Here is a 57,671-nt window from a genome sequence, read left to right on the forward strand (position 1 = left end):
AAAGAGTTCAAAGTTCAGAGCCAAAAGTCAATGAGTGAGAATCACTCATGAACTTTAAACCGCTGCGGCGGACGGCTCCTAAACTATCAACTCCACTCAAAGAGCTTGTTGGTGACTATTGGACTGGTGTTCACCTCTTCCCATCCCGAACAGAGAAGTTAAGCCCGGTTCCGCCGATGATACTTGGATCAAACCTGGTAAAGTAGGTAGTCGCCACAATTATTAAAACAAAAAGCATCCCCCAAAAGGATGCTTTTTTGCGTTTAGGGAGGGGGAATATTTAACCTCCAAATCCGCTACTGACATACTGCTGTCATGGACCGATTGTTTCTTTGAAAAAGCAAACATCAACCACTCCAAATCATGACATTCGTATCAACACGTATCATTACTGCCGATATTAACCGGCTTGTTGATTTTTACGAGCAAATTACCGGCTTTCCTGCCGCCCGTTACACCGAAGATTTCGCTGAGTTTCGCACGCCGGTGGCTACACTTGCCATTGGTAGCACGCGTACTTTGCAGCTTTTCGGCGGGGATAGCGTAGCCTCTCCGGCGAAAAACCGTTCCGTGATCATTGAATTCCGCGTCGATGACGTCGATGTAGATTATGAAAGACTGGCTGTTTACCTTGGCGCAGCGCTCGTGCAAAAGCCAACGACCATGCCTTGGGGGAACCGCTCGCTTCTTTTTCGTGATCCGGATGGCAACCTGGTCAACTTTTTCACGCCTGCTACACCAGAGGCAATAGCGCGAGCGAAGTGAACGAAGCCCTCGGTTTCTGTCATTGTCAGTCAAGGGGATACATTGTGAATATCAAACACAGTATCTGCTGGCTCAGCCATGCAAATTTCCCGCTTCCACCCGGCGACAGTCGGTCTGGTTCGAAGTTGGTGAAGATTATGAAGGGTTAGGAGCCGCCTAAACCAACGAGCCACCCTGCGCAGGCTCCTCGCCACGCCGCAGGCGATCAACGTTTTGCAATGTCACCTGCGCGATTTCCGTTAATGCTTCTTCCGTAAAAAAAGCCTGGTGGGCCGTTACGAGCACGTTTGGGAAGCTCATCAGGCGCTGGATGGTGTCGTCCTCGATGATATTTTCGGACAGGTCTTTGAAGAATAGCTTCTCTTCCTGCTCGTATACGTCGATCGCCAGATTGGCCAGGTGCTTGCTTTTCAGGGCGTCGATCGCGTGGGCCGTATTGATCAGTCCGCCGCGGCTGGTGTTGATGAGCGTCACGCCGGGTTTCATCATCGCCAGGGTATTTTCGTTGATCAGGTAATGCGTAGCAGGGTTCAGCGGGCAGTGCAGCGATACCACGTCCGCCGTGCTGAGTACGGCTTCGAGAGATTGGTATTCGATGCCTGCTGCTTGTAAATCTGTGTTTGGGAACAAATCATAAGCCAGTACCCGGCAGCCAAAACCTTTCATGATCCGGCAAAACGCTCCCCCGATTTTGCCTGTCCCCACAACGCCGATCGTCTTGCCGTGCAGGTTGAAACCGAGCAGGCCGTTCAGAGAGAAATTCTGTTCGCGCACACGGTTGTACGCTTTGTGCGTCTTGCGTACGAGCGTAAGCAGCATTGCCACCGTATGTTCGGCGACGGCCTCGGGCGAGTATTCAGGCACGCGACATACACGTATGCCATGCGCACGGGCCGCTTCCAGGTCCACATTGTTGAAGCCCGCACACCTGAGCGCGATAATTTTGACGCCTTTTGACGCCAGTACCGAAATGATCTCCGCATTGACCTTGTCGTTCACAAACACGCAAACCGCCTCCTGGCCGTCCACCGCATTGACAATGTGCGGCCCCAGGTGCGTTTCGAGGTATTCGATTTCAAAACCGTATGGTTCGTTATAAACATTGAAAAACTGCTTGTCGTAAGGCTTGGCGGAGAAGAACAGGATTTTCATGGGCAGCATAAAGCATTGTACGGCCTAAATATCGGGAGGTGTGTAAACTGACCGATAAAGCTATCGGGCATTGATACGCTCCCGGGCGGGCTCATTGAGAATAAATGTGATTTGATTCAGTATTTTCCGGTCAAAAATCATCAGGGGGTGCAGCCATGCGAATACTTTGAAATTCCGCGCACCGGGAATGACGGAAGATGTGGGCGGCACGATGATCATGTCGAGCGGACCGCCTGCGGGTATCCATGAACCCGTGCACGAGGATAACTGTATTGGCTACCCCGGTTTCGGGCTTTTGAAAGGGGACTTGGGAAGTGGCAGCGAGCATGTTTTTCATGCCCAAAAGATACGGTATTTTCTACCTCAAATCTCAATTACCTCCCCGATATCCAGCAGCATCAGATCGATACCGGCCGATAGGAAGAGCGCGACGGCATTTTGGTGGTCGATGACGATTTGCGGGAATGTGTCGAAATGCACGCCGATGACCTTGTCGGCTTCGAGCAGACGGGCCGCCTGGATGGCTTCTTCTACGCCCATCGTGAGGTGGTCGCCGACGGGCAGAACGGCGAAGTCGAGGGCCGTCGTCTGCGGCACGAGCTGCATGTCGAGCGACAGCCCGGTATCGCCGCTGTAATAAAAGTTGCCTTCGTCGGTCGCCATCGCAAATCCGCATGCGACGCCGGCGTAACTGCCGTCGGGGAAGCTGCTGGAATGCTGTGCGAGGAAGCAGCGGACCACGCCGAAGTCGAAGCGTGATTTGCCGCCGGGGTTCAGCGTGTGCACGTTGGCGATGCCCTGGTTACCAAACCACGTCGTGATTTCAAAGTTCGCTATGACGGTCGCCGTTGTGCGTTTGGCGATGCTTACCGCGTCGAGAATGTGGTCGAAATGGCCGTGGGAGATGATGATATAGTCGGCATGCAGCTCATCGACCTGAATGGCCTCCGCGAGCCCGTTACCGGATATGAATGGGTCGAACAACAGGGTAATGCCTTTGATATCAACCGAAAAGGCGGAATGGCCGTAGTAGGTGAATTTCATCGTTCGGGAAGGTTGAGGTTATAACCTGGTATACTTTACAAAATCATCGATATAGCGGGTAACCAGCTCCGGATACTGGTTCTGCGGGCCATGGCCCGTCTGGCCGAGCGTGATCATTTGCAGGTTGGGGATCTGGCGGCTTAATGCGTACCAGTTTTCGACGGGGCAGGCGGGGTCGTGGTCGCCGGAAATGACGAGGATCGGGACGTTGATCGTCGCGAGCTTTGCCCTGGAACCGTATTCGTCAGCCGCATAATCCTGGGCGCCGGCGAAGTAATTGGCCCATTTTTCCTTGGGTACGGGAATGTCTTTGTCGTCCCTGCGGGCATGGATACGTCCGAAATAACTTTGCGCCGCCCGCCTGCTGAATGCCGACTCCGGTTCGAAAAACAGCACGACTTCATCTTCGAGGTCGTTTATCTCGTGCATCGTCGCGTCCAGGAAAGCCTGTTCCAGCGGATGCGCATTCCGGCCCGGCGGATTGGTGCCCAGCAAAACCAGATGCGATACTTTATGCGGATAGCGGGTGGCGAAAGTTTGTGCTACCAGCCCGCCGTACGACCAGCCGCCGAGGATAAACTGGTCGAGCTGCACCTGGGATGCCAGGAACGTGACATCCTCTGCCACTTCCGCAATTTTAACCGGCAGGCTGCCTTCCGACGAGCCGATGCCCGAATAATCGAAAATAATGACGCGGTAGGATTTAGCCAGCTCGTCGAGAAAGGCCGGGTCCCACGAGTCGAGAATGCCGCGCAGGCGGTTGCACAATATCACGGGCATACCTTGCCCGATCGAGCGATAGGCGACCTTCTTACCGGTTTCGGCCGCATGTTGCGTGCGAGCCTCGATGGCGGAAATGGGAGCGGAACTCATAACGGAATGGTTTTAATGGCTTTGCATGAATGAACACAAAGCAAGCTGGTCCCGGCCGGCAGATCAATGGCGATGGTGTGGTTATTGGTGTACTTTGACGGGAATTTATTCTGTAAACGGCTATCTATCAAATGCCTTTCGAATTTCGCCGTCATCCGTGAGCCGGGCCGTTATCACCGGTCTACGGAAATTATACATATTTGTATGTTTTTACCTATTTCATGCAACTAAAATAAGACAGCTGCAACCGCCGAATTTAAATTGAAATAACAATGATGGAAAGAAGAGAATTTTTAAAGAAATCCGGTTTTCTCGCTGCCGGGGCCCTCTCGCTGAATGCATGGAATGCTTTCGCCAATGCACCCAAAAAACTGATCGACCCGTTCGGCGTGCAGCTTTTCAGCGTGCGCGACTTGCTACCGGCAGATCCGAAAGGCGTAATGGAAAAGCTTGCCAAAATGGGTTATAAGCAATTTGAGAGCTTCGCGGGCGCCAAAGGCTTTTTATGGGGAATGGAGCCGAAAGAAATCAAGTCCTTTCTCGACGGGATCGGGGTAGATATGGTGAGTACCCATTTCGATTTCCGCAAAACGGCTGCCGACGCCGATAGCCTCAAACGCAGCATCGACATGGCGCACGGAGCGGGGTTGAAATACCTGATCTGCCCGTGGATCGGCCCGCAGAAAACATGGGACGACTGGAAGAAAATCGCCGCGGATTTCAACCGGGTAGGAGAGGAAGTGAAAAAGGCGGGTTTGAAATTCGGTTACCACAACCACGATTATTCCTTCAAACCCCTTGAAGGCAAGCTTCCGCAGGACTTTTTGTTGGAAAATACCGACCCTAAACTGGTCATGTTCGAGCTGGATCTTTGCTGGATCGACGTGGCGGGCGTGGATACCGGCGCGCACCTGAAAAAATACGGCAAGCGTTACGAGCTATGCCACGTGAAGGATTACAAAAAAGAAAATGGCAAACCGGTGCAAAACGACCTGGGCGAAGGAAGTGTCGATTTCAAAAAGACCCTGCGCCTGGCCCTGGACAGCGGCATCAAGTATTTCCTGGTGGAGCAAGAGGAATACCCCGAATCACCACTCGTGAGCCTGGACAAGGATGCGAAATACATGAAGAAGCTTTCGGTGTAACCGAACGCGATTTGAAGGTTAATGGCCGGTGTACCGTTCGGAGGCACCGGCCATTTTTTATCCGTCTCATTTCCTGATGGCCACAGCCGCGGAAAATGCGGGATAGGGTTAACGGAACGCGCTTTGGTCAACGCGTGAGCCCCAGCTCGGCGGCCATTCGTACCACTGTGGCCGTGTTGGGTACCCCGAATTTCTCTTTCAGGTTTTTGCGGTGACTTTCCACGGTATGTGTGCTGATAAACAGCTCGGCGGCGATTTGCTGGGTCGTATAGCCTTGCCCGATCAGTTCCAGGATTTCCTTTTCGCGCCGGGTGAGGCGGGGGATTTCCTTGGGTTCGGTGCCGGGGGCTTCGTTGAGGGCCTTCTGCGTTTCGGTGCAGAGGTAAATCTGCCCTTCCATCGCGGCGTGCAATGCGGCCACGATGTCGTCGCCGATGGCATTTTTGAGCACATACCCGCTCGCCCCGCTTTGCAGCATGCTCATGATCACACTCCTTTCATTGTGAATGCTGAGCGCTACGATGCGGATCTGCGGATGGGCCTGCTTCACCTGCTGGCATAACGTCACGCCGCTGACGTCCGGGAGGTTGATGTCCATCAGCATTACCTGCGGGCGGTTGTAGCCGGGAGAAGGACTGTCCAATGCAGCCAATACGGTGGTGGCCTGGTCGAATATGCCGGTAACACGGATGCCCTCGCGTGATTCGAGCAGGTTTTTCAACCCCTGCAACACAATGGGGTGGTCGTCGACGATAAATACTTCCATAGCTCAGATTTCGCATTCCACTGTGATGGAAGTGCCTTTTTGTGGGGATGATTGTAGTTCAAATTTTGCATTCAGGAAATCGGCGCGCGCTTTCACATTCGACAGCCCGGCACCGGCTTTGCCATTCACACGGTCGGGATCGAAGCCGCGGCCGTCGTCCTCCACCGTCACGAAAAGCGTTTCGCCGCTTTGCTGGATGATGACCAGGATTTGCGCCGCGGCGGCGTGCTTCACGGCATTGTTCACGAGTTCCTGGATAATGCGGTACAGCAATATCTGCTTTTCTTTCGGCATCGAATCGCGGTAGTTGAATACCTGACAAACGAGGTTAATGCCCGTTTCACGCAGGTTTTTGCAAAATTCCCTCGTCGCTTCCGCCAGGCCGTAGTTCATCAGGATTTCCGGCATCAGGCTGCGTGCAATGCGGCGAAGCTCGTTCACGGCGTCGTCCAGGTGAGAGAGCGTGCGTGTGACGCTGCCTTTGAAGCGGTCGTCCTGGACGGACAATTCCCTCGACAGATCAATTTTAATGCTGCTCAGCAAACCGCCCAGGCCGTCGTGCAGGTCGCGGGCGAGGCGGGTACGCTCTTGTTCCTGCCCTTCGAGCATGGCCGACAGCATCGATATGCGGTAATCCTGTCTGATTTTCTGCATTTCCAGTTCGTGGAGCTGCGCTTGCTGCTGCCAGAGGCGTTTGTTGTTTCGGTAAAACAATAAAACCAGTACGGTAACGGCCAGCAGGAAAAGACATACCACGGCAAGCAGCCAGTTGAGCAGGCGGTTGTTTTTGATCGTCAATGCGGCCTTTTCGTTGTTGGCCTGCAACTGGTAGATGCGCTTCTCCTTCTCCGCCGACTGGAATTTAGCTTCCAGCGCAGCAATCTCCGACTTGGTACGCTCCTCGAAAGTACTGTCGGCCAGCTCGGCGTATTTGTTCAGCCATTCGTAGGCGGCTTTGTGCTGACCGGTTTTTTCGAGCATTTGCGCATATTCGTAGTAGTACAATTTGCGGTTGGCCGACCGTATGAGCGGTGTTTTCTGGTCGATCACGCTGCGGATAATGCCGAGCGCTTTGGGATAATTTCCCATGGATTTGTAGGTAAAATAAACCTGTAAAAGCATTCCCTGGTAATCGTACTCCCGTTTCAGTTCCCTGGCGAGGGCCATGCCTTTGTTCAGGCTTTTCAATGCGTCGTCGTACTGCCGCAGCCGGGAGTGGTACATGCCTTCCACCATATGAAAATCGAGCTGGTAAGCGGCATTCGGGTGAATGGCGAGAATAACGGCCGCGCTGTCGAGCATCGGTTTCACGGGCGGGTATTCTTTGAGGTACACGTAATTTTTGGCCCCGAAAATGTACGCATCGGCGAGTTCGAGCGATGTTTGACCGAGTTTTTGCAAAAGGCTGATGGCCGTGTTGAAATAGCCTTCCGCCCGCTTGTAATCCAGCTGGTTGGAAAAAATAATGCCGAGGTTATGGTAGTTGTTCGCCACGCGTACGCTGTCGCCCGCCTGCGTCGCTAGCGGGATCACGTGTTGTAAAATGATTTCCGCGTACCGTTTTTCGCGGTCCTGCCGCTGTTCCAGCGCCCCGAAATTATGCCAGGCGCGCGCCCGGTAAATAAGCGCATCCCGGCCGGGAAACTTGCGGAGCAGCTTTTCGGCCGCCAGGTAGGCATTGCCGCTTTTGGCATAGTCCGCATCGAAGTAGGCACTCCCGGTATAAAAATACCCCAATGCTTCCTGGAAAGATCCCGGTTTGGCCAACCGGGCCGCCTCGCGCACGTACCGGAGTGCCTGGCTCGTGTCCCTGTCGCTCCAATAGTCCGAGAGCAGGAAAAGGGTGGCAATACGCGTCGAATCCGGCAGTTTACGGTTTAATATCGTCCGTAAACTGTCGGAATAACGGTCTGCCCGCCCGGCCGTGTTTTGTGCATGGCAAGGCCGGGCGAGGCAGGTAAGCAGCATTCCAAGGCTAATAAAGAGCAGTTTTTTCATAAATCAGGTTTGACAGGAAGCAGCCCGTCCTGCGGCGCCGCTTTAATCATCCGGCCGTCGAGCACCGAAGGCGTATCGCGCAAAGGATTCGGTACGATGCGCTGCGTTTCCCGCGTGCCGGCGAGCCGTGCGGGTTGCCCGGCGGAAACACCCATTTCCACCAATGCGGCATTCAGCAGCGTCTCGTTCTCGTCGCCGAACGGCAGGAATGGAAACCGGTTGTCGCCCATCACCACGTCGGGCGCAATGCCGTCGGCCGTTCCGTAATCCGACGTGCCGTCGGCATTGGCCGTTTGTCCCAGCATCATGTAAATGCCATAATTCCAGCGCTTTTTATCATCACCGAAAAGCGCCCCGAACAGGTTTTTGCCCGCCGTATGGTCGCCGACCGTGACGACATCGATATAAGGCCGTAAGCCATTGACGACGAGTTCGCTCGCCGAAGCGGTCCCCTGCGAGGTGAGCACGAAAACGCGGTTCAGCCTGCTCCCGATATTACTGCTTTCCTGCGAAAAACGGTAATTCAATGCCTCCTCGCCCTTCTCTTTTTTCCAGTAAGCCATGTATTTGTCGTTCCATTGCTCGGTGTAAAACAGCTTGGAACCGTTGTTGCCCGGCACGATCAGAGACGCCAGCGTCACGGCCGAAGACATATAGCCGCCGCCATTGAGCCGCAAATCGAGCACCAGCTCGTTCACACCGGCGGTTTTGAATTCGGAAAAAATGCGGCGCAATGCATTGTCGTATTTCTCCTTGTCGGCTTCGGTGCCGGGTACAAACTGCGTGTATACCACATAGCCGATCGTCTTGCCTTTCTTGCGGATCACGCTCGCGTGCGCTACGGGGTCTTCGGTGATCTGCGCGCGGGTAAGCGGAACGGTTTTTGGGTTCAGCTGCAAAGATTGGTCCACGATCTGCCCGAGCGTCAGCGTGACCGATTCCTGTGAGGCCAGGAATGTGCCGTGGTTCTCCGCCGTGAGCGTTTTCCCATCGATTTTTACGACAATATCCCCTCGTTTCAAACCCGCGTTGGCGGCCGGGCTATCTTTGATAATGTGGCTGACAAACAGCGCAACGGCCGTTTTGTTGTCATCGATGTAGGCCGGGACATAGTGGATGCCGTATGCCTTCACCACGCCGTTGAACTGCTGCTGCAAGGCACTGTAATTGTCGGTAATGAGCGAAAAGCGATCGTAAACCTGGCGCTGGTAGACAAGTTTTTCGAAGAATGCGTCCGGGTTTTCGGTCGTGTCGAGGGATTGTTTGCCGGGCATCTCGTCGTACCAGAAATAGCCGTCGTTCATCATGTCATAAACCCAGCCGTTGACGGAGCTTTTTCCGCCCAGCTTGCCGGTGAGCGTATCCACATCGCCGGGCTGGCAAGCGGCCGCAAGCAGGGCAGTGATCCATAAAATCTGTTTACCGAATGTTTTCATAATCGTCACAGGATAAATGTGAATGGAAATTCAGGTTCAGAGAGGATGGTAAATGCGACTGATGAGGTTATCGATGATGTAGGATTTGGCCCTGGAATAGAAAGTGTCCAGGTCTTCGAGGTAGCGGTGGTAGAAATAGCTGAGAATGAGGCCGAGGAACAATGCGATGAAAGTCGTATCGAAAGAAACATTCAGGCTCTGGGTGATCAGCGGCATGCCTTCCTCGGTTTTGGCCAAATGGAAAAGCCCGATGGAACCCGCCAAATGCAGGATCGTGCCGATAAAACCCAGCGAAGCAATGGCGTTGATGAGGAAGCGGGCGATTTCCAGCTTGCCTTCCAGCTCGGTTTTACTGTTATCGATCTGTGCCGTGAGCACCTGTAATGTCTCGCCGATCGACTGGTTGTTGCGGTACTGCGTACAGGCGCGTTTTACAAAGTCGGTCAGCAGGAAGCTGAAACCATGTTTTTCCAGGTCGATCACATTCAGTTTGATCTTCGCGACCTCGTCCGGCGAGAGTACCAGCTGATCCTGCACGGGCAGCAGGTTGAGTTTAAAACCCTCGTGCTGTTTTTTGATAAACTTCTGGTATTCCAGGATTTCCAGCACCCCGAAAATGAACGCCATGTAAATCACCGCATGCACATACCCGCCGAAAGAGCCGCCGAAGGCTTCGAAGAACCGTTTCAGCCCCGGCCCCGACGACAGCGATGCACCTAGTATCAGTACAAACCAGATCATTACCGCCGCTACGAGGCTGATGGCAATGTGATAGAGTCTTTTATTTGTCAGCATAGGAAATGTCTAATTTTTGGTAAACTGGAATGCGCCGTTTTCCGGCATTTGAACTGTGCCTATGAGTACGCGTGGCGCTTTGAGTTGCAGCGTGGCACCGAATGGCTCTCCCTTTTCCTCGCCCTGATCGTTGCGTGAGTACACAAGCCCTCGTATGCGCACGGACGTGTTGTTTTTGGCGCTTTCTTTAAATAAAGCATAAACCTTGTACTCGCCGGGCAGGATTTTGTCGAACTGGCGTACCGCTTCCTGTGTCGTGCGAAGGTCGCTGCCGAAGAACTTGGTTTTGGCTTTGCCGCTGTCCCATTGGCCGATGTCGCGGATTTCGCGCGCGCCGCCCGAGACGCATTTGTTGCCTTTGCAGACGAAAATGTCCACGTTGTCGCCAATGTCCGCCCAGTTGATTTCGATGGAAACCTTGCAAGGCACGGCAGGCGGATCGCCCTCGTATTTGCTCCGTTTGAAATTATCCGGCGGTGGGGGCGGAGTTTCTGCCGGCTTCGCCGCCAAGGCCGAGTCTTTTCCCGCCCGTTCCCGTTTCGGCGTTGTGATTCTGGCCGGTTCGATGTCCGCTACCGGCTGCAAGTCCGGGCAGGAAGGACAATCGGGGCATTCGGAGATGCCGGGCATAGGCTTGTAGTCGGTGAGGACCACGAGTAGCGTATCACCGGGGCGCTTGCCGGCCAGGCTGTCGCTGATGGTCGCGAAAAGCTGCCGGTGGGTCGTGTCGATCGAGACATTGAGCTGGTTGGACCGTCCCGGCGGGGCGCCGCCTTTCGGCACGGCGATGAACAGGAAGATCACCGCGCCCAACGCACCGCAGATGACGTCCAGGAACGAGATATTGAATATTTGAGGTTCGCGATTTCTGGCCATGGTCGGATGGTTTAGTGCTTAGCCCGCGCGCAGGTTGCCGATGACGAACGTGCCGTCGGCCTGCTGGCGGTTTTCGGTGCGCCGGACGGGTGCCGGGAAGCGGCAGTCGGGGCATTTGGGCAGGTGCGCGCCGATGAGGTTGCCGCAGTTGCGGCATTGCTGTTGCGCGTGGCCGGTGTGCCCGTCCGGGGTGTTGCCGACCGCCGAAAAGCTGCCCTGAATGCGGCAATGGGTGCAGACGCGGGCATCGGTTTCGTTGATGGTGCCGCAGTTGTTACAGACCTGCATCAATATTTATCCCCGAAAATAAAGTGGTGTGTATAGGTGACGTTCAGGATCGTCGAGATATTCGAAATTTTGCCGTCGATCCCCGACGCGGAGCTGCTGCGTTTGTTCACGGCATTGAAACCCAAATCCCACATCAGGTTGAAATTCAGCTTGCCCTTCTCGCCGACGGCCATGACCATGCCCGGCCCAAGCATGAAACCCGGCTGGAAGCGCTTGTAGTTGTCGTTGATACCGCTCCCGAATTTGATCGTCCCCGACCGGCTTTCTGAGCCGACGCCCGCCACTTCGAGCTCCAACCGCGAATTGCCCGACAATCCGATATTGAATGAAGGTCCGGCAGAGGCTGTCAGCCCGAATTTTTCGCCGAGGATACGGAACCGGAACAGGAGCGGGACCTGGATGAACGACGTGTTTTCCCTGCCTTTGACATACCCTATATAATTTCCCTCGATGCGGTAGTTGTCTGTCTCTGCTTTGGAGCCTTTCTGGATGAAGTTGGCGCCCATGACGATGGCCATGCGGTTGAACTCCATACCGAATACGACGCCGCCGTTGAGCCCGGGCTTGGGTTTGGAACTCGTCCAGCGATCGGCGTAGTCGGACGTGAATGCATACATGGACAGGTTACCGCCCCCGCCGCCGCCTACGAAAAAGGAGCTGTTCTGCGCCTGCGCACGAAAACCCGTCGCGGCCGCCAGAAAGAGGATTAGTGTGGTGAGTTTTTTCATCGCTGTGGTTTCGAAATGGTTTAGGACAAAGGTCAGCCACGCCCGCAAAACAAACCATCCCTGAAAACAGCCATTTTTACGTCGCGTGGGTCAGCCGTCATAAGGGCATCACATTATCGGAGGCTTTGCCGAATGCCGCGCTCACGTTCGCGGGTACGATCCTGCTGGGGTATGCGAGCTGGAAATGGTACGACGAGCCGGTCCGGGCCTGGCTGCGGAGGAAGTTGAACTAGCAAAAATATCCGCTTCGGAAAACTCCGGGCGGATATGTGCATAACAAACCTTTTTTCACTAACTCTTGACGGCCCTGCCTAGGAAACGGCGGAAGTGGTAGGGTCGATGATGGTTTTGACCTCGGCAATGGAATGGACCGGGAAGCCGCCCCGGCGCGCATGCTCGCGCACGACCTCTTCCGATTCGGCGATATGGATGCAGTAAAGCTTGTTGTTCGTGACAAAAGACTGTATCCAGTGATACGGGGCATCGAGGCCGCTCACCACAGCGCAGGACGCCTGCGAGATGTTCCTTAATTCTTCGCCCGAAAGATTACCCAAGCCTTCGATCTCCCGTTCAATGATAAATTTTTTCATGTGCCATTTAATTTTTGGTGTAAGATGGCCACAAAGCTAGGCGTTGCTCACGGGACGGTTCATGGGGATATTCCCTATGTTAGCAGTACTTTTTACCTATTTTAACAACGCCATTTTCATTGCCTGCTGGACTGCCTTTGCGCGGGAATCGACATTCAGTTTGAGCAGCAGGGAGGAAATATGATGGTCCACCGTTTTCGTGGAAACGCTCAGCCTGGACGCGATTTCCTTGTTACGTAGGCCCTCATTGAGTAGTTGCAGCACATCTACTTCGCGGAGGGTCAGGTTGGCGCTGTTGGCCGTTGTCGATTTCCGCATCCCGCGCGGGATGCGTTTCAACCCTTCCGCCCGCATGAGGTATTTCAGTTTTTCATAGGTAGCCGCGGCACCCAGGTGCTGCATGGCGCGGATGGCCTGGGTTTTGCCGGTCTCGTCGCCGTCGAACAGGGTAAGCGCCTCTTCATAAGGGCAGTTGCTGAAGTTGGCCGTCTGGGAATAACTTTTCGCGGGTGAGAAATTACTGGCGACGTAAGCGTCGTAAATGCCGGTAAAGTCGGTATCGTGGTCGGAGTACTTCTTTAACCAAAAACAGAATTCCTGGATTTCATACATGCTGCCCATCTTTTGGGTCATTTCCATGGTCTTTTCGAGTTCGGTTGCCTGCAAAATGCTTTCGCCCGTCAGCCACTGGTATTCCAGCAGCGCGGTGAATGCGGGGATAATGCGCTGTAATTCCATCGTTTCCAGTGCTTTCGTTTTAGCTCTCGTGAGCAGGGGCAGCGCGCCCGGCTCGTTCCGCCGCATTTTGACGGTACCGAGGACGACCATCGGCCCGATCGTCACCACGGCCGGCTGCTCTTCATTGGCCAGCAGCTCCGTGGCGATTTCGCAGGCGTCGTCCCAGGCGCCGGTTTCGAGGCGCATGCGGGCTTTGAGGGAAAGCATATAGTTCGTCCACGAATCCAGGTCGCGCTTTTCGCAATACGTCAATCCCTCCTGCAAAATGTGCTCCGCATTGCCGAAATCCCGCAGCCGGATCAGGCTGGCGCTCAGGTTCGTGTAGGCGCGTGCCGCGTGCTCGTGATAGGAGCCTTCCAGGGCAATTTGCAGGCTTTGCTGCAACACGCCCATCCCTACCGCCGCCAGGTCGGGCATTTCCATTTGCACGGTGCCCACGTTATTGAGCGCGTGCGAAAGTGTTTCCAGGTCGTTGAGCTGCTTCGCCATCGTGATCGCGAGCTGGCCCCAGACCATGCATTCGTAAGGCTCGTGCGAAAGCATTTTTAATTGGGATATATTGCTGTAAACCTGCGCCTTGACAATCGAATCGGGCTCGCGTTCCAGCACCTGCACGGCCCGGAACCCATACCGCTCGGCTTCGCTGCGGCTGCCTTCAAACCACCAGAGCCGCGAGAGGAACCGCAGGCAGTCGCCCAGTTTTTCGGGATCATTTTGTGCTTCGAAAACCGGCAGCAGGATTTCCTGGTGTATAATGGCCTCCCGGGTCTGGTTGGTGAGGTAGCATTCGTAGGCGTACGATTGGTGGAGATAAGTCAGGTAATCCTGGTCGATTCCTTTGTAATGGGTGATCGCCGTGCAGAACAGCTTGGCCGCTTCCAGGTGCGCGCCCACGCGGATGGCCTGCCCGGCCGCCAGCGGGATGTATTTGAGCATCAGCTCATATTCCCTGGCCAGTTCGGCGTGGTGGATAATGCGTTGTGTTACGGGTTCCGGTTCTTCAAGCAGCAATGCGAGAATGCGTTTATTCAGCGCCATATGGGCAAATGGCGAAATGGATGATTCGATCGTCCGGCGGTAGAGTTCGTGTTTAAAATAGAGCTTGTCGTCTATGAGCAATACAATTTTAGCATCCAGCGACCGCTCGATGAAAGCGGCATATCCCGGCGCGAGTTGTTCCAGGTAACGCAGTTCCAAACCCGTAGGCGAGACGGACAGCAGCTCCCATATGCGCCTCGTTTCCTCGCTCTGCCGCTGGCACACCGAGAGGATCGAATCTTTGATATTTTCCGGGATACCAATGCTGTAACTCGCGAGTATTTCTGTGACATAGAAAGGGTTACCGCCTGAAATACTGAACACGTCTTCACCTCTGTAACCCCTTTTGGCCGCCAGCCCCGCCACCGCCTGCCGGGACAATGGGCTGAGTTCCAGGCGGGAAAAGGTACCCGTCACGAACTGCCCGAGCAGGCTGCGAAGCGGATGGCGGCTATGGATTTCGTCGCTCCGGTAGGTAAGGATGAGGAGGAATTGCAGGTCGGTGATGCGCCTGCTGAGGAATTTGATGAAATCCAGCGTGGCTTCGTCGGCCCAATGAATGTCTTCAAAGATCAGGGTGACGGGCCGCGTCAGTTTTTTTACCTCAATCAGAAAATTTCCGAACAGTTCGCTGCGGTTACCGGCATGCGCTTGTGCCGACAAAGCCGTGTTACCAAGCTGCCACAACATATCGTAGAGAGGGGCTAGCGGCCGGGGCGTGTACAGGGCGTCGCACGTACCCTTGAAAATATGGCTGTCGGCTTTGCGCGGGTCGCAGAAGGCTTTGACGAGCGTGCTTTTACCAATGCCGGCCTCGCCGCTGACGAGGATACAATGGCCTTCGCCGTTAATCGTCTCTTCGAACCGGTGATTGAGCTCTGACAGGAAATCGGATCTTTCTATTAATTCCATGGCCTGGTGTCGAATGCGGATGGATGTGGAATGGCTATTCTAACGTAAAAATAGGTTACTAATCAATGTAATATGGGCAATACATCTGATATCCGGGGGCTGGCGACAGGCTTGTTTTGTGTTCGTAAAAATTCTTCATCCTAAATGTTTTAAACAATGCGAACGATTATGAATGCCAATGCCCGCCTGCGACTTTTCAGCGGATTCTCCCTTTGCCTGTGTGCAGCAATGCTGGCATTGAACTCCTGCACGGAAGAGGACCACAAGCAGGAACTGCCCAATGTTGTGCAGCAGGAACTGGACCAGGTACGCCAGTCGGTAATTCCATACCGGGATCTGAAAAAAGCCATTGCAGCGGGCTATGATCACGAAGTTACCGGTTACAGGGCGCAGATGGGTTACCATTACCTAAATGCCGCGTTGCTCGACGACAAATTCGAATTGCAGAAGCCGGAAATCCTTTTGTACGCCCCTTATGGTAAAGATTCCATGAAACTGGTGGCCGTCGAATACGCGACGCCCATTGCGGACATCAGGAATCCGCCTGCCGTACCGGAAGGTTTTACGGGAAAGGATGATGAGTGGGAAATCAATACGGAATTCAATTTGTGGACTTTGCATGCGTGGGTAGAGCTGGAAAATACCCACGGGATATTCGCACCCCATAATACGAAGTTGCCGTAGTTCCGAATTACCGCATGAAACAGGCCGTGACGCTGATGCAGGTCGTGGGCCTCTGCGAAACGCTGAACGTGGAATTGGAAGCTACCCAGGTCAAATAGGGCAGCCTCATTCGGACCGTAAGCTGGTAACCGGGTTCAGCCATGCGGCTTTGATGGCCTGAAAACTGACGGTAAACAATGCAATGGCCGTGGCCGAAACGCCGGCCAGGGCGAAAATCCACCAGCTGAGTGCCGTGCTGTAAGCGAATGTGCCCAACCAGGAGCTGAGCGCCCACCAGGCGACCGGCGACGCGAGGACGAGCGCGATCAGGACAAGTTTCAGGAAGTCGGAGGACAGGAGCGTAACGATGTTGGAAACGCTGGCACCGAGCACTTTTCGTACGCCGATCTCCTTCGTGCGCTGCTCGGCCGTGAATGCCGCCAGTCCGAAAAGCCCGAGGCAGGAAATGAGGATCGCCAGCACGCCGAAGTAGTCGACGAGCGTGTGCACCTGCCGCTCGCTTCTGTAAAGTCCTTCATATTCTTCATCGAGGAAATGATAGTTGAAAGGGTAGTCCGGGTTAAAATCCCGGGCTACCTTTTTGAGTGCCGTCAGGGCCTGCTCCGTTTGTCCTGCACGCGTTTTCACGAGCAGGTAAGCCGAGTTTTCCGGTATGTAGGTGAGCACAAGCGGCGTAATGGCCTGGTGGAGCGAGCTCATGTGGAAATCCTTCATCACGCCGATCACCGGCCCATTGCCTTTCCAGAATTTGATCTGCTTGCCGACGGGGTTCTTTTCGCCCATGAGCCGGGCGGCGGCTTCGTTGATCAGGTAAGCCGATGTATCAGCCGCGCTGCCCGGACGGAAATCCCGGCCGTCCACGAGCTGTATGTTCATCGTACGTACGAAATCGGCGCCTACCGTCATGGCGGTCACCGTAGTTTGCAGGTTGGGATCTTTTCCCGGCCAGGTAAGGTCGCCGGACGATGACTGGATATTCACCGGCAGCATGCCCGTCGCCGTGGCGGACACTACGGACGGCTGGCGCATGACTTCCTGCCGGAACGCCTCCATTTTCGCACCTTGCGCAACATTGCCTTCCAGCGGCAGGTACACCACATTGTCGCGGTCGAGGCCCAGGTGTTTGGAACGCAGATACTGCATTTGCGTGCCCACCGCCAGCATGCCTACGATGAGGAAAATGGACAATGCGAACTGAAAAGTCACCAGCACCCGTCGGAAAAGGGCAGGGCCGCTGCCGAACTGCAATTTGCCTTTGAGGATCTTCACCGGCTTCAATCCGGAGAGGAAAAGGGCCGGGTAGCTGCCGGCCATCAGCCCGGTGAGCAGCGTGAGGGCCGCAATGCCTGCCCAGAGCGCCGGCTCGGTCAGGTCCAGGGCCAGGTGCTTGCCGAACAGCTCGTTAAAAACCGGCAGCGCCAGCCATACCGCCGCCAGGGCCAGTACCGCGGCCATCATACTCGTCAGCACCGATTCACTCAAAAACTGCCCCACCAGCGCCGACCGGTAAGCGCCCACTACTTTTCGCACACCCACTTCCCTGGCCCTGGTGGCCGAGCGCGCGGTGGCGAGGTTCATGAAATTAATGCACGCAATGAGCAGCAGAAACCCCGCAACAATAGAAAACACGCGAACATATTCAATACGGCCGCCTGCGGGTTTGCCCATTTTATAATCGCCGTAGAGGTACACATCCGTAATGGGCTGAATAATAGGCACATTTGTATTCTGCGGATCGGTGTAGCGTTTGTAGATGTCCTTCATACCCGGTTCGGCCTGGGCAGCCGTCGTATTGGGAGCCAGCCGCACGTACGTCAGGAATGAACTGTTGCCCCAGGTTTTTTGCCAGGGTTGTTCCTGCTCTTTCCAGTTGACGAGCCAGTCGAATTTCAAGGTAGACGTAGCCGGCAGGTCTTTGAGCACCGCGCCGACGACGTAAAACTTGTCATTGTCCAGTTGCAGCGTTTTCCCCAGCGCGTCGGCGCCCGGAAAGTATTTATCAGCCAGTTTTTTGGAAATGATAACCTGGTTTGTCTGCGCCAATGCCGCCTGCGGATTGCCCTTCACGGCAGGCAATTGAAATACCCTGAAAAAGTCGTCCGTTGCATAATACCCTTTTTCCTTCGCGCCATTTTCCCCCACTTTCACGAGCAGCTCCATCCACGGGTTGATTTTCACGGCCGCCGCCACCTCGGGCACATCCTTCGACAGGGCATTCTGCAGCGGTCCGGGCGTGACGTCGCCGGTACCGACCTCGCCAGTGTTGCGGTTGGTCGAATTGGTGCGTACAAAATAGATTTGATCCGCGCCGGAAAGGTAATGGTTATAGCTCAGCTCGTCTTTGACCCACAACCCGATGAGCAGCGTGCAAGCCATCCCCAGCGCCAGGCCGAAGACATTGATGCCGGTATACAACTTGTTTTTGGCCAGATTTCGCCGTGCGGTCGTGAGGTAGGAATGCAGCATCGTCGGTTAAAGGTTAGTTTAGGGAGCAGATGATCGATCGGCGTGAAAGGTTGCATCAGTGGATAGCGCCACTCGCCCGTTCCCGATCCGGGCCGCTTTTTGCATTACTGCGTCCTGAAATACTCCACAGGGTTGCGCATGGCCGCTTTGAATGCGTGCCCGAAAACAGTTAATGCCGTAATGAACGCCGTAATGCCCAGCGTAGCCCCAAGCGCCCAGACGTTCGATGAAATCCGGTGCGAATATTGCTGCAACCAGGCATTGGTAAGCCACCAGCCCATCGGTGCTGCAATGAGGAACCCGATCAGGATCAGTCGGCCGAATTCCTTGCCGAATATCCAAAGCAGCTGCGGCGTCTTCGCACCCAGCACCCGGCGCACGCCGATTTCTTTGGCACGACCTTCGGCCATGAACGTTACCAGACCGTAAAGTCCGAGGCAGCTCATAGCCATAGCAATGAGGGCGAACGACTGCACGAAACCGGCCAGCAGCCGCTCCATTTTCAGGAATGAGCCCAACAGCTCATCGAGCTGGTCCGCTTTGTAGACCTGGTAAGGCATCGTCTCGTCCCAAATCTGCTCAATGCCTTTCAATGTAGTTTTCGGACGGTTAGGCGACAGCGTGAGCACGGCCATCATCGTATGCCCCATATCATGTACGATGGTGACAGGCACAATGGGCTGGTGGAGGTCGCCGCTGCGGAAGTCGTCCACCACGCCGACGATGATGCGGTCGGCATCCTTGACCCGCATATGCTTGCCTACTACGGCGCTCACGGGCGAGACGCCCAGCTGGCGCACGAGCGTTTGGTTGACCATTATCTCCTGCGCCGTCGTGTCGGTATTGCTGAAATTTCGTCCGGCCACGAGGGATAATCCGAATGCAGACAAATAATATTCGTCGGCTGCCCGCAGGCGTGTTTCGAATGGCTCGGGCTTGGAGGCAAAATGGTAGCTGAACGGGGTAGGGCGGTTGTAGGGCGATGCGGGCGGGTCGCTGGCGTACGTGACGCTCTCTACGCCCGGAAGCTGTAACCAGGCCTGCCGCAACTGGTCGAAAGGGACGGGGTTAGGCGGCGAAAGCCAGACGGTGAGCTTGTTGGCGTGGTGGAAACCCCAATCGACCGACTGCATATGTTTCAATTGGGTGGAAATGACCAGGACGATGATCAGGAAAAGCTGCGAGAGCACGAACTGACCCGTGATCAATGTCCTTCTGATGGTAAACCCGCCGATCGTTTGGGTCGTGAGCTGGCCGGTCAATGCTTTGGTAGGGTTAAACCGGGACAATACCCAGGCCGGATAGAACCCTGCGAGCAGGACCACGGCAGCAACCAGGCCCAGGAACCATTGCAGGCTTCTGGGATGCAGCAAATCGAGGATCGAAATCGATGGGTAGAGCATTTCCACCTGCGCGGCCAGTGTGCGGTTTACGAGCGGCATCGCGAGCTGCGTGAGCATGAATGAAAGAAGGACGGCAAAAAATGTGAGCAAGGCGGTTTCGAGCAGAAACTGCCGGATCAGCTGAAACTGGTTGCTCCCTACCGCTTTGCGCAGGCCCACTTCCCGCGCTCGCTGCAACGCCTGCGCGGTTGCGAGGTTAATGTAGTTGATACATGCGGCCAGCACGAGCAGTAACCCCACGGCGATCAATGCGTATGAAACCGGGCGCGGTGCCATGCCGCTGCGCTCGTGGTTGAGGTCTGCCAGCCGCAGCACCTGATAGGCATATTGTGCCGCTTTGTCGCCCGGAAGGTTCTTTTTGCGGACTTCCGTCAATGCGCTGGCCAGCTGTTCGGGGCCCGTGCCTTCGCGCAGGAGCACGAAGCACATGCTTTGCAGGCCTTCCCAATCCAGTAGTGCGCCCTTTCGCTCCAAACCGGGGATCGTCGCGTAGGAAATCAATGCATCGTAGCGGAGCTGGGTATTGGCCGGCGGGTTTTTGATAATGCCCGTCACGGTGAGATCCACGCGGTTGTCGAACCGTACCGTGCGGCCCACGGGATCGGCGTTGTCGAAGTATTTTCGGGCATATCTTTCACTGAGCACGATGGTATTAGGTGCCGACAATGCCTTGGCCGGACTACCCGCCACCCATTCCACGAGAAAATGATTAAAGTATTGCGGCTCGGCGAAGCACACGTTCCGGGCCTCGTTAAACTTCCTGACCGCTCCCGGTTTTCCGTCGGCAACGCTCATTGTCCGTCCGAATACGGTTTCCAGCCTGGTAGCACTTTCCACAAACGGGTAGGTTCGCCGAAGCATTTCCGCCAGGGGCCGGGGCGCCGCGTCCGTCTGCATCGTATTCTCCCGCTGAATATCCGTCACGACCCAATAGGACCGGTCGATATGCGGATGGTGGCGATCAAAACTGAACATATAATTGACCACCAAAAAAATCACCAGACCGCTCGCCAGCCCCAAAGCAAGGCTAAAAACGCGTATCAGGTTAACCTGCCGCTGCCGCCACAAGCGGCGCAGGGAAAGCGTGAAGTAATGTGCAAGCATGGGGAGTTGAATTTATATATATATAGTTTTTTTATATATAAATAAAAAACACTCCTAATCCTACTCAAATCTCCTGCGCCAATCCAATCAAAATCCCTTCGCTGCCGCGGATGTAGCAGAGCTTGTACGAATTTTCGTATTGGACCACTTCGCCGACGAGCTGAGCGCCGTGTTTCAGAAGCCGGGCTACCATTTCATCGATGTCCTCGACGGTGAACATGGCCCGCAAATAGCCGAGCGAATTCACTGGCGCATTTCGGTGGTCCGATTCGACTGGCGGAGTGAGGAATGTCGATAGTTCAAGCCGGCTGTGGCCATCCGGCGTGATCATCATGGCAATTTCTACCCGCTGGCCGTGCACGCCCGTCACCCGGCCGGACCATTCGCCTTCGATCATCGCGCGGCCCTCGAGGCGCATGCCCAGTTCGGTGAAAAATGAAATGGCATTGTCGAGTGACTCCACGACGATCCCGATATTGTCCATTCTTAAAAGTTTGTTGCCGGCCATGAATTCGATGGTTTATGTTTGGAAATTAATTTTCGTAAAAAGCCATGCCGAATACGAAATCCCTAAATTGCTACACTAACATGCAGCCGATATCCGGAATCTAATCGAAATAACCGTGAGCTTACAAGTCAAACTAATGTTGGGTTCGATGCTGACCGGCTTGGGGTGCTTCTTCCTGATGGCATACGCCTACGCGGAAAAAATCGGGGATGGGTCTTGGAATGAGGACATATTTATTTGCAGCCTGCTGGGTATGTTCATGTCTATCGGGGTGTTTTTTCTGGCATTGATCTGGTTGATAATCAATGGGATTTTAAATAAATAGGTTTTTCCAGTGCCCATAAAAACAGCGTCGGCAGCCCGAATTGACGAGCCTGCCGACGCTGTATGTTGACGCTACGACCTACAAGGTTTTCTTCAAACCAGTTTTATCAATTGCCGAGGTATCCGGCTTTGTTTGTGTGTTCGGCTGTGATACCGGTTGAACATTGGTTTCTGCTTTTTGATAAACCATACCTGGCACAGTATTGCCGCGGATCTGCTGGCCGAGGCTTCCCTGGTTGGCGGGCCGGGTAACGGTTTCCTTCCGCGCAGGGGCTTCTTTGCTGAACAAAAAGCCGGGAGCGGTCCCGTTTTTAATCTGGCTGATGATCGGTTCGTCGGTTTTATAGCGGGTTTGCGCCTGGGCCGCCAGTCCTGTGCAGGCTAGGAACGCGATGATGAGGTAGCTTCTCATATGGGGTATTGGATGGATGTTCTTATTTGACATTGACAAACACATTGATTTTACCGATTCCGTCGCCGTCGAAGTTCTGCAACGCTTTACCGAGGATCTGGCCGGCTTTTACCTTCGCTTTGTCGGCTTTCATGGCTACGCCCGGTTTGGATGAGGTCACCAGCAGATCGCCGCGCTGAATGGCGCCGCCTTCAAGGCATACTTTGGTGGGAATTACGCCTACGACGCCCATGGGTACTTTTCCGGCGAGGTCGCTGTCGATATGTTCTTCCGTCAGGAGCACGCCGGGTTTGGTCGCATACACGCCCAGCACGAGGTCGGAATAGGCGCCGGCGCTTTTTTCGATGGTACGGTCTTTGGAAGTGGCGATGCTGAGAACGTCGCCGGGCTCGTAGTCGGATACTTCGCTGATCACGTCGAATGCTTCCGCGATGTCGGCGCCGCCGGATTGAGTGCCGTCATTGAAAAAGCCTCTTCCCGCCTTGTTGATACGGGCCGCATTCGAGCTGCCGCTCTGGAATATGGCCACGTTTCCGCTCGCGCCGGTGTGGTTGACCAGCAAACCAGTGCCTGTTCCGGCATTGCTCACGTGAAGCGTCGGTTGTCCGTTAGATGAATTGTAATTGGCGAAACGCCCTGCTCTCCCCGTGCCGAAATTGGGGATAAACCCGGAAACCGCATTGCCATTACCATCACAACTGGCCTCGATACCGTCGCCTGTGCCGCCGGCATTGACCGTGATACCACTACCATTTCCTTCCGTCAGGGCTAGTATCGCCGGGCCGTTACCGGCGGGGTTGGAAGAGTAGAAAAGTCCCCCGTAACCGCCAGTCCCGGAAGCTTTGCCCATAATGGCCGCCGTGCCGAAGTTGGCGAATATGGAGTTTACCTCCCCGTACACGGCCGAGGAAGTACCTGTGGTGCGGTTCACGAAAAAGTGGCCCGCGGTGCCGTTACCGACCGTGGTGGCGGTGACGACGGCATTTGTGTTGGCCTCATTAAATATATCAAATTTCCCCGCAGCGCCTGTGGCAAACGACGGTACCCAGGCATACACAGCGTTACCGGCCCCGTCGATGTTTGCTTCGACGGCATTGCCTTTACTGGCGTTCGCCGTGATAGCGTTGCCGTTGCCGTCCGAAATCGCAACCAGCGATGGGTTAATACCGGCCGGGTTGGCCGCGTGGAACAATCCCGCGAACCCGCCGGTACCCGAGGAGGTGCCAAATATCCCCGCCGCGCCGAAATTGCCGAAAATCGTGCTTACCTCGCCCCGCACAGCCGCGCCTACGCTGTTGTTGTTGGCGATTTTGAAAGAACCGGCATTCCCCTTGGTATTATCAGAGATATTCCCGTTTCCATTCGTTTCTACTTGAAGGACGTTTGACTGGGTATTGGTAGCCACCGTATTCCGGAACTGCCCTGCGGGCCCGCCGTCCGAAATACCTTCCAGCGCGGCGCCTGCACCCTGGTTTGTCACCGAAAACAGGGGGGTAGCCCTGTTACCCGTGCCCGCGTAAGGCAATGCAAGCGTGGAGTCGCTCACCTGCGCCCAGCCGGAGCCGCTTTTGAAATACCAAAAACCCTTCGTGTCGGTGTCGTACACCAGCAAGCCGTCGGCCGGACTGGCGACGCCCGCCCGCTGGGAGGAGGAAAGCCGCGGAACGAGCACGCCTTTGGTAGTGGATCTGACGTCGAGCTGGGCGCTGGCGTCGGGGGTTATGGTGCCGATACCCACCTGGGCATTGACTGTCAAGGCGAATAATACGAGAGGGGCGCCCAGCAACACCGGTTTAAAAATACTTTTCATGGACATGGGAAATTTCATTGTTTAATGATTTTAATGGCCTGGGCCTTGCCTGTCGCGGTTTCTACCTGGATCAGGTAGGTGCCTGCCGGATAGGTTTTCAGGCTGAACTCCTGGCCCGGTTTAGGTTTGGTCAAATTAAGGATCACGCGGCCGTTCAGATCGGTCATCCTGACGCTGTTAAGTGGTTCATTGGAACCGATCCGCAGCTTGTCTACCACCGGGTTCGGATACGCGCTGATCGTGCTGGCGTCGTCCAGCCGGAGCTGCCGGATAACACTGTACGTGAAACTACCGTCCGTATCCACCATTTTCAGCCGGTAATACTGCGTGCCGTACCGCTGCACCAGGTCGTTGAAGGTGTATTTCCTGCTCGTGGCGCTTTCGGTAGCGGCCTTCACGTTGCCCAGCGCGGTCCAGCTGCGTGAGTCATCACTTTGCTGGATTTCAAAATAGTCGCTGTTCCTTTCCTCGGACGTTTCCCAGGCTAGTACTGTCAGGTTTTCCATTCTTCTTACCTGAAACCCGATCAGGCGGACGGGCAACGCATTTTCCTGTGCCGCAGTAAGCGCGGTGAAGCTCGTCGTCGAAAGGGTGTCCGAAATGTAATGCCGGGCCAGGTCGACCGTACCGCCCGTGGCCGAAACGAAGGACGGGTTGCCGTGAGCGAGCTGCAAAGTGCTTTCGGCATTACCATTCAGCTCGGTGGGGCGAAAGAAAAAACCCGCGATGCCGGCGAAAGTGATAGGGGACGAGAAGTTGTACACGCGCGCAATGCCTGGGGGCGAGCCCGGAACGGGCGTGTGTGAGATCGTGAGCGTTTGCGAGGCGAGCGAAAATCCGGAGCCGGGTTGCAGGGTGAGGCTATCGATGGACACCTGCGTGTCCCCGGCGATAAAGAAACCTTCGGCCCCGGCGCTGAACTGGGCCCGCGCTGAAAGGGCCGGAAGCAATGCCAGCTGGCAAATAAACAGGTAGCGTTTAATCATACATTTTGCATAACTAATGTGAAACAAACAAGAGCCGGAAAGGTACCCGGCTCATCTGTAACTGTTTGTAACAAATAGTTATCAATGTATGTAGAAATTAAGCTACGTATCGGCAGCAGAGCTCGCGGCTAAACTACTCACCCGCCGATAGGCAGAAAAATAGAAAACGTAGACCCGGTGCCGGGCGTACTGTTGGCCGTAATGGCGCCGCCGTGGTTCGCCACCACGCGTTCGCAGATAGCCAGGCCGATGCCCGTTCCAGAATACTGGCTTTTGCCGTGCAGGCGCTGGAACACCTGGAAAATACGGTCGAGATACCGTTCATCGAAACCGATGCCATTATCGGTCACGTCGATCCGGTAATATTCTGGTGTGGGCCGAAGGGGTGTAACCGATGCGGGCAGCTGGCTCGCCGGCACACGGCTGCCCGTAATATGTACGACGGGCGGTAAGTCCGGCCGGTGGAATTTGAGTGCGTTCGAAAGCAGGTTTTGAAATAACTGGCCGAGCTGGGATGCGTCGCCTTTGACATCGGCGAGCGGCTCTACACGGATTTGCGCGTCGGAATCTGCAATCGCAAATTCAAGCGTTTCCAGCACCTGGTCCACAACCCGGTTCAGCGGAACGAGTTTGGCTTCTTCCCTTTGCGTGGATACGCGCGAGAAATCCAGCAAGTCCTTGATCAGCAAGGCCATACGGCTTGCCGCGGATTGCATCCGACCGATGAAGCCCATTTCCTGCTCCGAGAGCGTGCTCTGCCGCATGGCCAGCAGGTTGCCAAACTGCTGGATTTTCCGCAGCGGCTCTTGCAGGTCGTGCGACGCCACATAGGCGAAGTTTTGCAGGTTTTCGTTTGAGCGTTTGAGCAGGCCATTGGCATATTCCAGTTCCAGGTTGCTCGCTTCGAGTTTCTGGTAGCTGCCGGCCAGTTCCTCGGTGCGCTGCATTACCTGCTGCTCCAGGAGCAGGGTTAGCTCCCGCTGGGCGGTAATGTCCTGCGCGGTGCCTTCGATTTTTGCAAATTCGCCCCGGTCGTCGATGTATATCCGGCCCAGGGTATGAATGATCCTTCGGTGGCCATTTTGAGAATGAATGATTGTGCAAATCTGGTCATAACGTTTGCCGATTTCGAGCGAGGCTACCTCGTCGAAGCTGCGGCGCACCTGCTCGCGATCTGTCTCGGCAATGCACGCCAGGAACGAATCCACGCCAATGACCTGCTCATCGGACCCAAGCCAGTTGGCAACCCTGGGCGACATGGTGATTGTGCGCGATGCGGCGTCCAGGCTCCAGGTACCCAGCTCGGCGAGTTCGATCGCGTTGCTCAACGCGGCTTCTTTTTCTACCAGTTCCTGGCGGGTGAGGTTCAGGTCGGTAATATCGCGGGTGGTGCCGGCGATGGCCTCCACCTCCCCATTTTCGTCGAAAACGGGTGAAAATACATAGTCGTAGATGCGCTTTCCCAGGGTCGCGTGCGGGAAAGACACTACGCCCCGGATGGATTGTTTCGTAGCCACCACCTGGTCGATTTCGCGTTCGTGCATTTCGGCATGCCAGGGTTCGTAACCGATTTCCAGCAATCCTTTGCCAATGGAATCCTCCCAGGTGCTGCCCCACATCGAAAGCAGGGCCTTATTAGCATATGTAAAGCGGTAATTGAGGTCAAAAACATACATTAAGTCGGGCGTGCTGGACGAAATGGTTTCCAGGACACGCTGCTGGCGCTGGATCTGCAAGCGCGCCTCGGCTTCGCTTTCCTGCACCATTTTTTGTTCGGTTACCTCGTGCGCGAGACCCGCAAAATGGTCGCGGCTCCCGTTTTCCGAAGGGTAGGCACGGCCGTAGAAGCGCACCCAGCGCAATTTGCCATCGTTTGCGCCGATGGTGCGGTATGTTTCGTCGTACAGGCCGTCGGAACGCGGGTCGACCGCTCGTTGAACGGCGTTGTGCACGCGGTCGGCGTCCTCGGCATGAATGTGTTTGATGGCCTGCTCGTAGGGGAATACCTGCTGGTTTGTAAGCCCGAAAAGTTCCTGGCAGCGGTCGTCCCAGATCAGCCGGTTGTTTTTTGTATCGAGTTCCCATACCCCGAACCCGGTGGCCTTCAATGCGAATTCAACGTCGAATTGCTGAAAGTGTGTTGGTCTTGAATCAGGTAGTTTCTGTTCGATGCTCATACGGGTAAAAAGTATCGTTCAAAATAAGCGGTAACACTGGTATGCACAGCCGTTACCGGTACAATTTTTGAGCAATATACATGCCTCCGTCAACGCGCGCTTATCCGGTTGGCGAAGATGAACGTCCCTGACCAGGGGCAACCTTGAAGACTAGCCTGTTACAGCGAAATCGACAGCGCAGTACAGATGTGGTTGTGAGCCTGTAAAAATGCCTTTTGCACCCATTTAACCTATGATTTTATGAAAATTTCTTACCTCCTTCTCCAACTGGCCTTCGCGGTCGCCCCGCTGGCGGGCATCGCGCAGAATGTTCAGCGCGCATCCGTGCCCGTTGTCAATGCGTCCTATTCCAAAGGCGATATTGGGTATTTTTTTGCCCTACGCGACGTGCCGTTGTCTCAGAACCGGTTCATTTTCTCCGCGGACGCATTGAAGAAGGCCGTGTATGTCAATGGCGAAAAGCAGATCCCGCTGAGCCATACGATGACCGTTAAGACGGCCAAGGGGTACGATATGTATTTCTCCGCCAACGACTACAATGTCACCCTGGCGCTACGGGACGCCCGCACGACCGACGAAACCATTGAATACAAAGGCACGCTGTTCGTGCGCCACGGCTCCGAGAAGCAGAAGATGGCGGTGCACGGGTTTCAGAACAGGTAATGCCGATTTTACTGCCGGAAGGAACTAGCTAGCGGATTTAATGTTTTTTTACTAGCAACGTTCCAAAAGATAGTAGGTAAACATGGCAGACAAACTCATTCAGAATATACCGTTCTCCATCCTCGATCTGGCGCCGATCACGGAGGGGAACAATGCAGGCATTACATTCAAGAACAGTCTCCGGCTCGCCCGGCGGGTTGAGGAACTGGGGTTTAACCGCTACTGGCTCGCCGAGCACCACAATATGGAAAGCGTGGCCAGCTCGGCTACTTCCGTGCTGATCGGCTACATTGCGGGAGGTACGAATTCGATCCGGGTGGGAAGCGGCGGCATTATGCTGCCCAACCACGCGCCGCTGGTCGTGGCCGAGCAGTTCGGCACGCTGGCGTCGCTCTATCCGGGGCGCATCGACCTCGGGCTAGGTCGCGCACCTGGTACTGATCAGGTAACCGCACGTGCGCTCAGGCGCAATTACATGGAGACCGCCCAGGATTTTCCGGAGGATGTGATGGCCCTTCAAACCTATTTTTCAGCGGAGAACAGCGGCGCGAAGGTACGCGCCATTCCGGGCGAGGGTTTGGACATCCCGATCTGGATCCTGGGTTCGAGTACCGACAGCGCGCGCCTGGCTGCCCATTTGGGATTGCCCTATGCATTTGCCAGCCATTTCGCACCTGCGCATTTCCTGGAAGCGATCGAACTCTACCGCCGGAATTTCAGGCCGTCGCAACACCTTGCCCGGCCTTATGTGATGGCTTGTGTGAACGTCATCGCAGCCGACACGAGCGAGGAAGCGGAGCGATTAGCCACCTCCTTCTTTCAGCTGGCCACCGGGATCATTACCGGCAGGCGCCGGCCATTGCAGCCGCCCGTGGACAGTATGGACGGGCTTTGGGGGGAGTATGAGGAAGCCGCCGTGCGGCAGATGATGAAATACACGTTCATCGGCGACCGGGGCAGGATCGGGCGGGATCTGGCCTATTTCCAGCAGCGCACCCAGCTCGACGAGCTGATGGTGACCAGCCACATTTACGACCCGCAGGCGCGGATACACAGTTACGAGGTGCTAAAAAGCGTGCAGGATGAGCGATAGAATGGATGAAACGATCATGCTGCCGGTAGCGTACCAGGGCGAGGTGCATGAGTTCCCGCTGACCATTGTGCCGCTGGGCTATACGTACCAGCTACATATCCTGGTGGAGGGCAGGAACCTTATTTTTGAAAAAGACGATCAGGGCGAGTACCGGGCGATCGACACGGAGCAGCGTCAGGCGGCTTTCAGCAAGGGACTGGTGGCCGCCATTGTGAATACGTTACAGGCGTTATAGGCGCCCAATAAAAATGCCCGGCTGTATAACAGCCGGGCATTTTGCATATCCATCTACTGGCCGAGCAGCCGCACAGCGTGGTAAATATTCACTTTCAGCGGATTGTCGCCGAGGACCTCGACGAGGTAGTGCTTGCCGGCCGGTGTTTTGCAGGCGATGACGGTTTTGGCGGGCATGTAGTTGGTCCAGAAAGCCGACCCTTCCGGAGCGTTCGCGATCGGATACTGGTTGAACTGCAATGCGCCCAAGGACGCTGGTGTAACCGTAGAAATATCCACAATACCCAGGTTGCTGAATGCAACTTTGACGGGCTTCAATGCAGAGTAGCATCCGTAGGCGCCCCAGCTGATATCGCCTTCGCCGGCCGCCGTAATGGCAAACGGGCTGAGCAGGTTGAAGCCTTTTTCCTGCGGCACGGTCAGCGTTTGCGCTACCCGCCAGGCGGATGCTTTGGTCGGCAACTGGATCGTCGCGCCCGAAGATGCTTCACGGGCATTCGCGGATGCATAGGCTTGCTCGCTCGCATAGCCATTCTCCGCAGGTACCGGCTCGTCGGCGTTATTGCAATTCAACAGGATTACCGACAAAGCCAGCACGGAGATACTTTTCAAGAGATTTTTCATGACTAATAAATTTGTTTTGTTATATTTTATAAAAACGCATGTACTGCAAGGCGGTATTAGTAGTACTATACTATCTTAGGTCAAAGCTTCTCTGATTGCTCAGTATTCCGATAATTATGTGCTATTTTCCGCTTTACGGATGCAAAACAACTACCCGTTTTTGACAAAACAATGCGCTGCCGTTTAATTTGATTTGCCGGTAAAATGCAATTTTTGAACTTCGTAAATTTACCCGGCTGCATACCAGGTAAATGTCCGGGGTGGTTTGCGTAGATTTCCCCTAAAACAGAAAACCCCGGGGTATATGCCCCAGGGTTTGTTGCCGGCTATCGTTTCAATTATTTGTCGGAAGTGCTTTTCAGCGCCCAGGCCACCAATAGCGGCTGGAAGAACAGACGCGCGAAGCGCTTGTTATCCGTATCCAAGCCGAAAGCGCTTTTTTCATTGACATACTGGGCGATATTACCGGGGAACACCGCTGTGAAAAACGCGCCGGCAATTTTTCCGACCTGCTCGCGGTACTTTTTCGGGGCGACGATCAGCGCACTGCCCAGCGCAATTTCCGCAATACCCGAGTACACGACCGTGTCATCCTTTTTCAAAGGGATAGCATCCGGCACCTGCGCCTGAAATTCCTTTCTTTTAAACGTCAAATGGCTGATCCCCGCAAATACGAGCCCTGCGCCCAGTAATATCCTCCCGACTGATTTTAGCTGTTGTTCTTGCATGACAGGTTTGTTTTTGAAACCTCATTCCCCGGAAGCATAATGCTTGACGTGCGAGGTTGTGATGGCTGATATTTTGTTGAATAACCGGCATGCACAATATCCGTGCCTTCCGGGCGGTCACTATCACAAAAAGCGCCGCTGCGATGCGTCAAAATCGCGGAGAAATGCCTTTCTTCGAAAAAACATGTTTTTGCAAAGCAGATAAAATGGCCACCAGGGAGACAAAAATTTTCACGCCGGCCAACCGGCAGGAATGGCGGGATTGGTTACAGCAAAACCATTCCGTGGAAAATTCGGTGTGGCTGGTTTATTATAAAAAGACCGCCGGCATTTCGACGATCACCTGGAGTGAGGCTGTGGATGAGGCCCTTTGCTTTGGCTGGATCGACAGCCTTGCCCGGCCGCTGGACGACGACCGATACATGCAGTTTTTCAGCAAAAGAAAACCCCGGGGCGGCTGGTCGAAAATCAATAAGGAGAAAATCCGGAAGTTGACCGAGGAAGGATTGATGATGCAGGCCGGACTGGACGCCATCGAAGCAGCCAAGCAGAATGGCTCCTGGGAAATACTGGATCGCGTGGAGGAATTGATCGTGCCGGAAGACCTCCGGAATGCATTCGCGAAGAGCCCTGCCGCCGACTCGTTTTTTCAAAAATTGAGCCGGTCCGACCGGCGGAACCTGCTGCAATGGATCGCTTTTGCGAAGCGGGAAGAAACGCGGCGAAACCGGATCGGGGAGATCATTGAATACTGCGGGCAGAATTTGAAACCTAAAATTTTGAAATGGGAGAAAAAGGCCCGGGAGTGATTACCGGGCAGGTTTCGGGCGTTTGTTAATTAGAATTAATCTAAAAAGGCTTAACTTGCCGGCGATTTATACATTGCAAGATTATGCCGGGCCTCCATTTGAACGCTGATTCAAAGCTCTTGAACGACTCTTCCTTTACGAATATCTATAACGAATACTGGGAAAAGGTGTTCGTTGTTTGCTATTCGAACCTGAAAGACGTGGAGGTAGCCAAGGAACTGACGCAGGAGATTTTTAAATCCATCTGGGAGCGTCGTCATCAGCTGGTTTTTACCGAGTCGGTAGAGCGTTACCTCGTTCGGTCGGCGAAGTTGAAGGTGTTTGAGTATATCCGGAACAAACAGATCCGCGTGGCGCATTTACGTAACATTGCGACTGCCAACACCGGCCATGCCAACGTTACGGAGGACCTTGTCATGCACCAGCATTTGTCGGACCGGCTCAAAGCGCTCATCGACGGCTTGCCCGGCCATTGCCAGCGCGTTTTCCGTATGAGCCGCGAACAGGGTATGACCAACAAGGAAATCGCCGGTATCCTCGTCATTTCGGAGCGGACGGTGGAGTACCATCTTTCCAATGCACTCCGGCTGCTGCGCTCGGGGCTGAAAGATTACGCGATCTAGCGGGGCGGCACGCCCAATCCTTTGATTTGACACCCGTCAGCCGTAGTTTTACATTTTATCCAGATCCATGAACATTTCCCAAGCCTTAATCGAAAAGTACCATCAGGGCCTTTGCACTGCCGAGGAAAAGGCCGCTGTGGAGCAATGGCTCGACGATGCCGATGAACCGGGGCTCGATTTTCCGGCAGCGCTTTCGAAGGAGGAAATCAAAATGGAGATCTGGGACGGCTTGCGTGCAGAGGTTACCCACAGCAAGTCGCCCAAAGTGTGGTGGAAATATGCGGGTATGGTTGCGGCGGCGGTGGTAATTCTTGTTTCGGGTGTCATGTATGTCCAAAAATCTACGCCGGAAGTTTCCGTTGCAGCAGGCAATGCCCCGTCTTCCGAGGCGCTGCAAATCGAATATGGTACCGAAAGCGGTGCGGAATACAGCCAGGAGACACAAATGCTCAACTTCTGCGGGGTTATCAAAATCACGCCCAGAAAAAATATGAAACTGTCGTTCACAAGCATTTGCGACGGGAAGCGGGAAACGGTGCGGGAAATGGACGTGAAAGGCGGTACTACCTATTTCGCAATGGATGTGAAAGACCAGAACTCTTCGCAGCTGATTGTGATGGATAAAAGCCTGGTGGACGAACTGCCGCCCATTTTGCAGAATTCCCTGATCGCCCAATTCGGTATATAATTGATTTCCTGAATGCTACGTTGGACAAAAGCAGCCATCTTTTCATTTGTATCACTCCTTTTTTGCGCGTCGCTCGCCGGTTGCAGCCATAGCGGCGATGCCCGAATCAAGCGGTACAGTATCGTTACAGGATCGGTGGACGGGGGGCTTTACATTTATCAAACGGACAATCTCGATTCGGGGGCGGTCGATCCCATTGCGCAGGGCGTGAAGCTCGCGGGCCCCCCGAGAATCTGGTATTACCTGCTCGTACGCGACGGGTTTTACTATTATGTGGACTCCAAGTCGGAGTATTTCGTCAAGGCGCAGGTGCGCGACGAGCGCTTCGTTCACCTCGATTCCGTCCATGTTCCCGATTTCAGCTATCCCGACAATGCACTTTTTACAGACGGCGACACGGCATTCCTTGTGAGCCACAGCATGGGTGTGAAGCCCAAATTGTTTGCCAAAGTCAATACGGGCACGATGCAGGCGACCATCGGTACATTGCCGCTCCCTCACCCGGAAAAGCCGTTCGATAATATGTCCGTCGGCTTCGAAATGTGGCGGGAAGGGCATTTGTGGATGGGGTATACCTACCATTATGCCAACCGGACAATGGGTTACGGCTCGTCGGATACAGTGTATGTGGCGCGTATGACGTACCCCGGCCTGGCACTGGAACATGTAGACAAGGACCCGCGCTCGACCTACCCGGGCAATGTGAACACGGCCCAGCAAAATACATTTGCCGACGAGGCGGGCGACTTCTACTTCATGTCGAGCCCGGGCATTGTCCGCGGCGCCAATCCCGATCAGCCTACCGGCATTTACCGGATCAAAAAAGGCGGAATGGGCATAGACAGCGCGTATTTTTTCAACGTTTCGGCCTCGCCGGTGCAGAACCACGCCTATGGGCTCTGGTACCTGGGCAATCACAAAGCGTTGCTCAGAAGCGAACGAAAGGACCTGTTCAAAACCTACAAAGAGCATTACATGGTGCCGCAAATGGAGTATTACGAGGTGGATCTGCTGACCCGGCAGGTGCGTAAGCTGGATTTGCCGCTCGACCGCGGCAGCTCGCGCACATGCGTGCTCGTGCAAGGGGAAAAAGCCTATATTACGATTAATGACGGCAAGGGGAATAACGACGTCTGGATCTACCGCGCCGCCAGCCGTTCGCTCACCAAAGGACTGCATTTGAAAGGTAATGTCGATTACATCTACCGAATCGATCGGCTCTACGAATGATTATTTAGAATAATTAAAATTTTTTTCGATTTCCACTGTGGCAGGGCTTCGGTTGTGCAACTAGGGTCGCAAAGTCAGAAACAAGCTGTTCTGACAGGCAACTTTGGTTTGTAGCATGTATAAAAAAAGCACCCTCTTCCACATTTTTACATTTCTCCTGATCTCGCTGTGCGTCCAGGCGCAAAAACGCATCACCGTTAGCGGAAGCGTTTACAATGCGGAGAACGTGCCGCTCGAAGGCGTTACGGTGGCCGTAAAAGGCCTCGCTTTGGGCACCAAAACGGAAAACGACGGCCGCTTTACACTGCAATTCGCCAGACCGGGCACATTTACCCTCGTCATTTCCAGCGTAGGTTTCAAAACGGTCGAAGAGAAGGTGCGCGTCCAGGCCGGCAGTGAAGCCATCTCCCCGCAAATCGTGCTCGAATCCACCAGTATTGATTTCAACGAGGTGACCGTGCGCGGCAAGGGCGAGGCGCAGCAGCTGCGGGAGCAGGGCTTTTCGGTCAATGCCATCGACACGAGGAAGATCGCCAACACGACCATCGACCTCGGCCAGGTCCTCAACCGCAGCACGGGTATCAAAATGCGGGAACAGGGCGGGGTAGGCTCGGATTTCGAATTTTCCATCAACGGGCTTTCCGGGAAATCGGTGAAGCTTTTCCTCGACGGCGTGCCGCTCGACATTCTCGGCAGCGCCATGAACCTCAACAACATCCCCGTTAACCTCGCGCAGCGCATCGAGGTGTATAAAGGCGTAGCGCCCGTGGAGCTCGGTTCGGACGCATTGGGCGGCTCGGTGAACATCGTTACCAATAAATCGCTGGATAACTACCTGGATGTGAGCCATAGCTATGGTTCGTTTCGAACCCACCAGTCGGCGCTGACGGGGCAATATGTGTACAAGCCGGCCGGGCTGGTCATCAAAGGCAGTACGTTTTTCAATTATTCCAAAAACAACTACCTCATGCGCGGCGTGGAGATCTGGGATGCCGAACAATATGCATACGTGCTCCGTGATTTCCGCCGCTTTCACGACCGTTACCAGTCGCTCATGGGGCAGCTGGAAGTAGGGCTGGTGAATAAAAAATGGGCCGACGTGCTCTTCCTCGGCGTCGGGTACACGACCTACGACAAGCAGGTGCAAACCGGTGTGCGCCAAAGCATTGTGTATGGCGGCGTGTTGAAGGACGGTACCGGCAAAAACGTGAGCCTTCGCTACAAAAAGGACAGCCTGCTCAACAACCGCCTGAGCATCGGGCTGTATGGTACCTATGCTTACGACGAATATGTGCTTTCGGACACGACGCTGCGTAAATACAGCTGGGACGGCTCCTACGTGCCGGGTAACCCCGAAACCGGAAGCCTCAGGCTAACCCAGGTGAACCGCCCGCGCATTTTTGTGCGGTTCAACGGGAACTATCATTTGGCCGAAAACCACGACCTGAACGTCAACTACACGTTCGACCAGGTCGAAAATCAGACTTATAACCGCCTTACCTCGTCGGGCGACGATATGCCCGGAAAGCTCGGTAAGCACATAGTAGGCGCGGCCTACCAATGGCGGCTTTTCCAGAACTGGACCAACACGTTCATGGGCAAATACTACGGCATTGCCATGAACAAGCGGCAGTACGATTACGGCCTGTCGAAGATCGTGCTGATGCACAATTTTCAGGATTATTTCGGCTACGGACTGGCGTCGGTATACAAGCTCGACGACAATAGCGGGGTGAAGGCCTCTTTTGAGCATACCTACCGTTTGCAGGATGTGAACGAGGTGTACGGCGACGGCTACCAGGTGTTGAACAACATGGACCTGAAACCCGAAGCGAGCGATAATGTGAATATCGGCGGGTTTTATGGCGCCCGCAGCGGCCGGCAGGACTGGTTTATCGAAGCATCCGCATTCTACCGCAGCGCCAAGGGCTTTATTTATGCCAATCAATACGATAACAACCAGCTGCAATACCAGAACCTCTCGAATGTGCTCGTGCGGGGGATCGACGCGGAGGCCAGGTACAACTACGGCAACCTCTTCAATGCGATGCTGAACGTGACTTACCAGCATGCGCTCGACAATACCAAATACGTGAATAACAGCGGCAGCGGCGCGGTATCGGCTACTTACCGCAACCGCATCCCCAACCAGCCGTGGCTGTTCGGTAACCTCGACCTGGGGCTGGGCAAAAATCTGCGCAATGCACAGGGCGCGCGGGTGCAGTTCACGTGGAGCACGCAATACACGCACTGGTACTACCGCTCATGGGAGGGCTTCGCGACGGCCAACTCGCTGGCAACCATTCCCAAGCAGCTGGTACACAATGTCATGCTTTCCTACTCCATGCAAAAAGGCCGCTACAATGCGTCGCTCGAATGCCGGAACCTGACGAATGAACTCGTATACGACAATTTCCGCTTGCAGAAGCCGGGCCGGGCGATGTTCCTGAAACTCCGGATGTTCCTCATTTAAATCATTGTAATTCAATTAAATCCCGATAATTATCATGTTCAAATTACGCAAGCTCCTTTTCGGGGCTGTATTGCTCGCCCTCGGCTCGGTTTCATGCAGCGACAACGACGAGAAAGATATTGTAAACCCTGAACCCGAGGCCGCTTCATTTGCCATCTGGGCGCAGCTGGGAAGCTGGCCGAATACCAATTATTACATTATGAATGTGGCCAGCCTGTCGGAAGGGGCCGTGAAGCTTGAAGGAAACGGGGTGGATGTGACGACGCTGCTCAATAACTCCGTGATTTCCAAAGGCAGATTTTATTATTACTACAACACCACCGAAGGTAAATTCGGGAAATACAAGATCGAAAACGGCGCCGTGTCGGTCGTGAAGGAGTTTCCTTTCACACAGTTCCTCTCGCTGGCCGGGCATACCTGGATCGACGATAACACGCTGGTGATGATCGGAGGCGTAACCGGCGCGAAAGCGGTGAACTACGTGATCGTCAACACCAACGCGATGACCATTACCAAAGCCGGAACCGTGAGCGGCCTGCCTGCCGCGCCCGAAACGCACCCGCTTTACCGCGTGGGAGGGGACATTCAGTATAAGGACGGCAAGCTGTTTTTCTCCGTGATCAACTACAACGGCTCGGATTTTACCTTGTTCAAGCGCTTGAATACACTTGCGGTCTCTTACCCCGATTTCGCGGTGACGAAAGTATCGACCGACACGCGCACGGCGGGTCTGGGTAACACCTCGGGCTATTTCACGACGTCGTTCGTAGACCAGGCGGGTGATATGTACTTCCTCACGAGCTGGAACGGTATTTCGGGCGGCGTGAACACGAAGAAAAGCATTTACCGCATCAAAAAAGGGTCCGACGAACTCGATCCGACCTATTATATGGATGTGCAGGCGGAAATCGGTTTCACACCGGCTTCGGGCGTACTGATGGACCTCGGTAACGGCAAGGCTATCATTAAATACATGACGACCGACAACAGTACGACGGCCAAAAACAAGTTCGCGATCATCAACATCGCCACCGGCAAGGAGTTCCGCAAGCTCGACGAGGTTCCCGAAGGCCTGGGCAGCGAAAGAAACGTGTTCGTGGAAAACGGTAAGGCATACATTGCCTCATTGTCGGGCCAGGGCACGGATTACATCTGGATCTACGATTCCGCTACCGACAAGGTTACCAAAGGCCTGGAATTGCAGGGCGGCTACACGTCGTTCTCCCGCATCGACAAGTTGAAATAACCCATCCGGATGCAGCCATTGTGCATGCCCGCTGCGGGACTGCACAATGGCTTTTTTACGCATGAACTGATATGACTATGGAAAAGACGATCGGGTTGAAAGAGAAGAAACGTACCGCCAGATCCCGGCCCTCGTGGCTGCGGCGGTTCAACGACTGGTTCCACCTATGGATCGGCATCGCGGCCGGCATTCCGGTGATCATTATCTGCCTCACGGGCTGCCTGCTGGTGTTCGAGCCGGAGATTACGGCCATGTCGCGCTCATGGTGGAATGTGGAAATCCCGGCAGGCGGACAGCCGCTGCCGCCGTCGGCATTGCGGGAGAAAGTCGTGGCGCAGCTGCCCGGCATGCAGATACGCCGCCTGTGGTATTACGGCGAAGGCAAAGCGGTGAAAATCACGCCGGACAATTCCAATTCGCTCCTTTTTGCCAATCCTTACACCGGCAAACTGCTTGCCATGCAGGACCACGAAGACGTGTTCCATTTTATTGAAGAAGGGCATACCAATCTTTGGTTGCCGCGCGAAATCGGGCATCAGGTCGTGAGCTGGGTAACCGCCGTGTTTTTGATACTCACTATCACCGGCATTGTGCTCTGGTGGCCCAAAAAATGGAATGCCCGCGAAATGAAGCAGGCATTGACCATTCAATGGAAAGCAAAATTCAAACGTGTCAATTACGACCTGCACAATGTACTGGGCTTCTACTCACTGCTGATCGCGCTCATTATGACGCTTACCGGCCTGATCATGGGCTTTCAGTTTGTGAACAAAACCGTGATGCAAATGCTGGGTGCAAAGCCGCGGAGCAAGGAAATCTCCGCTATCCAGCCCGGTCCGGAGGCCGTTCCCGCTACGATTGAGGGCAGGGTAGATATGATATTCAAACTCGTAACGACGGAAATGGGCGAATACAACCGCGACCAGATCAGTATCCATTTCCCGAAAGACGACGCCAAATCTATTTACGCCTGCACGGACATGCACCACGGCTCCTGGCGCGAACTGAATTTCGACCGGAACACATTGGCCCTGCTATCGTCGTCGCAAACGAAAGTCGCGGAGGATACCCCTGCCGGGTGGATGCGCCGCTCCAATTATGCGCTGCACGTCGGCGCAATCGGCGGGACTTTGACCAAATGGGTCTACTTTTTCGCGAGCTTCATCTGCGCGACGCTGCCCGTGACCGGGTTTATCGTCTGGTTTGGCAAGCAGAGGAAAAAGCCGTCCCGGAAGTGACGGAACTTGGCAAAACAATGGAAGTGCTCACGCGCAGGCATTCTTCCTGAATAGCGACGGCGACACGTTCACTTTTTTACGGAAAAACGTTGTGAACGCCGCCTGGCCCGAAAAGCCGAGGCCGTTACTGATCTCGTTGATCTCCCAGTCCGTTTGGACAAGCAGGGACTTCGCTTCGTGCAGGAGGCGGTCCTGGATGTGTTCGCGCAGCGTCTTGCCGGTGTGGTTCCTGATAAGCGCGTTTAGGTAGTTGGGATGGACATGCAGCTGGTCGGCGAATTCGGCGGCGGTTTTGAGCTTCACCATGCTATCGCGGTTTTGCACCTGGAACGACGATTCCAGCAGCGACAGAAACCTGTAAATATGCCCATAACCTTCTGAAACGGGCATTTCGGCCCTGTTTTTTCCGGCCCGCCGGCTTTCGAGCAGCAGCATTTGCAGTTGCAGCATGATCGCCTGCTTCTTATCGTCGTGGTAGCCGCGGTCCTCCCGGAACATCGTCCCGAAAAAGCCGTTGATCCTCGCCGACTGCTCCGGCTCCAACCGGATCACGGCCTTATCGGGCTGGAAATAGGGGTATTGGCGGAAAAGCTGTAACACATGGTCGGCTTCGTGTCCGAAGTAATCCGGGTGGATGAGGCAGAAATGCCCGCCTGTTTCCGCCGAGGTCGTTTGCCACGACATGATCTCGTCGGGGTGCAGGAAGGCGATTTCGTCCGGTCCCATTTCGTAGCGGTGCAGCCCGATGGTCAGCCCGCCGGTGCCCGCCGTCATGTGAAATATCTTGTAAAATTTCCGGCGATGCGGCGAAATGTAGTCCTTTACCGGGTATTCGTCGCGGTTTTCGATGATAAAATAGCTCGCATCCAACGGCAGGTGCTCTACATTCAGCAGCGGTACCTTGTAGCCGTCTGCCGCGAATTTTTCAAGTTCCATTCTGGGTATACCGCTGTTTTCCATGACTGCCGGTTGCTGATTACTGAATGATGCCCCGAAAGTAAAGGAATTACCGCGTAAGTGCCGCTCCGCCGAGGTCAGAAATCGGTGGATTTGCTCACGGATTCAAATGCTTTCAAATCATTTTGCAGCATTTCGATCTGTGTGTGCGCCATGCCGAAGGAATCGGACCCCAGGAACAAATGCAGCGGCTTTTGGGCCATTCCCGCCACCTGAATCAATGCCGCCGCGCCTTTTTCAGGGTCACCCGGCTGGTTGCCGATGATCTGCTCGTTGTGGACCACTTCCAGTTCCCGCGCTTCCGTATAGGCCGCGATCGGGTGCGCCGCCGTGCGCAGGGAGCCTTGGAGCAGGAAGTTTGTTTTGAAATAACCCGGGTACACGATCGTCGCCGATACGCCCATCGATTTGGTTTCGGCCGACAGTGCCTCCGTCAAACCGGCTACCGCGAATTTGGTCGCATTGTAAATGCCCCAGCCCGGAAAGGTGCCCATAAATCCGGCGATGGAGGAAATGTTGAAAAATGCACCCGACTTTTGTTCCCGGAAAACGGGCATGACGTGGCGGATCACGTTCAATGTGCCGAATACATTTACTTCGAAATTCGTCCGCGCTTCTTCGTCGCTGAGCTCTTCCAATGTCCCCAGCTGCCCGTAACCCGCATTGTTCACAACGACATCGATCGTGCCGAACCGGCTGGTAACCTCGCCGATCGCGTTGCGCACCGCACCGTCATTGTCGAGTTCTACTTGCAGCGGCAGAAACGCGTCGCCGTTAAAACCGGCCTCTTCCCGCAACGCCTGCGCATCGCGCGACGTGGCCGCCACCTGGTACCCACCCGCGAGGAGCTGTTTAACCAATGCCAATCCTAATCCTTTCGAAGCGCCCGTTACGAGCCAAACCTGTTTTGTGTCCATGATTTTGTCTGTTTTTGTACCATGCAAAATTGGCAGGAAGGGGCCGGACGGGCTTTACGCGAAGGAAAGGGGTATTTGTTAGTTTCAAAGAAATATCGGCAGTTCGGGCTGTCCGCTGGCAAGGCGGCGGTGTTCGTTTATGGACAGGATTATCGGAGTGTTTTGATATAAAAATTTGAAATTCAATAAATTATATTGTTAGGATCAGCTGGCATGCTATTTTGTCTACAAATATTGAAGTTATAAAATGCGATGAAAAGAAACTATCTGGGCGAATTCGAAGAACTGGTGCTGCTGACGGTCGCTATCCTGCACCCCGGCGCGTACGGGGCGGCCATTACCGATGAAATGGACGCGCAGACAGGCCGGTCCGTGAGCATCAGCGCGGTACATGCCGCATTGGCGCGGCTCGAAGAAAAGGGCATGCTTAGTTCCGCATTCGGCGAAGCTACCCAGGAACGGGGCGGTCGCCGTAAGCGGCTGTTTACCGTGACGGTGCTGGGGAACCAGACATTGCAGCACGTGCGCGACACCCGCGCCCGGCTTTGGGATTCCATTACGTCAAAAAGCCTGCTGACACAAGGGATATGAAGCACCTGAAACCACCCGCGCCTGCCGATTGGCTGCTAGGCATGTTTTGCAGTCCCGCCCGGCTCGAAGAAGTGCAGGGCGACCTGGAAGAGCGTTTCCAGAGGCGCGCCGTCCGGTCGGGAAGGCGCCGTGCGCAGCTCGCCTATTTCCTCGAAGTGCTCGGTTTTGCCCGGTTTTTGTTCAAAAAGCGGCCCAAAGAAACCCGATATACGAAACAAACTTTCTCTGTCGATATGCTACACAACTATCTCCGCATTTCCTGGCGGAACCTGCTCAAAGCAAAAGGTTATGCATTCATCAACATCGCCGGACTGATGGTCGGCATGACGGCGTCGGCGATGATCTTTTTCTGGATCCGGAGCGAACTGCGGTTCGATCGGCAATACAGCCAGGCCGACCGCATTTACCAGGTATACAACCGCGATGTTTTCAGCGGCGAAAAAACCGTTTGGCCCACCACGCCGTCACCATTGGCGCCCGAGCTGAAAACCTCATTCCCGGACATCGAGCTGGCCGCACGTTATGCGCCGCTGACGCTGCTTCTGTCGGTGAACGAGGTCAACAGCAATGTAAAAGGCGCATTGACCGACCCTGATTTTCTCCGCGTGTTCGACGTCCGGCTGCTTTCGGGCAGCGAGCGTGGGGCGCTCACAGGGGCGGGTGGGATTATTATTTCAAAGCGGTTGGCGGTGAATTTGTTCGGGACTGAAAATGCCGTGGGAAAGACGGTGCAGATCGATCATAGGGATAATTTCCTCGTGTCGGCAGTGATGGATAATATGTCGGAAAACACCCAGTTTCAGGACCTTGACTACCTGGTTCCCTGGGAATACATGTTCCGCCCGGACGCTTCGGGCGACTGGACCGCCAATAACCACACGACATTCGTCATGCTGCGCGAAGGCGCCACGGAGGCGGCGGTCAACCGGAAGATCCGGAAAGTGACGGCCGGCCATTTGAAAGGAGCCATTGACAATGTCTCGAACCGGGAAATCTTTTTGCATCCGGCCCGCAAATGGCATTTGTATTCCAAAATAGAAAAGGGCGAGCTGGTGGACGGCGGCATTATCGCCGTCCGGCTGTTCGGGGTGATCGCCGTGTTCATCCTGGCCATTGCGTGCGTCAATTTTGTGAACCTGAGCACGGCACGGGGAGCAATGCGTGCGAAGGAAGTAGGTATCCGCAAGGTGGCCGGCGCGCCCAAAGGGTCGCTCGTGCTGCGGTTTATCAGCGAAGCGGTGCTGCTCGCAGGGATCGCCGGATTGTGGGCGGTGGCGGTAATCTGGGCCGTGACGCCGCTGTTCAACGACCTGGTGGGCAAGCAGATCGACCCGAACTTCGGGTCCCCGTTATTCTGGGCATCGGGCCTGGCCTTCGTGCTGGTTACCGGGCTGCTGGCGGGGAGTTATCCGGCCTTTTTTCTTTCTGCTTTTCAACCCGCCAGGGTTTTGAAAGGTACCTACAAGCGTGGGCCGGCCGTGGTACCCGCGCGGCAGGGCCTGGTGGTGCTGCAGTTCGCATTCGCCATTGTCCTGATCATCTCCACGCTCGTCATCCGCAACCAGATCGACCACGCCGAAAAGCGGGATAGCGGCTATAACCGGGAGAACCTGCTCTATACCGCATTGCCCGGCAACCTCGAAAAACATTATGCATTGCTGCGCGACGAGCTGATCGGCAGCGGGGCCGTAGTGTCCGCCACACGGTCGCTCGGGCCGACGATGAGCCTGAACACCCGCCAATGGGGCGTGCAGTTTCCGGGCAGCGTCGAAACCGATAAGGATGTAGAGTTCGACCTTTTCGGTGCGGACCGGCATTTCGTGCGGACCAGCGGGGTGACGTTGCTGGAAGGCCGGGAGATCGATATTTCAAAATATGCCAGCGATTCGACGGCCATCGTGCTGAACGAAACGGCCGTGAAAGCGATGCGGTTGAAAAATCCGGTGGGCACCGTCGTTCGTTTTCAGAAGACGGACTGGCATGTGACGGGCGTCGTGCGGGATTTTATTTATGAATCGCCCTATTCGCCTGTGAAGCCGGCCATCATTACCGGGCCGGGTGGCATGCTGCCGCATCAATGGGTGAACCTGCGCCTCAATCCCGCGCAACCGCTGGACCAGAACCTGCGCACGGTGGAATCCATATTTAAAACGATCGATCCGGGTTATCCATTCACGTATTCGTTCGCGGACGATACCTATGCGGCGCGTTTCGCGCGGGAAAAGCTGATCGGCACGCTGACGAGCATTTTTACGGGCCTCGCCATCTTCATTTCCTGCCTCGGCATATTCGGGCTGGCAGCATTCTCCGCGCAGCAGCGTATGAAGGAAATCGGCGTCAGGAAAGTGCTCGGCGCGTCGGTACCCGGCATTGTGGGTATGCTTACGGGGGACTTCGTCAAACTGGTGGGTATTTCATTCGTGATCGCGGCGCCGATAGGGTGGTATGCCATGGAAAAATGGCTCGCCGATTTCGATTACCGGGTGCAGATTGGTCCGGGTGTATTTCTTTTTACCATTTGCTCCAAACTACTCATCGTAACGGCGACAGTCATCATGCAGGCCATTCGGGCCGCATTGATGAACCCTGTCCGTTCGCTCGCGAGTGAATGACGGGCGCGGCCCGGAGGTTTACGTATAGCACTGCTCGTTAAATCGGCATAACAAGCCCGGCTGGAAGATCAGGCCGGGCTTGTTCGTGGTGCGTCGTTAGGTAGCCCGCTTTGCAAAAACATACACGCCCAGGTAATGGAAGAGTAATCCAATGCCCCAGGCCGGGGTCGACCACAAGGGCCACGGATATGACTGGGCGGTGAAATACCAGACCAGCCAGATGGCAGGCGTAACGAGCACAAAAACGAGCAGGTGTATCCTGAAACCCTTTTTAGCTTTCTCTTTCGAGATTTCGTCCCATTTGGTAAGGTTTGTCATAATGATACGTGGATAGGGTTACAAGGCGGTCCCGGGCAGGCGATGCGTTGCTGCCGGTTTGGTTTTATACCAAAATTACGACGGACACGGCCCTATGAGAAGGATGCGGATCACTTTAAAAATGTGACGGCGATCACACCGGTCACGATTCGGGGAGTGGCTGATGGTCAGTCGGGTAGGCTTTACGGATGCCAAGCCTTTTGATCATCGAATGCAGCGTGGTAGGAGGCACGCGCAATGCTTCCGCTGCACCTCCCGGGCCGGCGACCTTGCCCTCGCACAGTTTCAAAACCTGCAAAATGTGCTCGCGGAGCACTTCGTCGATCGTTTTCACCCGGTTGCCGGTCATGACCGTACCCAGGTATTCGTCGTGCCGCGACAGGAACAGTTGGTCGATTACCGGTCCTGGCGTCATGAGCAGGCTTCTTTCAATGAGATTTTCGAGCTCCCGCACATTGCCTGGCCAGCTGTATGCCAAAAGTTTTCGCATCACCTTACCGGCTATACGCGGCGCTTTCCTCCCCATTCTTTCGGCATATTTTTTCATAAAAAAAACCGCCAGCGCCCTGATGTCCTGCTTTCTTTCCCGAAGCGGGGGAATGGTGACGGGAAATACATTCAGCCGGAAAAACAGGTCGCTGCGGAACCGGCCGTGCTGCACTTCGGCGGATAAATCCTTATTACTGGCGGCAATCACGCGCACATTGGTAGGGATCACCGCTTTCCCGCCGATCCGCTCGATCTCCCGCTCCTGCAAGGCCCGGAGCAGCTTCGCCTGCAGTTCCAGGGGCATTTCGCCGATTTCGTCGAGGAAGAGCGTCCCCTGATCGGCCAGCTCCCATTTGCCGATCCGCGTTTCCGACGCACCGGTAAAGCTGCCTTTCTCGTGGCCAAACAGCTCGCTTTCAATCAGATCGGCGGGCAGGGCGGCGCAGTTGACGGTGATGTTGGGCTGGTCGCGCCGTGGTGAGCTGCGGTGAATGGCCCTGGCTACCAGGTCTTTGCCGGTACCGGTTTCCCCCAGCAGGAGAACGGTGCTTTGCGTGCCCGCGACCTGCGCCATGAGGCCGCGCAGGTGTGCGATGGCGGGCGAGCTGCCTATAATTTCCGGATAATTTTCAGTGAATTCCATGTGACCTGTCGACGCAATAATCTTCCAATTTAGCAAAGAATGTCCCTTCATTTGCGTATTTTTAAAGCATTATCCCGCAGAAATGCCAGCTTATGGGCCTAAATGTATTCATCGTTGAAGACCAGTTCATCGAGGCTAACGACTTGCAGCTGATCCTCGAAAGTGCCGGTCATTCCGTTTGCGCGATCGTGAAATCGGTCGCCGGTGCCCTGGAATTTTTGACAACGGCACGGCCCGACATTGTGCTGCTCGATATATTCCTGAAAGGCCCGGAAACCGGCATCGACCTCGCGCCGGCGCTTACCGCGGCCGGCATTCCATTTATCTATATTTCTGCCAATTCCGATCCGCTGACGTTCGAAGCGGCGAAGACGACGCGGCCGGACGGCTTTCTGATCAAACCTTTCAGGCGGCAGGACATTCTGCTGGCGCTGGACATTGCCATTTACCGCCATCATTATGCCGCCCAACATACGCTGCATCAGCAGCAGGCCAGGGCGCAAAACCTGCGCATCGGCTCCAAAACGAAGGAATCGACGGGCGAATTCAACGAGATCATCGGCAACAGTGCCAAATTGCTCGAAGCGCTGGACCTCGTGCGCCAGGTGGCGCCGATGGACACTTCCGTGCTGATCCTGGGAGAAACGGGAGTAGGGAAGGAGGGCATTGCCAGGGCCATACACAGGCTTTCCAAACGGAAAAACAAGCCGCTGGTCAAGGTCAATTGCGCCGCCATCCCGCCTGGTCTCATTGAGTCGGAGCTGTTCGGGCATGAAAAAGGGGCATTTTCTGGCGCTTCGGAAAGGCGGATCGGTAAATTCGAGCAAGCGCAGGGGGGGACCATTTTCCTCGACGAAATCGGGGAAATGCCGCTGGAAACCCAGACGAAGCTGCTGCGCGTCATCCAGGAAAAAGAATTGGAACGCATCGGCGGCCGGACGACGATCCGGCTCGATATCCGCATTGTGACTGCCACCAACCGCAATTTGTACAAGGAAGTAGCCGCCGGGAAGTTCCGCATCGACCTCTATTACCGCATCAACGTGTTTTCCATCACGCTCGCGCCGCTGCGGGAGCGCCCGGAGGACATCCCTGCGCTGGTCGATTATTTCCTGCAAAAGAATGCCCGGCTGATGGGCACCCTGCCCCGGCGTATCGAGCCGCAGGCACTCGCACGCCTGGTCCGGTATGCATGGCCTGGGAATATCCGCGAACTCGAAAATGTGATGGAACGGCAGATTATCCTGGCGCGGTCCGGGGTGATCTCGTCTGTGGACCTGCCCGACGACGATATACGTGCAGATTACCCGCCGGCCGGCAGCCCCAAAAACCAACCCGACGAAAAGCATATGATCATGGCCGCATTGACCAAAAGCAACGGAAAAGTATCGGGAAAAGGCGGTGCCGCCGAAATCCTGAATATTCCCGCCCCTACGCTGGTATCGCGTATGAAAAAGCTTGGCATCAGCTGGCGGTTCGTCGTTGGCTGAGCGCGTGGCTATACCTGGGCCATGACCGGCGCATCGGCCGGATGCGCGACCTGGACGAGTCGGAAAGGAAACAGTACCCGCAAAGTCGTTCCGGGGCCGCTTTCCACGAAAAATGTCCCTTCGAGGTCTTCCGTAAGCCCTTTGATCAGTTTGAGGCCGAAGGTTTTAATGGTACCGAGGTCGAACCCCGGTGGAAATCCTATGCCATCGTCGTGGATGCTGAGCACGATTTCGTCCTCTCCGGCTTTGGCAAACGTGACTTTTACTTCGCCTTCCCGGTCGTCGGGGAAAGCATATTTGAGTGAATTGGTGATTGCCTCGTTCAAAATCAGGCCGATAGGCACTGCCTGGGACAGGTCCAACTCTATTTTTTCTACATATACATTTAATATGATGCGGCGGCCGGTGTTGAAACTGCTCCCGAGATACGACACCAGCTCGTGAATGTAGCTGGTCATACCGATGCTCGTCATATCCTCCGACTGGTAAATGCGCTGGTGCAGCATCGACATCGCCTGAATGCGGTGGCGGCTTTCCACGATCGCGTTCACGGCCACTTCTTCTTTCAAATAGGCCGATTGCGAGTTCAGCAGGCTGATCACGATCTGCAAATTGTTTTTCACCCGGTGATGTACCTCGCGCAGGAGCCATTCCTTTTCATTGACGAGCTGCATCAGGGACGAGTTTTTGATGCTGATCGTCTTTTGCTGTTCTTCCAGCTGCCGGTTCTTGCTTTGTTTGGCGCGGTAGCTGCTGTATGAAAGCCCCAGCAGGAAAAGCAGTACGGCAAAGCCGCCGTAGGTAAATTTCTCCGTGCGGGCGGCCAGTTCCAGCTTTTCCCTTTGCAATGCGGCGTCTTTGGTCAACAGCTTGATGTCTTTTTCCTTCTGCGCGGCTTTGAAATTGGCTTGCATGACCGATACTTCCTTATTTTTCGTAATGGCTTCCACCGAATCGCTCAGCATTTTGAAACGCTGGTAATTCCGGATGGCACCCAGGTAATTGCCCGCCGCGGAATCCACCTTAAAAAGCAAATGCCGCGTATCCCGTTCAAAAACGGCATTCAGGTTCCATGCCGTCAGGGCGCTCCGAAGGTAAGGGCCCGCCTGCGTGAATTTGCCCGCCTGTGCGTAAAACCGGCCGATCGTGAGAAAAGCTTCTGCGCCCGTGATGGGGTACAGCTTGCCAGAGGTGGTCCGAAGGGAATACTCGGCGGCGCTGTTAAGACGGATCATTTCCAGGTAATACTTTTCGGCGGTGGCGTAATTGCCTAAGGCCGCGTAGCAATTTCCGAAGGCAAGCGCGATCGTCTGTTTGTTCACGGAGGTTTGATTGGGGGCCTTGTCCCGCAAAAACGCACGGAGAAAGCGAATGCCTTCTGCAGCCTGGCCGGATTTGATCTGGGAGTCGGTCAGCAATCGCAGCAGATCGAAGGTCCATACCCGGTGAACGGGAGTCGTGGCGTACACCAGTTTGTAATATTTTACGCTCTCGGGGTAGTTGTTTAGCGCATAGTTGATGTTGCCCAATGTCATGTACACCGAGCTTAGCTGGCTGCTGTCTTTCCGGGCCTGCATGTTTTTGAGGCTCAGAAAGGCGTATTGCAATGCTTTGTCGAAGTTTTTCTGCTTCTCGTAAAAGCCGGACAACCGCTGGTAGCTCGCCGTGATTTCGTCGTCGAGCTTCGCCGATTTTAACGTTTCGAGATCGGCCAGATAGAATTTTTCCGCGAGATCCTGCCGGTTGTTCAACCCATAGATATAGGCTTCGTGCCAGAGCGTTTCGGCATACGAGGCGATATCGCCGATCTCTTTAAATAGCTTCGCTGCCTGTTGGAAACTGTAAATCTCGATGGCATAGGTGCTATCCGAATCGGGGATGTAGAGGCCGAGATCGTACCACCAATGCGCCTGCCGCTCTTTGTTCCCAACCTCTTTGTAATGTTGGATGATCTGGATAAACAGGTTCTTGCCTGCCGTCATCTCGCCCACGCGATAGTGGTATTTTGCTTTGGTACTCAAACTATTGTCCGTCCATTTTCTCGATTTCAGCTCTTCGCTCCGCTTGATGGCCTGGTTGAGATAGGGCAAGGCGAGACGGAGCTCGTCCGGCGTGGCGTCCTTAAAATTGATATAATATTCGGCAAGGGTGAGCAGGATGCAAACGGACATTTCGCCATGCACGTCATGGAGCACGAGCGATGCCGCTTTCAGGTCCCGTTTTTTACAAAAGGTCGTACAAAGCAGGTAGCATGCATTGTTGTAGCCGTTTGTATAGTTCAACGATTTGCTCAGCACCGCCGCCTGCCTTCCGAAGATAATGGCGCTGTCCAGCCATCCTCTTGCTTCACTTGAATGGTAAATGGCCCCGATTTTCAGAAGCAGGTCCACCTTTGACGTATCCGCTTTGGCACTCCCGAGCTGCGCCAGGTAAGAAGGAAGCGCATTGATCGGGTAGCGCTCGATGCCGACGTGTCCGTCGGTCCGCTGGGCCCTTGCCGGAAGGAACCAGGCCATGAGCAGGCCAAGCAAAATTGCCGCTTTTTGTATCATGGTCTAATCGTTTGAGTATGAGGGATCGCTGTGCTGCCGGAGCGGCAATGCAAATTGAAATTACAATCTTTTGCAACGCATTCATAGCACGGAAAGCGACAAAATCGCATGTCGCTGAAAGCTGTCACGAAATGGCGAAATATCGTATTAGAACAATAATAGGTTTTTTGTTAAATAATTGATAGTTAGCTGTTTAATACCTGGTATAATGTTTGATTATTGAATGAAAATATTTTGCCTCATGCTTAGCTGCTCACATCCTCGATATGGAAAATCTGCGAAAACACATTGAAGAAATCACGCCCATCAGCGATGACGAGTTCGAGTACGTCCGGACATTTTTCACCAAAAAGCGGGTACGGAAACACCAGTTTCTCATCCAGGCCGGTGACAGGGTCGCCTGCGAATACTGGATCGCGAACGGCGTTTTCCGGGCATTTTACGTCGACGACGGCGGGCGGGAGCATATCCTGCAATTTGCCCTCGAAAATTCCTGGCTCTCGGATTACCATGCTTTTTTTTACCAGACCGGGGCGAACATGAATGTCGTATGCATGGAAGAGGCGGAGGTATTTTGCCTGACGCTGCTCGCGCGGGAGAAACTGGCCTCCGACCTGCACAAAATGGAGCACTTTTTCAGGATGAAGGTGACCAGCGGCTACACCGCCCAGCAGCACCGGATTATTTCGCTGCTTTCCAGGAACCCGCGGGAACGTTATGAAGAATTTGGCAGCCTTTTTCCCGATATTGTGAAGCGGATACCCAAAAAGTACATCGCCGAATACCTGGGTATCAGCCGCGAAACGCTCAGCCGGATTCACCCGGCCCACCGGCGGCGATCCCTGAACTAAGCTTGGGCAGCGGCATGGTCGGGGCCGACGGGCGCGGTGTGATTTTTGTCACAAATTAATAGTGATCTGATGCATCGTTTTGCTCGTGCCTGCTGCTGACCTTTGTAATATCACCAGGCACCTCGGACGAACAGTCGCTTTATTCATAACCATTACCCGTCGAAATATGAGAGCGTTGATTATTGGTGCAACCGGTGCTACCGGCAAAGACCTGGTTAATATATTGCTGGAAGATCCGGCGTATACGAAGGTGATCAGTTTTGTGCGCCGCCCGGCGGGCGTTGTGCATCCCAAACTGACAGAGCACGTCATCGATTTCAACAAACTCGACGAGGTGGCCGGGTACATTCAGGGGGATGTCTGGTTTTCGTGCCTGGGAACGACGCTGAAAGCTGCCGGTTCAAAGGAACAGCAATGGCGGATCGATTACGAAATACCGCTCACATTTGCACATATAGCAAGGCGCAACGGTGTGCCCCGCATGGTGCTGCTGTCGTCGTACGGGGCGTCGTCGGCAAGTAATGTGCTCTATTTGAAGATTAAAGGCCAGCTGGAAGAGCAGATCGCCAGCCTGACCTTCGACCAGTACATTATTTTCCGGCCGGGGCAGCTGCTGCGCGAAAATACCGACCGTTCGATGGAGCGTGTCGCTACCGCCATGCTTGGTTTTTTGAACGGAATAGGCTTGTTCCGCAAGTACCGCCCGCTGCCGACCGCCATTCTTGCCGGAAAACTGGCAAAAGCCCCGAAAATGCTTGCGAATGGCGTGCATGTGGTGGAGCTGGACGAAATCTTCGGGTTCCAGGCAGGACGATAGCGTATTAGTCACCATTTTCCATAATTTTTATGAGCCAGAAAACATTCAGGCGCATTGTGACGGGTCACGATGCCGACGGGAAAGCTATTGTCGTGTCGGACGCGCCGCCGGTACGGGCACAGCTGGTAGGCGGCCCCGGCGGGCCCACTTTTTTCGAAGTATGGCACACGCTGGAAACGCCGGCGCAAATCCACGCGCAGCCCAGCGACTCCGACGAAACGGGGCTGGTACTACCGCCGCCAAAAAACGCGACGCGCATCCGGGTCATCGAGTTCCCGCCCGAGGGGGAGGAAATCCGCCAGCTTACCGGCAGCGATGCCGCCGAGAAATTCAGGGCAATGGGCGATGAACGTGCGTCTACCTCGGCCGCCGGTGCCCCGCATCCGCTCATGCACCGCACGCAGACGGTCGACTACGGCATTGTGCTCGAGGGCGAGATGACGCTCGTGCTCGACCGCGCCGAAACGACCATTTACCCGGGCGATATCGTGATCCAGAACGGCACGAACCACGCCTGGGCCAACCGTTCCGACAAGCTTTGCCGGATGGCATTCGTGCTGATCGACGGGGAATTCGCCCTTTCCTAACCCATTCAAAAAGGATTCATATGCGCATTCAACCATTAAATCCGGAAAATCTCGGCCCGGAACTCCGTTTCGTGCACGACGAAATCGCGAACCTTGTTTCCGGAAGCCAGGGGCAGGTACGGATGATCGACGAGCAGGGGGCATTGCTTGGGCCATTTGCCCCGATGCTGCATTACCCGCAGTTCGGTGTACCGGCCCTGAGCTTTGTACGAACGCTGGACACGCACGCCACGCTAGGCAAAACGGTTCGGGAAGTGGCTATTCTCACGGTCGGCGGCATGTTCGGGGCGCGGTTCGAGCTGTATGCGCACGAGATCATGGCCGAGGCGTTCGGCTTACCGCCCGGCATTATCGCGTTGCTGGCGGCCGGCGGCCAGCCTTCCGGGCTCAGCGACGAGGAGGCCATTGCACACACCATTGCCCAATGCCTTGTCCACGGGCGCATTGTCCCGGAGTCAGCATACCGCCACGCCGTGAAACTGCTCGGCCGCGACGGCGTTGCGGAGCTCTTTTTCCTCGTGGGGGGGTACAGCCTCATCGCTGTGATCCTGAATGGCTTCGATATGCCGGCCCCTGAGCGGACGGCTTGATTTTCAGTAATCTATTCTTTCAGTTTTTTAATTCAAATCCAATGATACAAACAGGACTGATGCTGCTATCCGCGGCACTTGCACTCTCCGCTATGGCCTCCTGCTCGCAGGACGACCATGTTCCCGCGCCCGCGCAGACGTACGTGCTAGTACATGGCGCGTGGCAGGCGCCTTACGTGTGGGACGAAGTTCGCGACCAGCTCGTCAGTAAAGGGCATAAAGTTATGCTGGTGGAACTGCCTGGCCACGGCAGCGACAAAACGGCTCCGCACCTGCTGTCACTCGACGTATACCGGGATAAGGTCATAGAATCGATTACGTCGGCGGGCGGGCCGGTGATACTGGTTGGCCACAGTATGGGCGGCATGGTGGTCACGCATGTCGCGGAAAAAGTGCCGGCAAGTATTCGTAAGCTGATCTACATCGGTGCATTTGTGCCCACTTCGGGCCAGGCGTTGGTGGAAATAGCCGATCCCGGTTCACAGCTCGGCCCCAACCTGGTGCAGTCGGCCGATCAGCTCACGCTCGACGTGAAAAATGAGAAACTCACCGATCTGTTCATCCCGGACGGCTCGCAGGCTGCCAAAGACAAGGTAATAGCCCAGTACCGCGCCGAGCCGGCAATCCCCTTTACGAACAAAGTAACGGTAACGAGCGGCGCGTTCGGGTCGGTGGAAAAGGCTTACATTAAAACGCTCCGGGACATCGTGATCTCGCCGGCCTTGCAGGACCAGATGATCGCTGCGGCGGGTATCAAGGCTGTTTACGAAGTGAATGCGGGGCACTCGCCATTCCTGTCGCAGCCGGCGGCGGTGGCGGATTTGTTTTTGAAGCTGGGGATGTAGGCTTCATATTTAACCCGGTGCTGGTGCTGCGATAGTGGCCGCTAGCCAGTCGGCCATCGCCGCCAATGCAGTCGGAGAGAAGGTTTCGCGAATTTTGCCGTACTCGTTCGGATGGCCGGTTTTGCATGGCTGGAAGAGGTGGTTCAAGCCGGGGAGTTCTTTTACCGTAACATTGGCATTCCCGCCTTCTCGGACCGCTTTCAAAATGGGCGGGAGGTTCTGGCTGGCATCTACCTGCAAATCTTTCGACCCGTTGAGGGCCAGCACGGGGCATTTGACCTTCTTAAAATACGACGCCGGTTCGATCTCGAAGGCGTACCGGTACCAGGGCGAGCAAAGCATATTGACCTGGAATTTAAAGAAATCCTCCTTTGATTGACCGGGATACATCATTTTCAACGGGTAATCATGCAGGTTGGCTTTGGTATAGGCCATTAGTTTGGCGCGCAACCCGGCCGTGTCGGGCGTGCTGCGGATTATTTCCGTAGTTTCGCGGTTTGCCCGCTTGATTAATGCAATGCCCGCTTCGTCCACGCCGCCGGCCCGCGCGATCAGCTCGGATTGCAGGGTGATCACATCGATACCTTTCGCGCCCGGCCCTGCGAGCGAGATGATGAAACCGATGTCTTTCGTTCGCGACGCGGCGATCGCTGCCACCAATCCGCCTTCGCTATGGCCGGCGAGGCCTATTTTGCCGGAATTAATCTCTTGCCGGGTTTTCAGATACGCTACGGCACTTTCGGCATCGGTGGTCACGTCGGCCGTGGTGGCGTTATTGAATTTGCCCGTCGATTTTCCGACGCCCCGGTCGTCGTACCGCAGCACCGCGAAGCCTCTGCGGGTGAGATAATCCGCGATGACGAGGAATGGCTTATGGCCGAGAACCTCTTCGTTTCTGTTTTGCGGGCCGCTGCCGGTAATGAGCACCACGGCCGGAAAACTGCCTTTTTTGTCGGACAGCGTCAAAGTGCCTGCCAGCGTAATTCCCGCGCTGTCATTACGGAAAGTGACCTCTTCGGTGTGATAAGGGTAGGGGGTTTCAGGCTCCTGCGGCCTCGCCTCGGCCATTTTAGCCGAGGATACCAGGATGTAGGCGATTCCCGCTCCAATCGAAGCCAGAAAAAGAACGATTACGATAGTTTTCTTCATGGTGTAGCGTCCCGGCCCGGCGGAATGCCTCACCGTTTTTTGAAATAAAAGAACAGGCGAAAGCGATTCTCCCCGGCTACCGGTAGCGCTTCATGAACAGCGACAACGGCCAGAAAAGGGCGGTAACGATCGCCTTGTTCCAGTTGGGGCGTTCGGGGTTTTCCCGGACTGCTTTCGCGCAATACCACACGAGGATGATAAGCGAAATGGTGATAGCGAATGCCATGGATCAAGGTTGGTTAGTAATGCGTTGTAAATTAATGAATTATTGATTGCTGTCTAAAATATTCGGACCAGCGGCAAGTTGTAACTCACCAGTGAAAGCTGGTATTTCCGTCGATTCGTGTCCGCTGGTAGCCAGGTAACCGCCCGATTTTATGCAAACGGAGTATCAGTAATGCGCAATCGGTTATCAATTTATTGCATTTTGTAGTCATAGATTTGCATCAATCTTATACGTAGGGCGACCCCGGATTGGGTGTTGACCTGCGGTTTTCAGTTTAGAAATGACGATTGATGCAATGAAGGCTGCATTTCCTATTAAATATGTGCTCCTGGCCGGGGCCGGCATTTTAGCGGCAGGTTTGGGCTGGAATTCGCTAGCAGGTGGCGGTTTCGGCACCCGGAAAGCCATTTCCTACAATTATCAGATCAGGCCCATTTTGTCCGACAAATGCTTTGCATGCCACGGTCCGGATGCGAACAAAAGAGAGGCCGGTTTGCGGCTCGACCTCGCGAAAAGTGCCTATGCGCCGCTCGAAGGGAAGGAGCGGTTCGCGATCGTGCCCGGCAACCCGGCGGCTTCGGAGGTGTACAGGCGGATCACGTCCGCCGACCCCGGTTACCAGATGCCGACGCCGGAGTCGCACCTCGGTTTGCTGAATGAAAATGAAGTAGGGTTAATCAAAAAATGGATCTCGCAAGGGGCTAAATACGAGCAGCACTGGGCATTTACCGTGCCGAAAAAGGAAGCACTCCCGGACGTCGGTAACGAAGATTGGTGTAAAAACGAAATAGACCGCTTTACCCTCGAAAAAATGGACGAGGTAGGCCTCGCGCCCAACGAGGAAGCTACAAAAGCGCAATTGCTGAAACGCCTGGCACTCGACCTTACCGGCCTGGCACCGTCGCTGGACATGCAGCAGCAATTTGCCGGGGACCATTCCGGTAACGCCTACGAGAAAATCGTCGATAAACTGCTCTCGCAAAAAGCCTATGGCGAGAAAATGGCGATCCATTGGCTCGATGTGGCCCGGTTCGCGGATTCTTATGGCTACCAGAACGACGACGCGCGTACGCAATGGGCGTGGCGCGACTGGGTGATCCACGCTTTCAACACCAACATGCCTTACGACAGGTTCCTGACCTGGCAGCTGGCCGGCGACCTGCTTCCTAATGCCGGCAAGGAGCAAATACTGGCCACGGCATTTCTTCGCAATCACAAAATCACGGAAGAAGACGGCGTCATTCCCGAGGAATATCGGGTTGAGTACCATCTGGATAAGACCAAGACGTTCAGTTCCGGTTTGCTGGGGCTTACGGTCGAGTGTGCGCAGTGCCACGACCACAAGTACGACCCCATTTCCCAAGAGGATTACTACCGTCTTTTTGCATTTTTCAATACTTCCAAAGAAAAAGGTTTCGATGGCAGTGCGGGCAGCGGACCGGCGAAAACGCCTGTGCTGACCATTTCCGGCAGCGAAACGGAACAGCTATTGAATTTTATCAACCGCAAAGACACTGCGCGGATCGTAGTGTCGGTCATGGGCGAGGGGGATGAGCCGCGGATAACGCACGTGCTCAACCGCGGCGTATACGATGCACCGGGAAAGGTGGTGACGGCGAGCGCATTGCCGGCCGTGATGCCATTCGATACGGCCTGGTATGCCCGCAACCGGTTAGGCCTGGCGCAATGGACCACCAGCAAACAGAACCCGCTGACAGCCCGCGTGTTCGTCAACCAGGTGTGGCAGGAGATATTCGGCCGGGGGCTTGTAAAGAGCACGGGCGACTTTGGCATGCAGGGCGATTTGCCGACGCACCCGGCGCTGCTGGACTGGCTTGCCGTCGATTTCATGGACCACGGCTGGAATATCAAAAGGCTCGTGAAGCAAATGGTAATGTCGGCCACTTACCGGCAGTCGTCGCGATCGACGAAGGAAAAGACGGAGAAGGACCCGGAAAATATTTACCTGTCCCGGGGGGCGCGCTACCGCGTTCCGGCGGAGTCGATAAGGGATATCGTGCTGTCGACCAGTGGTTTGCTGAACACGGAAATCGGCGGGCCAAGCGTGAAGCCTTATCAGCCCAAAGGCATCTGGGAGGCTACTACGGCCAATAGGGGCAGCCTGGCGCGCTATGTGCAGGACACGGCCGGGGCATTGTACCGCCGGGGACTATATACATTTATCAAACTCACATTACCGCCCCCGGCGATGATCATTTTCGACGCCAGTAACCGCGATCATTGTGAGGTGAAACGCCAGAAAACGAACACCCCGCTCCAAGCGCTGGTGATGCTGAACGACCCCACGGTGCTGGAAGCCTCGCGGGTGCTCGCGGAACGCCTGAGCGCGTCCCGGACGCCGGTCGAACGGCAGATCAGCGAGGTATTTCAGCGCATTGTTTGCCGGCAGCCGGATGCAGGCGAAATGCAATTGCTGACGGGCTACTACCAGGAAGAATTGGCTGCATTTACCAAAAACAGACACAAGGCGGGCATTGCGCTGGATGTGGGCGATAGCAGGCATTTACCCAAAATAGATCCGGCGAGGGCTGCCGCGCTGATGCGGGTGATCAGCACGATTTACAACATGGAGGAAACGATAACCAAAAGCTGATTTTCTAGGAAACAGCGCAATGTATACCTGACAAAATATGGAAAAGCCGGTTTTTGATTTTGGAATGAACACCAACCGAAGGCACTTTCTGTCCAAACTGAGCCTGGGCATCGGAAGCGCCGCATTGGGTTCGCTGCTCGTCCCTGATCTTTTCAAATCCAGTGCGGAAAATAGTGTGAACGACATTGTCGCGGGCCTGCCGCATTTTGCGCCGAAAGCGAAACGTGTCATCTACCTGTTCCAGAATGGAGCCCCTTCGCAATTCGAGCTTTTTGACCATAAACCCTTGCTCAACAAGATGTTCGGCGAAGACCTCCCCGAATCCATCCGGGCCGGGCAGCGGCTTACCGGCATGACCTCCAATCAGACCCGTTTCCCGCTGGCCGGTTCCATATTCGATTTCAAGCAATATGGCAGCTCAGGCGCGTGGGTCAGCGAGCTGCTGCCGCATACCGCCCGCATTGTCGACGACATTTGCATCATCAAATCCATGAATACCGACGCGATCAACCACGATCCGGCGCTGACTTTTTTCCAAACCGGCGCGCAGGTAGGCAACAGGCCCAGCATGGGCTCATGGCTGAGTTACGGGCTCGGGAGCGAAAACCAGAACCTGCCCGGCTTTTGCGTATTGCTATCGAGGGGCAAGGGAAATGGGCAGGGGGTGTATTCCAAATTATGGACCAACGGTTTCCTCGACTCCGTGCACCAGGGCGTGCAGTTCAGCAGCGGCGAAAACCCGGTGCTATACCTGGG

The 57,671-nt window shown here is 54.9% G+C and carries 51 protein-coding genes and 1 rRNA gene (1 of these 52 running past the window's edge); 24 read left to right on the forward strand and 28 right to left on the reverse strand.

Annotated elements, in window-relative coordinates:
* Positions 1 to 107 precede the first annotated feature (107 nt).
* Both rrf and H144_RS0113740 read left to right on the forward strand, forming a co-directional pair.
* Positions 108 to 219 (forward strand): 5S ribosomal RNA (gene rrf / locus H144_RS0113735).
* 144 nt (positions 220 to 363) lie between these two features.
* Positions 364 to 765: a VOC family protein gene (locus tag H144_RS0113740; protein ID WP_019942650.1), complete on the forward strand. Its 402-nt coding sequence runs from the start codon at positions 364 to 366 to the stop codon at positions 763 to 765.
* Between the two features lie 156 nt (positions 766 to 921).
* Here the strand turns inward: H144_RS0113740 and H144_RS0113745 are convergent, their stop codons facing one another.
* The 3 genes from H144_RS0113745 to H144_RS0113760 all read right to left on the reverse strand — a co-directional run bounded on the left by H144_RS0113745 (position 922) and on the right by H144_RS0113760 (position 3,834).
* Positions 922 to 1,917, reverse strand: coding sequence for a 2-hydroxyacid dehydrogenase (locus H144_RS0113745; RefSeq protein WP_033402752.1), 996 nt, complete (start codon positions 1,915 to 1,917; stop codon positions 922 to 924).
* A gap of 363 nt (positions 1,918 to 2,280) precedes the next feature.
* A complete protein-coding gene (locus tag H144_RS0113755) occupies positions 2,281 to 2,961 on the reverse strand; it encodes a metal-dependent hydrolase (RefSeq protein WP_019942653.1) in 681 nt (226 codons plus the stop codon).
* A gap of 18 nt (positions 2,962 to 2,979) precedes the next feature.
* Complete coding sequence (locus H144_RS0113760; RefSeq protein WP_019942654.1) at positions 2,980 to 3,834, reverse strand: alpha/beta fold hydrolase; 855 nt, start codon at positions 3,832 to 3,834, stop codon at positions 2,980 to 2,982.
* A gap of 275 nt (positions 3,835 to 4,109) precedes the next feature.
* On the opposite strand from H144_RS0113760, the gene H144_RS0113770 reads away from it, so the two are divergent.
* Positions 4,110 to 4,979, forward strand: a complete 870-nt coding sequence (locus H144_RS0113770; protein WP_026350681.1) for a sugar phosphate isomerase/epimerase family protein — start codon at positions 4,110 to 4,112, stop codon at positions 4,977 to 4,979.
* A gap of 127 nt (positions 4,980 to 5,106) precedes the next feature.
* On the opposite strand, the gene H144_RS0113775 is transcribed toward H144_RS0113770, so the two are convergent.
* The 9 genes from H144_RS0113775 to H144_RS0113820 all read right to left on the reverse strand — a co-directional run bounded on the left by H144_RS0113775 (position 5,107) and on the right by H144_RS0113820 (position 15,144).
* Positions 5,107 to 5,745 carry a response regulator gene (locus H144_RS0113775; RefSeq protein WP_019942657.1) on the reverse strand — a complete coding sequence of 213 codons (639 nt, stop codon included), beginning with the start codon at positions 5,743 to 5,745 and terminating at the stop codon, positions 5,107 to 5,109.
* 3 nt (positions 5,746 to 5,748) lie between these two features.
* Positions 5,749 to 7,743: a tetratricopeptide repeat-containing sensor histidine kinase gene (locus H144_RS0113780; RefSeq protein WP_033402672.1), complete on the reverse strand. Its 1,995-nt coding sequence runs from the start codon at positions 7,741 to 7,743 to the stop codon at positions 5,749 to 5,751.
* A complete protein-coding gene (locus tag H144_RS0113785; RefSeq protein WP_019942659.1) occupies positions 7,740 to 9,179 on the reverse strand; it encodes a S41 family peptidase in 1,440 nt (479 codons plus the stop codon). The genes H144_RS0113780 and H144_RS0113785 overlap by 4 nt, the downstream gene beginning before the upstream one ends.
* 36 nt (positions 9,180 to 9,215) lie before the next feature.
* Positions 9,216 to 9,974, reverse strand: coding sequence for a MotA/TolQ/ExbB proton channel family protein (locus tag H144_RS0113790; protein ID WP_019942660.1), 759 nt, complete (start codon positions 9,972 to 9,974; stop codon positions 9,216 to 9,218).
* A gap of 9 nt (positions 9,975 to 9,983) precedes the next feature.
* Positions 9,984 to 10,850 carry a hypothetical protein gene (locus tag H144_RS0113795; RefSeq protein ID WP_019942661.1) on the reverse strand — a complete coding sequence of 289 codons (867 nt, stop codon included), beginning with the start codon at positions 10,848 to 10,850 and terminating at the stop codon, positions 9,984 to 9,986.
* A gap of 18 nt (positions 10,851 to 10,868) precedes the next feature.
* A complete protein-coding gene (locus H144_RS0113800) occupies positions 10,869 to 11,138 on the reverse strand; it encodes a hypothetical protein (protein WP_019942662.1) in 270 nt (89 codons plus the stop codon).
* Positions 11,138 to 11,866 (reverse strand): porin family protein, encoded by a 729-nt coding sequence (locus H144_RS0113805; RefSeq protein WP_019942663.1) that lies wholly within the window; start codon positions 11,864 to 11,866, stop codon positions 11,138 to 11,140. The genes H144_RS0113800 and H144_RS0113805 overlap by 1 nt, the downstream gene beginning before the upstream one ends.
* Before the next feature lie 311 nt (positions 11,867 to 12,177).
* Positions 12,178 to 12,456, reverse strand: a complete 279-nt coding sequence (locus H144_RS0113815; RefSeq protein ID WP_019942665.1) for a DUF4242 domain-containing protein — start codon at positions 12,454 to 12,456, stop codon at positions 12,178 to 12,180.
* A 96-nt stretch (positions 12,457 to 12,552) separates the two neighbouring features.
* Positions 12,553 to 15,144, reverse strand: a complete 2,592-nt coding sequence (locus tag H144_RS0113820) for a helix-turn-helix transcriptional regulator (protein WP_019942666.1) — start codon at positions 15,142 to 15,144, stop codon at positions 12,553 to 12,555.
* 156 nt (positions 15,145 to 15,300) lie between these two features.
* Here H144_RS0113820 and H144_RS0113825 point away from each other — a divergent pair, with 156 nt between their 5' ends.
* A complete protein-coding gene (locus H144_RS0113825; RefSeq protein WP_157504708.1) occupies positions 15,301 to 15,828 on the forward strand; it encodes a hypothetical protein in 528 nt (175 codons plus the stop codon).
* A 105-nt stretch (positions 15,829 to 15,933) separates the two neighbouring features.
* On the opposite strand, the gene H144_RS0113835 is transcribed toward H144_RS0113825, so the two are convergent.
* The 7 genes from H144_RS0113835 to H144_RS0113875 form a co-directional block, all read right to left on the reverse strand.
* Entirely contained in the window at positions 15,934 to 18,294 is a 2,361-nt protein-coding gene (locus tag H144_RS0113835; protein ID WP_019942668.1) for an ABC transporter permease, read from the reverse strand.
* A gap of 104 nt (positions 18,295 to 18,398) precedes the next feature.
* The gene (locus H144_RS0113840) at positions 18,399 to 20,801 is read right to left on the reverse strand and encodes an ABC transporter permease (RefSeq protein WP_019942669.1); all 2,403 of its coding nucleotides are present in this window, start codon (positions 20,799 to 20,801) and stop codon (positions 18,399 to 18,401) included.
* A gap of 64 nt (positions 20,802 to 20,865) precedes the next feature.
* Complete coding sequence (locus H144_RS0113845) at positions 20,866 to 21,309, reverse strand: VOC family protein (protein ID WP_019942670.1); 444 nt, start codon at positions 21,307 to 21,309, stop codon at positions 20,866 to 20,868.
* A 403-nt stretch (positions 21,310 to 21,712) separates the two neighbouring features.
* The gene (locus tag H144_RS31805) at positions 21,713 to 22,045 is read right to left on the reverse strand and encodes a hypothetical protein (protein WP_019942672.1); all 333 of its coding nucleotides are present in this window, start codon (positions 22,043 to 22,045) and stop codon (positions 21,713 to 21,715) included.
* Between the two features lie 22 nt (positions 22,046 to 22,067).
* Positions 22,068 to 23,855, reverse strand: a complete 1,788-nt coding sequence (locus tag H144_RS0113865) for a phage tail-like protein (protein WP_229207902.1) — start codon at positions 23,853 to 23,855, stop codon at positions 22,068 to 22,070.
* A 14-nt stretch (positions 23,856 to 23,869) separates the two neighbouring features.
* A complete protein-coding gene (locus tag H144_RS0113870) occupies positions 23,870 to 24,841 on the reverse strand; it encodes a T9SS type A sorting domain-containing protein (protein ID WP_019942674.1) in 972 nt (323 codons plus the stop codon).
* 137 nt (positions 24,842 to 24,978) lie between these two features.
* Positions 24,979 to 27,018, reverse strand: coding sequence for a sensor histidine kinase (locus H144_RS0113875; RefSeq protein ID WP_019942675.1), 2,040 nt, complete (start codon positions 27,016 to 27,018; stop codon positions 24,979 to 24,981).
* 240 nt (positions 27,019 to 27,258) lie between these two features.
* Between H144_RS0113875 and H144_RS0113880 the strand changes: the two genes are divergently transcribed.
* The 3 genes from H144_RS0113880 to H144_RS0113890 all read left to right on the forward strand — a co-directional run bounded on the left by H144_RS0113880 (position 27,259) and on the right by H144_RS0113890 (position 29,009).
* Positions 27,259 to 27,681 (forward strand): hypothetical protein, encoded by a 423-nt coding sequence (locus H144_RS0113880; RefSeq protein WP_019942676.1) that lies wholly within the window; start codon positions 27,259 to 27,261, stop codon positions 27,679 to 27,681.
* A gap of 82 nt (positions 27,682 to 27,763) precedes the next feature.
* A complete protein-coding gene (locus H144_RS0113885) occupies positions 27,764 to 28,774 on the forward strand; it encodes an LLM class flavin-dependent oxidoreductase (protein WP_019942677.1) in 1,011 nt (336 codons plus the stop codon).
* Positions 28,764 to 29,009: a hypothetical protein gene (locus H144_RS0113890; RefSeq protein ID WP_157504712.1), complete on the forward strand. Its 246-nt coding sequence runs from the start codon at positions 28,764 to 28,766 to the stop codon at positions 29,007 to 29,009. Before H144_RS0113885 ends, H144_RS0113890 begins: the two co-directional genes overlap by 11 nt.
* A gap of 53 nt (positions 29,010 to 29,062) precedes the next feature.
* On the opposite strand, the gene H144_RS0113895 is transcribed toward H144_RS0113890, so the two are convergent.
* Complete coding sequence (locus H144_RS0113895) at positions 29,063 to 29,632, reverse strand: hypothetical protein (RefSeq protein WP_019942679.1); 570 nt, start codon at positions 29,630 to 29,632, stop codon at positions 29,063 to 29,065.
* A gap of 338 nt (positions 29,633 to 29,970) precedes the next feature.
* Positions 29,971 to 30,360, reverse strand: a complete 390-nt coding sequence (locus tag H144_RS0113900; protein ID WP_026350683.1) for a DoxX family protein — start codon at positions 30,358 to 30,360, stop codon at positions 29,971 to 29,973.
* A 206-nt stretch (positions 30,361 to 30,566) separates the two neighbouring features.
* On the opposite strand from H144_RS0113900, the gene H144_RS0113905 reads away from it, so the two are divergent.
* The 7 genes from H144_RS0113905 to H144_RS0113935 all read left to right on the forward strand — a co-directional run bounded on the left by H144_RS0113905 (position 30,567) and on the right by H144_RS0113935 (position 38,667).
* A complete protein-coding gene (locus H144_RS0113905) occupies positions 30,567 to 31,169 on the forward strand; it encodes a YdeI/OmpD-associated family protein (protein ID WP_033402760.1) in 603 nt (200 codons plus the stop codon).
* A 119-nt stretch (positions 31,170 to 31,288) separates the two neighbouring features.
* A complete protein-coding gene (locus tag H144_RS0113910; RefSeq protein ID WP_229207903.1) occupies positions 31,289 to 31,792 on the forward strand; it encodes an RNA polymerase sigma-70 factor in 504 nt (167 codons plus the stop codon).
* Between the two features lie 67 nt (positions 31,793 to 31,859).
* Positions 31,860 to 32,480, forward strand: a complete 621-nt coding sequence (locus H144_RS0113915; RefSeq protein ID WP_019942683.1) for a DUF2613 domain-containing protein — start codon at positions 31,860 to 31,862, stop codon at positions 32,478 to 32,480.
* Between the two features lie 12 nt (positions 32,481 to 32,492).
* Positions 32,493 to 33,710, forward strand: a complete 1,218-nt coding sequence (locus H144_RS0113920; RefSeq protein ID WP_019942684.1) for a DUF4374 domain-containing protein — start codon at positions 32,493 to 32,495, stop codon at positions 33,708 to 33,710.
* A gap of 115 nt (positions 33,711 to 33,825) precedes the next feature.
* Complete coding sequence (locus H144_RS0113925; RefSeq protein ID WP_019942685.1) at positions 33,826 to 36,183, forward strand: TonB-dependent receptor; 2,358 nt, start codon at positions 33,826 to 33,828, stop codon at positions 36,181 to 36,183.
* A gap of 34 nt (positions 36,184 to 36,217) precedes the next feature.
* Positions 36,218 to 37,429, forward strand: coding sequence for a DUF4374 domain-containing protein (locus H144_RS0113930; RefSeq protein WP_019942686.1), 1,212 nt, complete (start codon positions 36,218 to 36,220; stop codon positions 37,427 to 37,429).
* 77 nt (positions 37,430 to 37,506) lie between these two features.
* The gene (locus H144_RS0113935; protein WP_019942687.1) at positions 37,507 to 38,667 is read left to right on the forward strand and encodes a PepSY-associated TM helix domain-containing protein; all 1,161 of its coding nucleotides are present in this window, start codon (positions 37,507 to 37,509) and stop codon (positions 38,665 to 38,667) included.
* A gap of 27 nt (positions 38,668 to 38,694) precedes the next feature.
* Here H144_RS0113935 and H144_RS0113940 read toward each other — a convergent pair whose 3' ends face one another.
* Together H144_RS0113940 and H144_RS0113945 are read right to left on the reverse strand one after the other, a co-directional pair.
* On the reverse strand, positions 38,695 to 39,603 hold the full coding sequence (locus H144_RS0113940; RefSeq protein ID WP_211220690.1) for a helix-turn-helix domain-containing protein: 909 nt from the start codon (positions 39,601 to 39,603) through the stop codon (positions 38,695 to 38,697).
* 98 nt (positions 39,604 to 39,701) lie between these two features.
* A complete protein-coding gene (locus tag H144_RS0113945) occupies positions 39,702 to 40,541 on the reverse strand; it encodes an SDR family NAD(P)-dependent oxidoreductase (protein ID WP_019942689.1) in 840 nt (279 codons plus the stop codon).
* A 252-nt stretch (positions 40,542 to 40,793) separates the two neighbouring features.
* Here H144_RS0113945 and H144_RS0113955 point away from each other — a divergent pair, with 252 nt between their 5' ends.
* Together H144_RS0113955 and H144_RS0113960 are read left to right on the forward strand one after the other, a co-directional pair.
* Positions 40,794 to 41,132 (forward strand): PadR family transcriptional regulator, encoded by a 339-nt coding sequence (locus tag H144_RS0113955; RefSeq protein ID WP_019942691.1) that lies wholly within the window; start codon positions 40,794 to 40,796, stop codon positions 41,130 to 41,132.
* Positions 41,129 to 43,744: an ABC transporter permease gene (locus tag H144_RS0113960; protein ID WP_019942692.1), complete on the forward strand. Its 2,616-nt coding sequence runs from the start codon at positions 41,129 to 41,131 to the stop codon at positions 43,742 to 43,744. The genes H144_RS0113955 and H144_RS0113960 overlap by 4 nt, the downstream gene beginning before the upstream one ends.
* Positions 43,745 to 43,840: 96 nt before the next feature.
* On the opposite strand, the gene H144_RS31810 is transcribed toward H144_RS0113960, so the two are convergent.
* Entirely contained in the window at positions 43,841 to 44,062 is a 222-nt protein-coding gene (locus tag H144_RS31810; protein ID WP_019942693.1) for a 2TM domain-containing protein, read from the reverse strand.
* Positions 44,063 to 44,204: 142 nt separating this feature from the next.
* Positions 44,205 to 45,194, reverse strand: coding sequence for a sigma-54 interaction domain-containing protein (locus H144_RS31815; protein ID WP_019942694.1), 990 nt, complete (start codon positions 45,192 to 45,194; stop codon positions 44,205 to 44,207).
* A gap of 92 nt (positions 45,195 to 45,286) precedes the next feature.
* Between H144_RS31815 and H144_RS0113975 the strand changes: the two genes are divergently transcribed.
* A complete protein-coding gene (locus H144_RS0113975; protein WP_019942695.1) occupies positions 45,287 to 46,684 on the forward strand; it encodes a sigma-54-dependent transcriptional regulator in 1,398 nt (465 codons plus the stop codon).
* Between the two features lie 8 nt (positions 46,685 to 46,692).
* Here the strand turns inward: H144_RS0113975 and H144_RS0113980 are convergent, their stop codons facing one another.
* A complete protein-coding gene (locus H144_RS0113980) occupies positions 46,693 to 49,236 on the reverse strand; it encodes a tetratricopeptide repeat-containing sensor histidine kinase (RefSeq protein WP_019942696.1) in 2,544 nt (847 codons plus the stop codon).
* 266 nt (positions 49,237 to 49,502) lie between these two features.
* On the opposite strand from H144_RS0113980, the gene H144_RS0113985 reads away from it, so the two are divergent.
* The 5 genes from H144_RS0113985 to H144_RS0114005 all read left to right on the forward strand — a co-directional run bounded on the left by H144_RS0113985 (position 49,503) and on the right by H144_RS0114005 (position 52,926).
* A complete protein-coding gene (locus H144_RS0113985) occupies positions 49,503 to 50,087 on the forward strand; it encodes a Crp/Fnr family transcriptional regulator (protein WP_019942697.1) in 585 nt (194 codons plus the stop codon).
* Positions 50,088 to 50,253: 166 nt separating this feature from the next.
* Entirely contained in the window at positions 50,254 to 50,904 is a 651-nt protein-coding gene (locus H144_RS0113990) for an NAD(P)H-binding protein (RefSeq protein ID WP_019942698.1), read from the forward strand.
* Positions 50,905 to 50,933: 29 nt separating this feature from the next.
* Complete coding sequence (locus H144_RS0113995; RefSeq protein WP_019942699.1) at positions 50,934 to 51,491, forward strand: cupin domain-containing protein; 558 nt, start codon at positions 50,934 to 50,936, stop codon at positions 51,489 to 51,491.
* 20 nt (positions 51,492 to 51,511) lie between these two features.
* A complete protein-coding gene (locus H144_RS0114000; protein WP_019942700.1) occupies positions 51,512 to 52,081 on the forward strand; it encodes a carboxymuconolactone decarboxylase family protein in 570 nt (189 codons plus the stop codon).
* 41 nt (positions 52,082 to 52,122) lie between these two features.
* Positions 52,123 to 52,926, forward strand: a complete 804-nt coding sequence (locus H144_RS0114005; protein WP_157504716.1) for an alpha/beta fold hydrolase — start codon at positions 52,123 to 52,125, stop codon at positions 52,924 to 52,926.
* A gap of 9 nt (positions 52,927 to 52,935) precedes the next feature.
* Here H144_RS0114005 and H144_RS0114010 read toward each other — a convergent pair whose 3' ends face one another.
* Together H144_RS0114010 and H144_RS34595 are read right to left on the reverse strand one after the other, a co-directional pair.
* On the reverse strand, positions 52,936 to 54,075 hold the full coding sequence (locus H144_RS0114010; protein WP_019942702.1) for an alpha/beta hydrolase family protein: 1,140 nt from the start codon (positions 54,073 to 54,075) through the stop codon (positions 52,936 to 52,938).
* A gap of 76 nt (positions 54,076 to 54,151) precedes the next feature.
* A complete protein-coding gene (locus H144_RS34595; RefSeq protein ID WP_019942703.1) occupies positions 54,152 to 54,301 on the reverse strand; it encodes a hypothetical protein in 150 nt (49 codons plus the stop codon).
* 295 nt (positions 54,302 to 54,596) lie between these two features.
* Here H144_RS34595 and H144_RS0114020 point away from each other — a divergent pair, with 295 nt between their 5' ends.
* Positions 54,597 to 56,915: a PSD1 and planctomycete cytochrome C domain-containing protein gene (locus tag H144_RS0114020; protein ID WP_033402769.1), complete on the forward strand. Its 2,319-nt coding sequence runs from the start codon at positions 54,597 to 54,599 to the stop codon at positions 56,913 to 56,915.
* A gap of 37 nt (positions 56,916 to 56,952) precedes the next feature.
* A protein-coding gene (locus tag H144_RS0114025; RefSeq protein WP_019942705.1) for a DUF1501 domain-containing protein crosses the window boundary here: on the forward strand, positions 56,953 to 57,671 show its 5' end (the start). Its footprint extends 739 nt past the window's final position; the window shows 719 of its 1,458 coding nt (coding positions 1-719); the start codon lies at positions 56,953 to 56,955; the stop codon falls past the right edge of the window.

It is taken from the genome of Dyadobacter beijingensis DSM 21582, assembly GCF_000382205.1.
In the GTDB taxonomy this organism is placed as follows: Bacteria; Bacteroidota; Bacteroidia; order Cytophagales; family Spirosomataceae; genus Dyadobacter; species Dyadobacter beijingensis.

Excerpts from the sequence above, each read along its gene's own strand:
- H144_RS0113740 (WP_019942650.1), top strand. The coding sequence starts at position 364 with ATGACATTCGTATCAACACGTATCATTACTGCCGATATTAACCGGCTT.
- H144_RS0113745 (WP_033402752.1), bottom strand. The coding sequence starts at position 1,917 with ATGAAAATCCTGTTCTTCTCCGCCAAGCCTTACGACAAGCAGTTTTTC.
- H144_RS0113755 (WP_019942653.1), bottom strand. The coding sequence starts at position 2,961 with ATGAAATTCACCTACTACGGCCATTCCGCCTTTTCGGTTGATATCAAA.
- H144_RS0113760 (WP_019942654.1), bottom strand. The coding sequence starts at position 3,834 with ATGAGTTCCGCTCCCATTTCCGCCATCGAGGCTCGCACGCAACATGCG.
- H144_RS0113770 (WP_026350681.1), top strand. The coding sequence starts at position 4,110 with ATGGAAAGAAGAGAATTTTTAAAGAAATCCGGTTTTCTCGCTGCCGGG.
- H144_RS0113775 (WP_019942657.1), bottom strand. The coding sequence starts at position 5,745 with ATGGAAGTATTTATCGTCGACGACCACCCCATTGTGTTGCAGGGGTTG.
- H144_RS0113780 (WP_033402672.1), bottom strand. The coding sequence starts at position 7,743 with ATGAAAAAACTGCTCTTTATTAGCCTTGGAATGCTGCTTACCTGCCTC.
- H144_RS0113785 (WP_019942659.1), bottom strand. The coding sequence starts at position 9,179 with ATGAAAACATTCGGTAAACAGATTTTATGGATCACTGCCCTGCTTGCG.
- H144_RS0113790 (WP_019942660.1), bottom strand. The coding sequence starts at position 9,974 with ATGCTGACAAATAAAAGACTCTATCACATTGCCATCAGCCTCGTAGCG.
- H144_RS0113795 (WP_019942661.1), bottom strand. The coding sequence starts at position 10,850 with ATGGCCAGAAATCGCGAACCTCAAATATTCAATATCTCGTTCCTGGAC.
- H144_RS0113800 (WP_019942662.1), bottom strand. The coding sequence starts at position 11,138 with ATGCAGGTCTGTAACAACTGCGGCACCATCAACGAAACCGATGCCCGC.
- H144_RS0113805 (WP_019942663.1), bottom strand. The coding sequence starts at position 11,866 with ATGAAAAAACTCACCACACTAATCCTCTTTCTGGCGGCCGCGACGGGT.
- H144_RS0113815 (WP_019942665.1), bottom strand. The coding sequence starts at position 12,456 with ATGAAAAAATTTATCATTGAACGGGAGATCGAAGGCTTGGGTAATCTT.
- H144_RS0113820 (WP_019942666.1), bottom strand. The coding sequence starts at position 15,144 with ATGGAATTAATAGAAAGATCCGATTTCCTGTCAGAGCTCAATCACCGG.
- H144_RS0113825 (WP_157504708.1), top strand. The coding sequence starts at position 15,301 with ATGCGAACGATTATGAATGCCAATGCCCGCCTGCGACTTTTCAGCGGA.
- H144_RS0113835 (WP_019942668.1), bottom strand. The coding sequence starts at position 18,294 with ATGCTGCATTCCTACCTCACGACCGCACGGCGAAATCTGGCCAAAAAC.
- H144_RS0113840 (WP_019942669.1), bottom strand. The coding sequence starts at position 20,801 with ATGCTTGCACATTACTTCACGCTTTCCCTGCGCCGCTTGTGGCGGCAG.
- H144_RS0113845 (WP_019942670.1), bottom strand. The coding sequence starts at position 21,309 with ATGGCCGGCAACAAACTTTTAAGAATGGACAATATCGGGATCGTCGTG.
- H144_RS31805 (WP_019942672.1), bottom strand. The coding sequence starts at position 22,045 with ATGAGAAGCTACCTCATCATCGCGTTCCTAGCCTGCACAGGACTGGCG.
- H144_RS0113865 (WP_229207902.1), bottom strand. The coding sequence starts at position 23,855 with ATGAAAAGTATTTTTAAACCGGTGTTGCTGGGCGCCCCTCTCGTATTA.
- H144_RS0113870 (WP_019942674.1), bottom strand. The coding sequence starts at position 24,841 with ATGATTAAACGCTACCTGTTTATTTGCCAGCTGGCATTGCTTCCGGCC.
- H144_RS0113875 (WP_019942675.1), bottom strand. The coding sequence starts at position 27,018 with ATGAGCATCGAACAGAAACTACCTGATTCAAGACCAACACACTTTCAG.
- H144_RS0113880 (WP_019942676.1), top strand. The coding sequence starts at position 27,259 with ATGAAAATTTCTTACCTCCTTCTCCAACTGGCCTTCGCGGTCGCCCCG.
- H144_RS0113885 (WP_019942677.1), top strand. The coding sequence starts at position 27,764 with ATGGCAGACAAACTCATTCAGAATATACCGTTCTCCATCCTCGATCTG.
- H144_RS0113890 (WP_157504712.1), top strand. The coding sequence starts at position 28,764 with ATGAGCGATAGAATGGATGAAACGATCATGCTGCCGGTAGCGTACCAG.
- H144_RS0113895 (WP_019942679.1), bottom strand. The coding sequence starts at position 29,632 with ATGAAAAATCTCTTGAAAAGTATCTCCGTGCTGGCTTTGTCGGTAATC.
- H144_RS0113900 (WP_026350683.1), bottom strand. The coding sequence starts at position 30,360 with ATGCAAGAACAACAGCTAAAATCAGTCGGGAGGATATTACTGGGCGCA.
- H144_RS0113905 (WP_033402760.1), top strand. The coding sequence starts at position 30,567 with ATGGCCACCAGGGAGACAAAAATTTTCACGCCGGCCAACCGGCAGGAA.
- H144_RS0113915 (WP_019942683.1), top strand. The coding sequence starts at position 31,860 with ATGAACATTTCCCAAGCCTTAATCGAAAAGTACCATCAGGGCCTTTGC.
- H144_RS0113920 (WP_019942684.1), top strand. The coding sequence starts at position 32,493 with ATGCTACGTTGGACAAAAGCAGCCATCTTTTCATTTGTATCACTCCTT.
- H144_RS0113925 (WP_019942685.1), top strand. The coding sequence starts at position 33,826 with ATGTATAAAAAAAGCACCCTCTTCCACATTTTTACATTTCTCCTGATC.
- H144_RS0113930 (WP_019942686.1), top strand. The coding sequence starts at position 36,218 with ATGTTCAAATTACGCAAGCTCCTTTTCGGGGCTGTATTGCTCGCCCTC.
- H144_RS0113935 (WP_019942687.1), top strand. The coding sequence starts at position 37,507 with ATGGAAAAGACGATCGGGTTGAAAGAGAAGAAACGTACCGCCAGATCC.
- H144_RS0113940 (WP_211220690.1), bottom strand. The coding sequence starts at position 39,603 with ATGGAACTTGAAAAATTCGCGGCAGACGGCTACAAGGTACCGCTGCTG.
- H144_RS0113945 (WP_019942689.1), bottom strand. The coding sequence starts at position 40,541 with ATGGACACAAAACAGGTTTGGCTCGTAACGGGCGCTTCGAAAGGATTA.
- H144_RS0113955 (WP_019942691.1), top strand. The coding sequence starts at position 40,794 with ATGAAAAGAAACTATCTGGGCGAATTCGAAGAACTGGTGCTGCTGACG.
- H144_RS0113960 (WP_019942692.1), top strand. The coding sequence starts at position 41,129 with ATGAAGCACCTGAAACCACCCGCGCCTGCCGATTGGCTGCTAGGCATG.
- H144_RS31810 (WP_019942693.1), bottom strand. The coding sequence starts at position 44,062 with ATGACAAACCTTACCAAATGGGACGAAATCTCGAAAGAGAAAGCTAAA.
- H144_RS31815 (WP_019942694.1), bottom strand. The coding sequence starts at position 45,194 with ATGGAATTCACTGAAAATTATCCGGAAATTATAGGCAGCTCGCCCGCC.
- H144_RS0113975 (WP_019942695.1), top strand. The coding sequence starts at position 45,287 with ATGGGCCTAAATGTATTCATCGTTGAAGACCAGTTCATCGAGGCTAAC.
- H144_RS0113980 (WP_019942696.1), bottom strand. The coding sequence starts at position 49,236 with ATGATACAAAAAGCGGCAATTTTGCTTGGCCTGCTCATGGCCTGGTTC.
- H144_RS0113985 (WP_019942697.1), top strand. The coding sequence starts at position 49,503 with ATGGAAAATCTGCGAAAACACATTGAAGAAATCACGCCCATCAGCGAT.
- H144_RS0113990 (WP_019942698.1), top strand. The coding sequence starts at position 50,254 with ATGAGAGCGTTGATTATTGGTGCAACCGGTGCTACCGGCAAAGACCTG.
- H144_RS0113995 (WP_019942699.1), top strand. The coding sequence starts at position 50,934 with ATGAGCCAGAAAACATTCAGGCGCATTGTGACGGGTCACGATGCCGAC.
- H144_RS0114000 (WP_019942700.1), top strand. The coding sequence starts at position 51,512 with ATGCGCATTCAACCATTAAATCCGGAAAATCTCGGCCCGGAACTCCGT.
- H144_RS0114005 (WP_157504716.1), top strand. The coding sequence starts at position 52,123 with ATGATACAAACAGGACTGATGCTGCTATCCGCGGCACTTGCACTCTCC.
- H144_RS0114010 (WP_019942702.1), bottom strand. The coding sequence starts at position 54,075 with ATGAAGAAAACTATCGTAATCGTTCTTTTTCTGGCTTCGATTGGAGCG.
- H144_RS34595 (WP_019942703.1), bottom strand. The coding sequence starts at position 54,301 with ATGGCATTCGCTATCACCATTTCGCTTATCATCCTCGTGTGGTATTGC.
- H144_RS0114020 (WP_033402769.1), top strand. The coding sequence starts at position 54,597 with ATGAAGGCTGCATTTCCTATTAAATATGTGCTCCTGGCCGGGGCCGGC.